This window comes from Pseudomonas sp. BIGb0278, from assembly GCF_024809895.1.
GTDB lineage: Bacteria > Pseudomonadota > Gammaproteobacteria > Pseudomonadales > Pseudomonadaceae > Aquipseudomonas > Aquipseudomonas shirazensis.
Genome location: NZ_JANUEL010000005.1, coordinates 55,974 through 113,644 on the forward strand (window position 1 = coordinate 55,974; position 57,671 = coordinate 113,644).

43 protein-coding genes and 1 tRNA gene (2 of these 44 cut by a window edge) are annotated in these 57,671 nt (G+C 63.3%); 24 read left to right on the plus strand and 20 right to left on the minus strand.

Going from position 1 to position 57,671, the window contains the following annotated elements; translation table 11 throughout:
- The 4 genes in view from M2396_RS17410 to M2396_RS17425 are tightly spaced (at most 15 nt apart) and all read right to left on the minus strand, a layout consistent with a single transcriptional unit that may run on beyond the window.
- On the minus strand, positions 1 to 665 hold the 5' portion of the coding sequence (locus M2396_RS17410) for a hypothetical protein (RefSeq protein WP_150573752.1). Its footprint begins 376 nt before the window's first position; 665 of the gene's 1,041 nt are visible here — the first part of the coding sequence; the start codon lies at positions 663 to 665; its stop codon lies off the left edge, out of view.
- A gap of 5 nt (positions 666 to 670) precedes the next feature.
- Positions 671 to 3,382 carry a putative virulence factor gene (locus tag M2396_RS17415; RefSeq protein ID WP_259076625.1) on the minus strand — a complete coding sequence of 904 codons (2,712 nt, stop codon included), beginning with the start codon at positions 3,380 to 3,382 and terminating at the stop codon, positions 671 to 673.
- Entirely contained in the window at positions 3,379 to 6,459 is a 3,081-nt protein-coding gene (locus tag M2396_RS17420) for a virulence factor SrfB (RefSeq protein ID WP_259076627.1), read from the minus strand. The genes M2396_RS17415 and M2396_RS17420 overlap by 4 nt, the downstream gene beginning before the upstream one ends.
- A gap of 15 nt (positions 6,460 to 6,474) precedes the next feature.
- The gene (locus tag M2396_RS17425) at positions 6,475 to 7,944 is read right to left on the minus strand and encodes an SrfA family protein (RefSeq protein ID WP_259076629.1); all 1,470 of its coding nucleotides are present in this window, start codon (positions 7,942 to 7,944) and stop codon (positions 6,475 to 6,477) included.
- Positions 7,945 to 8,154: 210 nt separating this feature from the next.
- Here M2396_RS17425 and M2396_RS17430 point away from each other — a divergent pair, with 210 nt between their 5' ends.
- Both M2396_RS17430 and M2396_RS17435 read left to right on the plus strand, forming a co-directional pair.
- The gene (locus M2396_RS17430; protein WP_259076631.1) at positions 8,155 to 9,060 is read left to right on the plus strand and encodes a hypothetical protein; all 906 of its coding nucleotides are present in this window, start codon (positions 8,155 to 8,157) and stop codon (positions 9,058 to 9,060) included.
- Positions 9,061 to 9,095: 35 nt separating this feature from the next.
- Positions 9,096 to 9,674, plus strand: a complete 579-nt coding sequence (locus M2396_RS17435) for an LppP/LprE family lipoprotein (protein WP_101322602.1) — start codon at positions 9,096 to 9,098, stop codon at positions 9,672 to 9,674.
- Between the two features lie 17 nt (positions 9,675 to 9,691).
- On the opposite strand, the gene M2396_RS17440 is transcribed toward M2396_RS17435, so the two are convergent.
- The 4 genes from M2396_RS17440 to M2396_RS17455 form a co-directional block, all read right to left on the minus strand.
- Positions 9,692 to 9,916, minus strand: coding sequence for a hypothetical protein (locus tag M2396_RS17440; RefSeq protein ID WP_101322601.1), 225 nt, complete (start codon positions 9,914 to 9,916; stop codon positions 9,692 to 9,694).
- 100 nt (positions 9,917 to 10,016) lie between these two features.
- Positions 10,017 to 10,093: transfer RNA gene (locus M2396_RS17445), tRNA-Arg, on the minus strand.
- 119 nt (positions 10,094 to 10,212) lie between these two features.
- Positions 10,213 to 11,076 carry an ABC transporter ATP-binding protein gene (locus M2396_RS17450; RefSeq protein ID WP_101322600.1) on the minus strand — a complete coding sequence of 288 codons (864 nt, stop codon included), beginning with the start codon at positions 11,074 to 11,076 and terminating at the stop codon, positions 10,213 to 10,215.
- The gene (locus tag M2396_RS17455; RefSeq protein ID WP_259076638.1) at positions 11,073 to 12,611 is read right to left on the minus strand and encodes an ABC transporter permease; all 1,539 of its coding nucleotides are present in this window, start codon (positions 12,609 to 12,611) and stop codon (positions 11,073 to 11,075) included. The genes M2396_RS17450 and M2396_RS17455 overlap by 4 nt, the downstream gene beginning before the upstream one ends.
- 364 nt (positions 12,612 to 12,975) lie before the next feature.
- On the opposite strand from M2396_RS17455, the gene M2396_RS17460 reads away from it, so the two are divergent.
- Together M2396_RS17460 and M2396_RS17465 are read left to right on the plus strand one after the other, a co-directional pair.
- Positions 12,976 to 14,028 (plus strand): ABC transporter substrate-binding protein, encoded by a 1,053-nt coding sequence (locus M2396_RS17460; RefSeq protein ID WP_181088995.1) that lies wholly within the window; start codon positions 12,976 to 12,978, stop codon positions 14,026 to 14,028.
- Between the two features lie 41 nt (positions 14,029 to 14,069).
- Positions 14,070 to 14,975, plus strand: a complete 906-nt coding sequence (locus tag M2396_RS17465; RefSeq protein ID WP_150573567.1) for a TauD/TfdA family dioxygenase — start codon at positions 14,070 to 14,072, stop codon at positions 14,973 to 14,975.
- A gap of 150 nt (positions 14,976 to 15,125) precedes the next feature.
- On the opposite strand, the gene M2396_RS17470 is transcribed toward M2396_RS17465, so the two are convergent.
- Positions 15,126 to 16,040: a LysR family transcriptional regulator gene (locus M2396_RS17470; protein WP_101322596.1), complete on the minus strand. Its 915-nt coding sequence runs from the start codon at positions 16,038 to 16,040 to the stop codon at positions 15,126 to 15,128.
- A 192-nt stretch (positions 16,041 to 16,232) separates the two neighbouring features.
- Between M2396_RS17470 and M2396_RS17475 the strand changes: the two genes are divergently transcribed.
- The 17 genes from M2396_RS17475 (at position 16,233) to M2396_RS17555 (ending at position 42,479) form a co-directional block, all read left to right on the plus strand.
- Positions 16,233 to 18,569 (plus strand): TonB-dependent receptor, encoded by a 2,337-nt coding sequence (locus M2396_RS17475; RefSeq protein ID WP_188036857.1) that lies wholly within the window; start codon positions 16,233 to 16,235, stop codon positions 18,567 to 18,569.
- A 17-nt stretch (positions 18,570 to 18,586) separates the two neighbouring features.
- Positions 18,587 to 20,263: an aryl-sulfate sulfotransferase gene (locus tag M2396_RS17480; protein WP_259076647.1), complete on the plus strand. Its 1,677-nt coding sequence runs from the start codon at positions 18,587 to 18,589 to the stop codon at positions 20,261 to 20,263.
- Positions 20,264 to 20,691: 428 nt separating this feature from the next.
- A complete protein-coding gene (gabD, locus tag M2396_RS17485) occupies positions 20,692 to 22,134 on the plus strand; it encodes an NADP-dependent succinate-semialdehyde dehydrogenase (protein WP_101322593.1) in 1,443 nt (480 codons plus the stop codon).
- Positions 22,135 to 22,311: 177 nt separating this feature from the next.
- Positions 22,312 to 23,592: a 4-aminobutyrate--2-oxoglutarate transaminase gene (gabT, locus tag M2396_RS17490; RefSeq protein ID WP_101322592.1), complete on the plus strand. Its 1,281-nt coding sequence runs from the start codon at positions 22,312 to 22,314 to the stop codon at positions 23,590 to 23,592.
- Between the two features lie 138 nt (positions 23,593 to 23,730).
- Positions 23,731 to 25,014, plus strand: a complete 1,284-nt coding sequence (locus M2396_RS17495; RefSeq protein WP_259076651.1) for a response regulator — start codon at positions 23,731 to 23,733, stop codon at positions 25,012 to 25,014.
- 191 nt (positions 25,015 to 25,205) lie between these two features.
- Positions 25,206 to 26,954: a ShlB/FhaC/HecB family hemolysin secretion/activation protein gene (locus tag M2396_RS17500; protein WP_259076653.1), complete on the plus strand. Its 1,749-nt coding sequence runs from the start codon at positions 25,206 to 25,208 to the stop codon at positions 26,952 to 26,954.
- A 10-nt stretch (positions 26,955 to 26,964) separates the two neighbouring features.
- The gene (locus M2396_RS17505; protein WP_101322589.1) at positions 26,965 to 27,483 is read left to right on the plus strand and encodes a toxin-activating lysine-acyltransferase; all 519 of its coding nucleotides are present in this window, start codon (positions 26,965 to 26,967) and stop codon (positions 27,481 to 27,483) included.
- Between the two features lie 16 nt (positions 27,484 to 27,499).
- On the plus strand, positions 27,500 to 36,658 hold the full coding sequence (locus M2396_RS17510; protein WP_259076656.1) for a hemagglutinin repeat-containing protein: 9,159 nt from the start codon (positions 27,500 to 27,502) through the stop codon (positions 36,656 to 36,658).
- A complete protein-coding gene (locus M2396_RS17515; protein ID WP_101322587.1) occupies positions 36,655 to 37,272 on the plus strand; it encodes a GAD-like domain-containing protein in 618 nt (205 codons plus the stop codon). Before M2396_RS17510 ends, M2396_RS17515 begins: the two co-directional genes overlap by 4 nt.
- Positions 37,273 to 37,629: 357 nt before the next feature.
- Positions 37,630 to 38,295, plus strand: a complete 666-nt coding sequence (locus M2396_RS17520) for a hypothetical protein (protein ID WP_310504239.1) — start codon at positions 37,630 to 37,632, stop codon at positions 38,293 to 38,295.
- Between the two features lie 154 nt (positions 38,296 to 38,449).
- Positions 38,450 to 38,746, plus strand: a complete 297-nt coding sequence (locus M2396_RS17525) for a hypothetical protein (RefSeq protein WP_259076665.1) — start codon at positions 38,450 to 38,452, stop codon at positions 38,744 to 38,746.
- 17 nt (positions 38,747 to 38,763) lie between these two features.
- The gene (locus M2396_RS17530; RefSeq protein ID WP_259076668.1) at positions 38,764 to 39,141 is read left to right on the plus strand and encodes a hypothetical protein; all 378 of its coding nucleotides are present in this window, start codon (positions 38,764 to 38,766) and stop codon (positions 39,139 to 39,141) included.
- Between the two features lie 139 nt (positions 39,142 to 39,280).
- Positions 39,281 to 40,159 carry a PoNi-like cognate immunity protein gene (locus M2396_RS17535; RefSeq protein WP_259076671.1) on the plus strand — a complete coding sequence of 293 codons (879 nt, stop codon included), beginning with the start codon at positions 39,281 to 39,283 and terminating at the stop codon, positions 40,157 to 40,159.
- Between the two features lie 166 nt (positions 40,160 to 40,325).
- Positions 40,326 to 40,658, plus strand: coding sequence for a hypothetical protein (locus tag M2396_RS17540; protein WP_259076672.1), 333 nt, complete (start codon positions 40,326 to 40,328; stop codon positions 40,656 to 40,658).
- Between the two features lie 73 nt (positions 40,659 to 40,731).
- Positions 40,732 to 41,322, plus strand: a complete 591-nt coding sequence (locus M2396_RS17545) for a GAD-like domain-containing protein (protein ID WP_259076675.1) — start codon at positions 40,732 to 40,734, stop codon at positions 41,320 to 41,322.
- A 513-nt stretch (positions 41,323 to 41,835) separates the two neighbouring features.
- Positions 41,836 to 42,075 carry a hypothetical protein gene (locus M2396_RS17550; protein ID WP_259076678.1) on the plus strand — a complete coding sequence of 80 codons (240 nt, stop codon included), beginning with the start codon at positions 41,836 to 41,838 and terminating at the stop codon, positions 42,073 to 42,075.
- A gap of 188 nt (positions 42,076 to 42,263) precedes the next feature.
- Positions 42,264 to 42,479 (plus strand): DUF3077 domain-containing protein, encoded by a 216-nt coding sequence (locus M2396_RS17555; RefSeq protein WP_150570550.1) that lies wholly within the window; start codon positions 42,264 to 42,266, stop codon positions 42,477 to 42,479.
- On the opposite strand, the gene M2396_RS17560 is transcribed toward M2396_RS17555, so the two are convergent.
- Complete coding sequence (locus M2396_RS17560) at positions 42,466 to 43,443, minus strand: sensor domain-containing diguanylate cyclase (RefSeq protein ID WP_101322581.1); 978 nt, start codon at positions 43,441 to 43,443, stop codon at positions 42,466 to 42,468. The two genes, M2396_RS17555 and M2396_RS17560, sit on opposite strands and share 14 nt — an antisense overlap.
- Before the next feature lie 139 nt (positions 43,444 to 43,582).
- Complete coding sequence (gene desA, locus M2396_RS17565) at positions 43,583 to 44,764, minus strand: delta-9 fatty acid desaturase DesA (RefSeq protein WP_101322580.1); 1,182 nt, start codon at positions 44,762 to 44,764, stop codon at positions 43,583 to 43,585.
- A gap of 145 nt (positions 44,765 to 44,909) precedes the next feature.
- Here desA and dibA point away from each other — a divergent pair, with 145 nt between their 5' ends.
- Positions 44,910 to 46,805: a phosphodiesterase DibA gene (gene dibA / locus M2396_RS17570; RefSeq protein ID WP_150570528.1), complete on the plus strand. Its 1,896-nt coding sequence runs from the start codon at positions 44,910 to 44,912 to the stop codon at positions 46,803 to 46,805.
- A gap of 133 nt (positions 46,806 to 46,938) precedes the next feature.
- Here the strand turns inward: dibA and M2396_RS17575 are convergent, their stop codons facing one another.
- The 9 genes from M2396_RS17575 to tcyJ all read right to left on the minus strand — a co-directional run bounded on the left by M2396_RS17575 (position 46,939) and on the right by tcyJ (position 55,956).
- A complete protein-coding gene (locus tag M2396_RS17575; RefSeq protein WP_101322578.1) occupies positions 46,939 to 47,583 on the minus strand; it encodes a methionine ABC transporter permease in 645 nt (214 codons plus the stop codon).
- Entirely contained in the window at positions 47,573 to 48,682 is a 1,110-nt protein-coding gene (locus tag M2396_RS17580; protein ID WP_259076684.1) for a methionine ABC transporter ATP-binding protein, read from the minus strand. The genes M2396_RS17575 and M2396_RS17580 overlap by 11 nt, the downstream gene beginning before the upstream one ends.
- Before the next feature lies 1 nt (position 48,683).
- Positions 48,684 to 49,484 (minus strand): MetQ/NlpA family ABC transporter substrate-binding protein, encoded by an 801-nt coding sequence (locus tag M2396_RS17585; protein WP_181089013.1) that lies wholly within the window; start codon positions 49,482 to 49,484, stop codon positions 48,684 to 48,686.
- On the minus strand, positions 49,477 to 50,871 hold the full coding sequence (locus tag M2396_RS17590) for an LLM class flavin-dependent oxidoreductase (RefSeq protein WP_259076687.1): 1,395 nt from the start codon (positions 50,869 to 50,871) through the stop codon (positions 49,477 to 49,479). The genes M2396_RS17585 and M2396_RS17590 overlap by 8 nt, the downstream gene beginning before the upstream one ends.
- A complete protein-coding gene (locus M2396_RS17595; protein ID WP_101322574.1) occupies positions 50,871 to 52,061 on the minus strand; it encodes an SfnB family sulfur acquisition oxidoreductase in 1,191 nt (396 codons plus the stop codon). Before M2396_RS17595 ends, M2396_RS17590 begins: the two co-directional genes overlap by 1 nt.
- A 128-nt stretch (positions 52,062 to 52,189) precedes the next feature.
- On the minus strand, positions 52,190 to 53,431 hold the full coding sequence (locus M2396_RS17600; protein ID WP_259076691.1) for an SfnB family sulfur acquisition oxidoreductase: 1,242 nt from the start codon (positions 53,429 to 53,431) through the stop codon (positions 52,190 to 52,192).
- A 307-nt stretch (positions 53,432 to 53,738) separates the two neighbouring features.
- A complete protein-coding gene (gene tcyN / locus M2396_RS17605) occupies positions 53,739 to 54,494 on the minus strand; it encodes an L-cystine ABC transporter ATP-binding protein TcyN (protein ID WP_259076693.1) in 756 nt (251 codons plus the stop codon).
- A gap of 2 nt (positions 54,495 to 54,496) precedes the next feature.
- On the minus strand, positions 54,497 to 55,165 hold the full coding sequence (gene tcyL, locus M2396_RS17610) for a cystine ABC transporter permease (protein ID WP_101322571.1): 669 nt from the start codon (positions 55,163 to 55,165) through the stop codon (positions 54,497 to 54,499).
- Positions 55,162 to 55,956 (minus strand): cystine ABC transporter substrate-binding protein, encoded by a 795-nt coding sequence (gene tcyJ / locus M2396_RS17615; protein WP_101322570.1) that lies wholly within the window; start codon positions 55,954 to 55,956, stop codon positions 55,162 to 55,164. The genes tcyL and tcyJ overlap by 4 nt, the downstream gene beginning before the upstream one ends.
- A gap of 247 nt (positions 55,957 to 56,203) precedes the next feature.
- Here tcyJ and epsC point away from each other — a divergent pair, with 247 nt between their 5' ends.
- A complete protein-coding gene (gene epsC / locus M2396_RS17620; RefSeq protein ID WP_150570522.1) occupies positions 56,204 to 57,136 on the plus strand; it encodes a serine O-acetyltransferase EpsC in 933 nt (310 codons plus the stop codon).
- 207 nt (positions 57,137 to 57,343) lie between these two features.
- Positions 57,344 to 57,671, plus strand: the 5' end (the start) of a protein-coding gene (betT, locus tag M2396_RS17625; protein ID WP_150570521.1) for a choline transporter BetT. 1,676 nt of this gene lie beyond the right edge of the window; only the first 328 of its 2,004 coding nucleotides appear in the window; it begins with the start codon at positions 57,344 to 57,346; the stop codon falls past the right edge of the window.

Consider the following 57,671-nt stretch of genomic DNA (forward strand, 5'->3'; position numbering starts at 1 on the left):
TCGGTTTTGGGCTCGGGCTTCGGTGCTTCGACCGGTGCGGTTGGTTGTTTGTTGAACCACCACCAGGCGCCGCCTGCGGCGAGCAGCAACAAAACCACCAGCAGCAGCGGCAGCAGCCAGCGGTTGCCGGTCTTGGCCGGAGCAGGGGAGATCGGCTTGCTGATATTGATTACCGGCTCTGGGGTCGGCTCCGGTTCAACGGCTGTGGTTACAGGTTCTTCAGGCACGCTGACTGGCGCTGGCGCGATCGGCTCAGGTGCGGGTGGAACCGGCAGCGGGGGCGGCGTCTGCTGTGGTGCACCTGAAGTCGATGGCAGCACCTCATTGTTGATGCGCAGCATGCCCATATCGCTCTGGCCTTGCTGCGGATCGCTCAGCTCCACGCGGAAGTTGGCGGTGCCGCTGGCTTCCAGCAAGGGGTCGATCAGCTCAGGACCAATGCGCGTTTCCAGGCCCGGCGCGCCGTCCACCGGCTGCAAGGCATCGAGCTTGAAACCATGGGCGACGTTGCCCCAGCGTGCGCCGGGGTGGAGGAACTCGTGGGTCTGGCTGCTCTGCAGGGACAGCTCCAGGCCGTCACTCGCGCCCTCCCAGCCGGTGATCCGCAGCACGGCATGGCCCGGCGTGTTCACGGTCAGTGGCAGCACATCAACTCTGATACCCATTACAGTCAGCTCGCTTCAAAGGTGTTCAGCAACACCGCCAACTGGCGGCGTTGCTCGGTGGTAATTTCCGGGTCGGCGCCGTTCTTGGCGTTTTCCTGGGTCAGCCAGGCCAGGCCCGACAGCCAGTCGACGAGGAAGCGCTGCTCCTGGTGTGACGGCTGTTCAGGCAGCTCCGGCAGCTCGCCTAGGGCCACGTTCTGGTAGAAGCCGAACACTGGCTGGCGCTCGCCGATCAGACAATTCGGGCGCTGGCTGAGTGGCTGCGCAAGCAGGCCGAACCAGGACAGGAAGTCGCGCATCAACAGCTGCACGTTCATCACCTGGCGCTGCACCAATTGGTCGCGCCGGGCGCCACCGAGGATGCGCCGGGTCACGGCCTGGTCGAGCTGTGCGAGGAAGGCCGGTCGGCGCACGGCGCTGATCAGCTCTTCGGTCAAGGCGTCGGCCAGTTCGCGGCTGATGCGCATGCTGTTCAGGCGCAAGGTCTGCGTGCCCAGCTCGCGCATGTGGCGGATCCACGCTTTAAGTGCGGCGCGGGCAAAGCGTTGTTCCGAGTTCAAGCGCTGGGCCAGCGGTTTGGCCGCGGTAACTGCAGCGGGCGCGGCTGCGGGGCTGGCGAACAGGTTACCGAAGTTGATCGCGGGGGCTTTGTTGGCCGGCGCCTTGGCGGCACTTTCCGGCTCGGGCTCTGCCTCGCCATCGATACCGTCGATGTCATACACGCCGCCCAGGTACAGCTCGCGCAGTTCTTCATCGGGCAATTGCAGGGCGTTGATCAGCTCGCTGATCGCGTCCGGATCGGCACCGAGGTTGTCGACCAGATATTGGGTCTTCTCGCGCTTCTTGTTCAGCAGCTGCTCGAAGTCCTCTTCGCGCCATGCATGCAGGCCGTGTTCGAGCAGATCGGCGCGGCACTGGCGCAGCTGTTCGTCGATGCGCGTCAGCTTGAAGTCGATGTCGCTGATGCCTTGGAAGCTGGCGCTGAAGCGGCTGATGCCACCGTCGTTGAGGGCGAGCATGGCTTGCCAGGCATCGGCCGGGTCTTTGATATGGCGCTGCACCGAGGGGCTTTGCGCAAAGCACTGCTGCAGCTGCTGCAGGCGCAACTCGTGGCGCTCGTTGAAGTGGGTTTCTTCGCCGCTGCCGCTGTCGCGCTCGATGAACGCGGTGTCCAGACGCGGCTTGCGCACCAGGTAGGTGTTGTTGAACGGCCTGTCGGCCCACTCTTTCATCCATTCCTGAGCGCCGAAACGCTCGATCATGGTCAGCTTCATCATGTTCTCGCAGCCTTCAGGCAGCTGCCCTTCGCTGAGGCCGAGGGTGTTGCCGATGAAACCGTCGAGCATGGTCAGCGCCCAGATCAGGCCCGGAGTGCGCTGGCCGCGTTCTTTTGGCGTGGCGCCCTGGGTCTTGTGGATCCAGCGGGTCAGCACCGGGCCGACGCTGACCACTTCACTCTGCTTGAACGAACTGGTGCACAGCACCAGGCCATTCATCTGCTGGGCGTCGGTGTAGCGCTCGAACAGGTAGGCGACCTTGCCGCGCAGGATCAGGCTGGAGGCCGGGTTGACCTCTTCGACCGCGTCCGGGCTGGCAGCGTCTTCCAGGCGCAGCAGCTTTTGCCGGGTCCGGTAGCCAGGGAAGTCGAGCAGATCGACCGCTTCGACCACCGGGTCCTTGGGGCTGTTGATCAGGCGGAAGGTCATCTCGGCAGTCAGCGCGGCGAGCTGGGCGACGGTCAGGCCGACACTGCTCTGGACCTTGTCGCCGTGCAGTGGCAGCACGCTTACCGGCAAATCGCGGCTGGTGCCGAGACGGCCAAGAATATCCACGTTCATGATGCTGTTGGTCGGCGTGTAGCTGCCGTTGTCGTCCTTCACCAACACGCTCAAAGGCGCATAGACGGTGTCGGGGAAGCCCAGCTTGTGCAGGCCGCCGACCAGCAGTTCATACACTTCGGTGAGCGCTGGCTGCTCGCCCCACAGCACCGAGAACAGCTTGGCGCGCTGGCGATAGCTCAGGTGCGGCGCGAGCTTGATTGCTCGTGGCCAGTAGTGGTCATCGAGCTTGCGTACCGATTTTTCGTAGTTGCCCTTGAGGTAGTCCCACAAGGCGACCACGTCGTCACCGTTGACGCCGGGATGCAGTTGCTCCTGCTCGCGGCCTTCGAAGCCTTTGAGCAGCGCTTGCAGGCTATCGTCGGTGAGGCTGTAGTCGAGCTTCTCCTGATCGAAATCCTCGAACCAGGCGTTGGCGAGAATCTTCGCCACTTCAACTTCGCTGAACAGCTTCAGCTCGACCGGGTAGTTGGCATCCGGGCTGGGCTTGGCCAGGCGGCTGAAGCGGGTAACCAGGCCGGTGGCTTCCTTGCCCAACCCGGTCGGGTTGATGTGCTCGATGAAGTCCAGGGTCTTGCCACCAAAGTCGGTTTCAAGCCGGCCGCGCTGATCTGCCGCCAGGGCCGAGATCAGGTACGACTTGCCCGCCTGGGACAGGCCGAAGAAGCCGATCACCATTGGCGTCGACGCGGCCTTGCGCAGGTCCTTGGCGCGGTTGCGCGCCTGGCGCAGACGCAGGCTCAGGCCATCGGCCTCGGCTTCCACGCTGGCGGCGTTGCCACGCACCTGGTCGATCCACGACAGGGCCTGGCCGGCGCCTTCATGGACAGCGCCCCAGGCGTTCATCAACTGTTGTTGCTTCGGCGTAAGGTCGCTCATTTTCCTTTGACGTTCCCGCTGTCGAGCCAATAGTCGCTGTCACTCAAGCTCATGGTTGGCATGGTATTGAGGGCAAGCTCCAGATCCCGGTCGTAATCGAAATCGGCATCCTGAATATTCGATTGCAGGTCGCAGATGATCAGCTTGTCGCTGATCAAACCCTGCTCCAGCAGTTGGTCCGACGGCTCCTCGACCTCCAGGCGCACGCGTAGTACCGGCGCTTCGCCGCCCTTGCCGAGTGCCTTGGAGAACGCGCTGCTGCCGCGCGGGGTGAAGCGCAAGGTGTACAGCGGCGAGGCCGACCAGCGCTCGGCCGACAACTGCCGATAGCCCAGGTGCATGTCGCCGCGCATTTCCAGCCACGGTGTGCCGCGCTGCTCGCCTTCGCCAACAATCGGCAGTTCGATCCGGCCTTTGGCCGACTGCAGGTTGTGGTAGAGCACGTCGGCATGCTTGATGGTGCCGGCGGTGTCGATCTGGCCGAAGTGCTTGATGATCGAGTACGGCTTGAGCTCGACGGTGCGGAAATAGAAGTTCGGCACGCTGTGCTTGGAGCACAGCAGGCAGATCATCGCGCCGACCGAAGCGGTGCTCTTCGGGTCGTCGATCAGGCCGTTGCGGTGGAACGGGTACCAGCCACCGGTGCGGTAGTTCTGCAGCGGCAGGATGCGCCCTGGCGGCAGCGGCAGGCGCTGGCGGATGAACGCCTGAATGCCCGGCAGGCGCGACGGTCGGCCGGTCAGCAGGAGCATGTCGCAAGGGTAGTGCGAGATCACTTCGCACAGCTCGGCGAGGATCCGGGTGATGTTGATCTGGCCGCCGATGAAGGCCGCATGGACCTGCTCAAGGTCAAACGTGATCGGCGTCTGCAGCAGCTCCAGCGTGCCTTCGCGGCCGACTTCGCGGCGCACTGCGGCATTGACGAAGTCGAGCACGCTGTCGTTGATCACGGCAGTGCCCAGCACCTCTTGCCAGGTCTGCTCGACGACGTCCTGCGGCTGCGCCGGGTCGTAGTTCTCGTACGCCTTGAGCAGGGCCAGACCCAGCGGCACGAAGATCTGCAGGTTGAGCTGCTGACGCAGGATGCGCTCTTGCGCCGAGGCATCACCGTTGCCGCACAGGCGCGACATCATCGCGTCCGGCGCACTCACGCCAGCGCCCTGCAGGGCCTTGCGGAACGACGGCAGGATGAACTCCTGGATCACGTCGAGGAGGATGTCGTCGCCAGCCACCTTGAAACCATCGCGGAAACGCTGGTTCGGCACGATGTGCGCGTTGGCCCCGGCGCCGCCGTTGTTGCCACGGTCGAGGCGGTAGTCGGTGATCACCAGGTCAGTGGTGCCGCCGCCGATATCGATGGTGGCCAGGGTGATCTGCTCGGCTTCCTGCTTGTCCGGGCGGGCGAGGGCGGCGAAGAATTCTTCCGGATGACCGGCGAAGTTCTCGTTGACCTCGTTGTACAGGTACACCAGCTGGCCGCAGCTGGCTTCATCCCAATCGACGCGGATGCTTGGCAGCGGCGTGCGCGGGACGATGCTCTTGTCTTTGAACGGGTTGCTCTCGCCGGCATGCCAGCCAAAGCTCTTCCAGACCAGGCCGACGGCTTCGTACATGCGGTTGCTGAGGATGCTGCGCTCGGCTTGAGGCATGCCTGGCGGCACGGTCAGGGTGATGCTGTTGAGGCGGCGCGGCACGCGCGCGTGGCCCTGGCGCGAACGCTGCGCCGGGCTGTTGATCTGGGCCAGCGCCTGGGTGACCACTTCGGCCAGCATGAAGGTCATCAGGTTGCTGCGCGAATAGCGCGGGGTGAACACCGGCATGTCGTTCTTCGGCGGCAGGTACAGGGCCTGGCCGAGGTCGTTGATCAGGTGCGCGAACGGTGCGGCGGTGGCCAGCGGCTCCTTGTCGCTCTTGACGTAGGAGGTATTGAAGCGCCAGCCATGGCCGTAGGCCTTTTCATCCCACAGGTAACGCTTGGGGCTTGACAGCCCGGTCGAGCCTTCGGTACCGCGGCGACGGCTGGCCAGGCGTCCGGCTTCGCCACCGACGCGGGCGATGGTCGGCCACTGGAAGGCATTGTGGCGGCCGCTCTTGACCGAGAAATTATCCTTGCCGAAGTAGGCCTGGGTGAACTCGACGCGGCTTTCGAAGGCTTCGTTGTAGACCTTCTCCGGCTCGCTCAGGTCGCGCAGTTCGAGCACGTAGTTGTGGCGCATACCGGAGCCTGCCTGGCCGTGGTCCTCGATGAGGATGCCGCAGGTGCGCGAGTTGCCCACATCGAGTACCAGGTCGACCGGGATTGGCTGCACCACACCCTGAATCTCGTTGGCGACAACCTTGATTTCCGGGATTTCGACCTTGGGCTTCTCGACGCTCTGCTCAGCCGGCACTGGCCGACGCAACAGGCTCAGCAGGTTGAGGTAGTGGGCCAGGTGACGGTTGCCCTGCAGATCACGTTCGAGGCGCTCGCGGGTCCACTCGGCGCGGGCTTCGCCATACAGCTCGGCAAGCCACTCGCGGATCCAGCCGTGGGTCAGGAACCAGCCGTATTCACGGGCGCTGCAGGCCAGCTTGAAATCGACCCCGGAGCGCACGTCTTCTTCGTTCGGCGCCAGGTAATGAGCACCGGCCACTGCGGCCATGATGCGCGTATCGAAGGCCAGCGTCAGGCGATGGGTATTGCCGTCCAGGTCCGGCTCGGCCAGCTTGACCAGGCGCATCCGCGACCAGTTGTTGGGGCCTTCGTCAAACCGATGCGGCGCCATGAAGCGCAGGAACGGCAATGGCAGCCAGACGCCATCGAACAGCTTCAGGCTTTCTTCCATGGCGACGCGGAAGTGGTTGTCGTCGCTGCTGTCGAATTCGACCTGGACGACCTTGTCCGGCTCCGGCTCGTAGAAGTCCTTGTACTCGCGCGACCACAGCAGGCGCGTAGGCACCATGCCGTTGTTGAGCTGGACGAACTTGCCCGCTTGCTCGCCGTCCGGGCCGAGACGCAGGGCGAAATCCATGAATTGAATGCCGGTATCGCTGACCAGCGTGACCGTTTCTTCGAACTGGGTGATTTCGGGCAACATCTTCTGCGTCTCGTATTATTGGCCGGCTTGTTTCATCAGCATCGGGAAGGCGTCGGCGCCATAGTTGCCGGCGCAGTCAGCCGGGCCGGATGCGCCTGGCTTGCAATTGACCTGGGGCAGGTCGTAGCTGCTGCCGTCAGCACAGGCGGCTTGGCCGGCACTGGTGATCGACAGCTGACCTTGATTCATGGCCGCCGAAACCGGTGCCTGGCAGCGCACGCCATCGGAGCGGCTGACGGTGGCATTGCCTTTGCCGTCCTTGAAGTCGTACTTCAGGCGCAGCGGCTTGCTGGTGCCGACTTCCTGGATGCCGGCACCGGCCCAGTCGCCATTGAGGAAGCTGGCGGTGCCTTCGGCGGCGTCAGGCGGAATGCTCAGCAGGTTCGCCTGGGGAGCGGGCGCAGGGGGTTCTGTTGGCAGTTCGGGTGGCGTCGTGCTCGGGCCTGGCTCGGGTGCAGGCGCAGGTTCCGGCGCTGGCGCTGGCGCCGGAGCGGGTTCTGGCTCAGGCGCAGGCTCCGGGGCGGGCTCAGGCGCGGTGGTATCGCCCGGCACTGGCGGTTCAGGTGTTGGCTCGGGTGCAGGTGGCGTTGCATCTGGGTTGCCGGCCCCTGGGCCAGTGCCGCCAGCGTCTGGCAGGCCAGCACCGGTGCCCGGCACTTGACCGGTGCCAGTACCCAGGTTGCCAGTGCCGCTGCCGCTGTGAGTTCCAGTGTCGATCACTGGCGCTTTCGGATTCAGGTCAGGCAGCTGCAGGCCCGGCACATTCAGGCCCGGCCAGCAGCTGCGCAGGCCGAACAGCAGCAGCAACAGCAGCAAAAATGGCAGCAGCCACCACCAACCCAGCCGGCGCCACCACGGCGCGGCGGCAACCGGCACTGGCGGCGCAACCGGCGGTACTGGCGCAGGAGCAATCGGTGGCACGGGTGGCGGTGCGATCACTGGCTCGGCGGCTTTGGCAGCACGCGGATACAGGCAATGCAAGGGCTGGCGGCTGCGCTCGGCGCCGGCATGGATAAAGCCCCAGAAGGTCAGGACCGGGCGGCCATCCACCAGATACACGAAGTTTTCGTCGGGAAACGGCACCACACAGGTCAGCAGCTTGCCGAACACCGTATTGTCGCCCTGCACGGCATTGCGGGCACCGGGCAACGGCGCACCGTTGGCATCCAGGCCGAGCATACTGTTGCTCAGATCGTTGATGCGCAGCTGCAGTACTTCGAGCTGGGCTCGGGCAGGCGCTCGCTCTTCTTCGGTAGCGCTGCTCCACGGGATCACATCGCCCGGGCGCTCGCTGTACCAGTCAAGGGTACTGCCCAGCGCATCCGGCTGCGGGATGGCCAGGTGCTCGACCAGGTGCGGATGCTCCGGGTACTTGCGGCGGATCGCCTCGCGCAGCTGCAAAGCGGCACGATAGACCGGCTGGCCAGTCTCTCCCAACGCGGTAAAGTCTTCACTCTTACCACTGCGTAGCAATACTCCGCGCATCCTTGTAGACCCTACCTAGTCTTGTATCGATCCGTTTCAGTAATCACACCTTGATACTGAATAACCGCGCAACACTACTTGCAAAGTCATTTAGCCGTCAATTTAAGTTAGATGGCTTTTTGACGTCATTGCCCCGGCTTGCGGTTAAACTGCCCGCACCCGGTCAGCGGTACCGGCTGATCTGCCCTTGCACAATGGAGCGTGACCACGATGAGTCTCTGGGATGACCTGAAGAAAAAGGCCTACGACGCCAACCCCGAGCTGGCTGCCAAAGCCGCCCAGGCGCTGGATAAAGCCCGTGACCTGGCTGTCGAGGCCGGGCAAAAAGCTGCGCCGATCCTCAAGCAGGCCAGCGACAAGGCCACCGTCTACGCCCAGGAGAAAACCCCGATCCTCAAGGCCCAGGCGCTCAAGGCCATCGACGACGCCAAGCTGCGCCGCGCCCAGTTGCAAGAGCAGGCCAAGCGCGACAAGGCCGCTCGCGCCGAAATGATCCGCACCATGTACGACATCACCCTGGCGCCCGACGACGTCAACTTCATCGAAGAGCCGTTCAACCACTTCGAGCGCCAGTTGGGGTTCTTTGTCTTCAATGGCGAAGTGCTCGACAGCCAGAAGCGCAACCAGACCCACCTCGACGCCTACCACTCGCACCGCACCACTGGCGGCACGATGTGGCAGGGCTCCGGCTCGACTGGCAGCAGTTCGTCGAGCATGCAGGTGAGCACCCACAACGTGCAGGAGCATGAGTTCTGGGTGCGCCTGGAAAACGGCAAAGAGTCGTGCTTCCAGCTCAACAATACCCAGGTGCGCATCCGCCCCGGCCAGCACGTCAGCCTGCTGTTCGTGCATAACGCCGGCAACCAGAACGGCACCCTGGTCGCGCTGTACAACCACAATGCCGGGGAAAACTTCACCGTCCTCACCCCGGCGCAGATCAACCAGGCGTTCGACCTCTACACCCAGGCGCCGGGGTTCTTCAATCAGCGTGAAGTCAACGACACCCGCCACCGGCTGTTGCAGGCACTCGACCTGCGGATTGGTCAACTGGTGCGCTACATGGCAGTGCACGGCGACCGCCGTAATGGGCAAGTGATCGAGGCAGAGCAGAATTGATTGGCCGAGGTGGCTCGTCACACAAGGAAAACGGCATGAAGCTGAAATTGGCTGTAGCAACGATTGGCATCCTGGCCTTGGTAGGTTGCGATGCGGGGAACGAGTCCAAGCAGGCTGCGCTCAAGCCCGATGCGCAGGCATCAGGGCAGAGCACTGCAGCCGCTGCGCCAGCGCAGCCGAGCGTACAAACGGCAGAAGCCGATGAAGCGGCGCTAAAGGCCGCCATCGACCAGATGGTCGCGGACGAAATCGCAACCGACGGCGGCAGTGAATACGACGAAGGCCGTCAGGTGCTGGAAGTGGATCTCGATGGAGATGGCGTCGAAGATGCCGTGGTGCTTTACACCATCGAAGGCCAGGGCGGTGGCAATGGCTCGTTCCAGACCCTTGCGGCGCTGTACCGTGATGGCAACAGCTGGAGCGCCAAAGGCAAGACCATCCTCGGCGGCGCCACCGACCTGCAGCTGCTCGGCCCGAACCTGATCGGCGTGACCGTGTTGACTCACAGCGACGAAGATCCACGCTGCTGCCCGAGCCAGGAGAGTGTGGTCAAGTATCAGTGGAATGGTGCAGCCTTCGCCGAGCTGCCGGATACGGTTAAGTCAGCGGGTTGACGCTTGGTGCGCTTCGCTCAAGCTAAGTGATATTCAGCGCCAAGCAGCGCCGCAAAGCTGTCTTTGGCAGGGTGGCTGCCAGTGTGCTTGTTGCAGATGAAGTAGTTCTGCACTGGCGCCAGGTCGGCGAAGCTGAAGCCGCTGATGCCGTAGCTGGCAATGCTGGTGATGTTCACCTCTAGCCCGTGCGGCGTCAGCCAGCGTTGCAGCGACTGCCGGTACGGGCAGCCCTCAGGCCACATCAACCAGGTTCGCCCCTGCAATGGGCTTGTCGCTGCTTGGCAGGTGAGGTCCGCACAAACGAAAAAGCCCCGGGACAAGTCCCAGGGCTTTTTCTTGATATGGCGCACTCGGCGGGATTCGAACCCACGACCCCTGCCTTCGGAGGGCAGTACTCTATCCAGCTGAGCTACGAGTGCAACGCGGCGCAATGATACCCATCTTGGCCTAGCGCGTCCATCGCCTTGATCTGTAGCCGTTTTCGTTGTGAAACATGCCCAGCGGCACTACGGGCACGATTGTCGGAGCGGTGCTTACCTCACAAGGCAATCAACTCCGGGCGCAAGCCCTCCACCCGCTGCGACGCGGGCTTGAAGTAACCGCCGTCGCCGGTGATCTGATGCAGCACCCGCTCGCGCAAACCATGCAGCGCCACCCCGGTGCGCTGGCGCGGGTGCGGCAGGTCTATCTCGACCACCGCCTTGATCCGCCCCGGGCGCGGCTCCAGCACCACCACCCGATCCGCCAGATAGGTGGCCTCTTCGGCATCGTGGGTGACCAGCAAGGTGGTGATGCCGGAGCGCTCGCGGATCGCCAGCAGTTCATCCTGCAACTGTTGTCGGGTCAGGGCGTCGAGCGCGCCAAACGGCTCGTCCAACAGCAGGATGCGCGGGCTGGCGACCAGCCCTCGGGCGATTGCCACACGCTGTGCCATGCCGCCAGACAGCTGGTGCGGATACGCCGTCTCGAAGCCAACCAGACCCACCAACTGCACGAACTCATGCACGCGGCGGGCGCGTTCGCCCTGGCTCAGTTTCTCGTTGACCAGCCCCAGGCCGATGTTCTGCTCGACTGTCAGCCACGGGAACAGCCGGTGCTCCTGAAAGACAATGCCGCGTTCGCCGCCGATGCCCTGCACCGGCTTGCCATCGACGTGAATACTGCCGCTGTAGTCGGTATCCAGGCCCACCAAAAGCCGCAGCAAGGTCGACTTGCCGCACCCGGAGGCGCCGACGATGGCAATGAACTCGCCTTCGTTGATGGCCAGGTTGAAGTTGTTGATGGCCTCGAAGGCCTGGCCATCGACGGTAAAGGTTTTGCCGACTTGCTCGAAGCTCACCAGCGCTGGCGTGGTGTCGGCTTGATTGGCGGCGTGCAGGGTCGAGGTGTTGAAGGCGTTCATGCGGTTCTCCAGCGCGTGGCGCGCGATTCGAGGCGTTGTCCAAGGTTGCCGAGCAGGGCGCCGATCAGGCCGATCAGGACCATCGCCGCCATCACCTGGTCCATGCGGAACAGCTGCTGTGCGCCGAGCATCAGGCTGGCGATACCGCCATCGGACGGCATGAAGTATTCCGCGCCGATGGTGCCCAGCCAGGCATAGATCAGCGACAGGCGCAGGCCGGCAAATATTGCGGGGGCAGCGCCGGGCAAAATCAGCAAGCGCAAGCGCTTGGGCAGGTTCAGGCCCATCACTTGGGCAGCCTCTCCCAACTGCGGCGACAGGCTGGCGATGCCGCGCTGGGTTGCAATGAACAGCGGGAAGAACGCCGCCAGGCCGACAAACACCAGCTTGGCCGCTTCGCCCAGGCCGAACCACGCGGTGAGCAATGGCACCCAGGCAAAGATCGCCACCTGGCGCAGGGCTGACAGGGTCGGGCCGAGGGTTCGTTCGGCGGGTTTCGACAAGCCCAGCAGTACCCCCAGCGCAAAGCCTGCACCGCCGCCCAGCAGCAGTCCGCTCAGTGCCCGCTGCAGACTCAAGCGCAGCGCGTCCAGCAGCGAGCCATCGGCGATGCCGGCCTGCAGGCTGGCCAGCACGCCCAGTGGCGAAGTAAGAATATTGTCGTCGACCCAGCCAAAGCTGCTGGCCGCCTGCCACAGCGCCAGCAGGCCCAGCGGCAACAACAAGCCTTGCCAGGCCCGTGGTAACTGCGCCCGGCCTTGCTCGCCGGTAGCCGCTTGCGGCCAGAACAGCAGGCGCCGCTCCAGGCTGCTGAAACTGCGGTCCATCAAGAACCCGACCGCGCCGATCAGTACGATGCAGAGGAATACCAGATCGAGCATGAACAGCTGCCGACCCCAAACCATCAGGTAGCCGATGCCCTCACTGGAGGCCAGCAGCTCGACTGCCAGCAGCGAGGTCCAGCCTGTCGCCAGCGCCAGCCGCACTCCCGCCAGAAACGACGGCAGGGCAGCCGGCAACAGCAGCCGACGGAACAGCAAATGTGCCGGCAGGCGCAAGGTCGCTGCGGCTTCCCGCAGTTTGGGTTGTGCATCGCGCACGCCCACCAGCGTGTGCAAGGTCACCGGCACCACTACCGCCTTGATCAGCACCACCAGCTTGAGCAGCTCGCCGATGCCGAAAAACAGCATGAACAGCGGGATCCAGGCCAGCGTCGGGATCTGTGCCAGTGCGATGAACGTCGGCATCACCAACGTCTGCGCCCTGCGCGAAGCGCCCAGCCAAGTCCCCAGCAGCAATCCGCCGGCAATCCCCGCGAGCAACCCGTAAAGCAGCCGCTGCAAACTTATCCACAGGTGCCCCCAAAGCTCGGCACTGCCAAACTCCAGCGCACTCTGCCAAACCAGCGCCGGCCCCGGCAGAATCTGCTCGCTCATCCAATGCCAACGGCTGGCCACCACCCACAACAACGCCAAACCCACTGGCACTATCCAGGCCAGCCACCCTTGGCCGGAGCGGTCATGTCGGGGCGCCATGCCGGACGCAACAGGGCTGCGCAGCTGCCCCAGCAATCCCCGTCCCTGTCGCAAAATGTCGCCCATCGCGCCCTCCAACAAACCGCAATTAACATATTCAATAAAAGAATAAAAAATTACGCATAGATAATTTCAAGACATAAGAGCATGCAGGCCACGCATCGAGAACCCCCCAGCCAATGCGTTCTACTCATATTTCAAATGCACGTTCCGCAACCCCGGCGACACACCCCGCCAACCCTGATTTATGCCTTTTAGTTACTAAAGCATGCACATTCAGTCTTTGTTACTTCTAACCATCCTTGCCTAGCTTCTGCTCAAAGCGCCGGCCCTTGCCGGTGGCAGCCTGCCAAGGAGCCGTGCCATGAAAACCCCGCTACGTCACCTACTCACCCGCTTCGCCCCGACCGTGCTGGCCGGCCTGCTGAGCGGCTTCGCCCTGACTACTCAGGCTGCCGAAGTCGACAGCATCCGTATCGCCGTGCCCGACCTCAGCGCCGGCAGCAAGCCCAGCGCCGGTGGCGTGGTCGACGTGCTGCGCAGCCAGCAACTGCTGGAAAAGGAATTCGCCAAAGACGGCATCAAAATCGACTGGCACTTCTTCAAGGGCGCCGGCCCGGTGATCAACGAAGCGCTGGCCAACGGCCAGGCTGACTTCGCCTACCTCGGCGACCTGGCAGCGATCATCGGCAAGGCCAATGGCCTCGATACGCGGGTGCTGTCGGCTGGTGTGCGGGGGGTCAAGAGTTACCTCGGCGTGGTGCCGGGCTCAGGCATCAAGACCCTGGCCGACCTCAAGGGCAAGCGCGTGGCGGTGTTCCGCGGCACGGCAAACCAGCTGTCGTTCGCCAGCGCGTTGGCCAGCCAGGGCTTGTCCGAACGCGACCTGAAAGTCATCAACCTGGATTTCAACGCCGCCAATGCCGCCATCGCCGCCAAGCAGATCGACGCCACCTGGGGCCTGTCCAACCTGCTCTCGCTGCGTGAGCGCGGGCTGGTCGAGCTGCCGGTCAGCTCACGCGACCTCAAGGGCGCCGGCAGCACCCAGGCGGTGCTGCTGGGCACCGGCGAATTCATCCGTCAGCACCCCGAGCTGACTGCACGTTTGGTCAAGGCCCAGGAGCAGGCCAGCCAATGGCTGCGCGACGAGCACAACCGCCAGGCCTACATCGAGCTGGTGGCCACCACTGCCAATTATCCGCGGGTGATTCTGGAAGGCGACCTGGCTGACGAAAACCTCGCCGAGTACTTCGATCCACGGCTGGATGCCGAGTTTGTCGGCTTGCTCCAGCAAGGCGTCGATCTGGCTGCCAAAGAGCGCCTGATCCGCCGCGGCTTCCAGGTCTCCGAATGGATCGAGCCACGCTTCCTCGACGCTGCCCTGCAACAGACCCAGGCCACCCAGGCCGCCCGCTGAATCATCACAACGCCCGTCATATGACCGTGAGGACCACCGCTATGAGCAACGCCGCACTGGCTACCGCGCCACACACCGCTGCACTGGAAATCCTGCCGATTGGCGGCCGCATCGGCGCCGAGATTCGCGGCATCGCGCTGTCGGCCGAGCTGGACGCCGCCAGCATCGATGCCATCCAGGCTGCCCTGGTGGAACACAAGGTGATCTTCTTCCGCGCCCAGCATCACCTCGACGATGCTGCCCAGGAAGCCTTTGCCAAGCGCCTCGGCGAACCAGTCGCACACCCGACCGTGCCAGTACTCGACGGCAGCCATTACCTGTTCCAGCTCGACGGCGCGGAAGGCCAGCGGGCCAATGCCTGGCACACCGACGTGACCTTCGTCGATGCCTACCCGAAAGCCTCGATCCTGCGCAGCGTGGTCGCTCCGGCCTCGGGCGGCGACACCGTCTGGGCCAATACCGCAGCCGCCTACCGCGAGCTGCCTGAGCCGCTAAGGGAGCTGGCCGACAAGCTCTGGGCCGTGCACAGCAACGAATACGACTACGCCACGGCCAAACCGGATGTCAGCCCGGAGAAGCTCGAGCGCCACCGCAAGGTGTTCACCTCGACCGTTTACGAGACCGAACACCCGGTGGTGCGTGTGCACCCCATCAGTGGCGAGCGTGTGCTGCAACTGGGCCAGTTCGTCAAACGCATCAAAGGTTATTCACAGGCCGATTCGGCGCACCTGTTCGCTGTGTTGCAAGGGCATGTCACTCGCCTGGAAAACACTGTGCGCTGGCGTTGGCAGGTCGGCGATGTGGCGATCTGGGACAACCGCGCCACCCAGCATTACGCGCTGGACGACTACGGCACCCAGCCGCGCATCGTGCGCCGGGTGACCTTGGCCGGCGAAGTGCCGGTGGGGGTTGATGGCCAGTTGAGCCGCACTACTCGCAAGGGCTGATATGGCCGGGGGCCGCTTTGCGGCCCTTCGCGGGTGAACCCGCTCCCACAGGATGACGGCGGCGCTGCAAATTCCTGTGGGAGCGGGCTTGCCGGGACGCCGGACCGCCGCGAAGGGCCGCAAAGCGGCCCCAAGATCGACCTGAAACACTCAAGTCTCGCTATCACAGGCAAGCAACTGCCTGACCAACCCCTGCGCCAACGGCGACAAACCATACCCCACTCGGCTAACCACGCCATACCGTGTATAGCACTCATCTTCCTGCTCCTGGCTGAGGTCAACCAGCTCCAGCGCCACCAGCCCACCTTCCCCCTGATACGGCCGCAGATTGGCGCTGCAGGCGATGCCGATGGTGTCCGAGTGCGCGACCACATTGAGCAGCGCATAACCATGCTCACACTCGACGCTGGGCAAAAAATCTTGCCGGCCACTGAGGTCGCTGAGGATCTTGCGGATGTTCGGCGGGCGGAAGGTGGTCGCCAGCGGATAGTCGAACAGGTCCCGCGCGCGCACCTCGGCTTGAGCCGTGAGCGGATGCCCGGCGCGGCAGCAGAAGTGCCAGCGCTGCGGCGTCAGCTTGTGCACGCGGTAGTCCGGGTCGGCTTCGAACTGACGCGTGTCGGCGACAAAGAACTCGATCTCTTCGGCCATCAACCGGCGGTTCAGCGCCTGCCAGTTATCCACCTGAAAACAGGTGCGCGCCGCCGGGTATTCGGCAACGAACCGCGCCACCGCCCGCGGTACCAACCCGCCGGCCGGCGCCGGCCCCGAGCCGAAGCGCACCAGGCCGGTCGTCGCGCCGTTGAACTGGTTGATCTCGTTGGCCAGGTTATGCGCGCCATGCACCAGCCGACGCGCGTGCTCCAGCACCAGCAAACCCTGCCGGGTCGGTGCCAGCTCCTTGCTGGCGCGGTCGATCAGGCGACAGCCGACGTTGTGCTCGAGGGTCTGAATGCTCCGGCTGAAGGCCGATTGCGACAGGCTCACGGCAACGGCCGCAGCGACGAAGCTGCGGTGCTCGACCAGGGCGATGAAGTGGCGCAGTTGGCGCAGATCTATATGCATTTTCTACATGGAAACTTTCGGTGAAATGCAATTGGCAGGAAGGGTTGTGAACCTTATAAAGGGTGTTACTTATTCCACAAAATATGAATTAAACATATTTATAGATCCAATAAGAATATAAGCCTGCCAGACCGCGATTCGGTTCCGCCAACGGAAATGCTCGCCAAGGCCCACGCCTCTAGGAGCACCCGTATGTCTCGACTTTCCCGCTGGCCCGCCCGGGCCACACTGTTTGCCCTGCAGCCGCTTGCCGCCGGGGTGTTGCTTGCGGCGGCCAACAGCAGTTTTGCTGACCAACCCGTCAGCGCCACGCCCGCGGTGGAGGCGGGTGCCCAACTCGGTACGGTCACGGTCAACGCCCGCCGCCGCGAAGAAACCGCGCAAAGCGTGCCGACCCCGATCAGTGTGCTCAGCAGCGAAACCCTCGAAACCCAGCGCATCTACCGCGTGCAGGATCTGCAACAGCTGGTACCGAGTACCAACGTCTCCTACGTGCATGCACGCCAGTCGAGCATTTCCATCCGAGGCCTGGGCAACAACCCGGCCAGCGATGGCCTCGAAGGCAGCGTCGGCATCTATCTGGACAACGTCTACCTCGGCCGCCCGGGCATGGCCGTATTCGACCTGCTCGACGTCGAGCAACTGGAAGTGCTGCGCGGCCCGCAAGGTACCTTGTTCGGCAAGAACACCACCGCTGGCGTGCTCAACATCACCACGCGCAAACCTACCTTCCATACAGAGGGCAGCGTGCAGACCTCGCTGGCCGAAGATGGCTACTGGCAGACCCAGGCCAGCTACTCCGGCCCGCTCAGCGACACCCTGGCCGGGCGCATCAGCGCTTACCGCACCGAAGACGACGGCTATGTGAAGAACGTCTACAACGGCGACGACCTCAATGGCGGCAAGCGTCAGGGCTTTCGTACCCAGTTGCTGTTCAAGCCCAACGAGGCGTTCAACCTGCGCTGGATCGGCGAGTACAACGAAGAGGACTCCAACAACGGCATCCTCAGCCTGTACAGCACCGGCCCGACCATCAATGGGGTCAACCGCTATGAAAGCCTGGCCAACCAGGCCGGTGCGACGCTGGTGTCGGGCAAGGACCGCAAGGTCAACTTCGACTCGGATCAGCAGGTAACGGTGTTCCAGGGCGGCACCTCGGTCGAGGCCAACTGGACCCTGCCCAACGATTTCACCCTGACCTCGATCAGCGCTTACCGCTGGTGGGACTTCACCCCGCGCAACGACGACGGCCTCAACGTGGCGGCCAGCTACAACGCCGGCGTGTCGGTGCGCGACAAGCAGTACTCGCAGGAAATTCGCCTGGCCTCGCCGACCGGCGGCTTCTTCGATTACGTGCTCGGTGCCTACTACTTCAAGCAGGACCTGGACAACAAATCGTTCAACTATTACGGCCCGCAGGCGGACATCTGGAACGCCACCCCAGCGGGCGCGCTGGCCAACGTCACCACGATCGGCAACGGCCACATCGATACCGACAGTTACGCGCTGTTCGCCCAGGGCACCTGGCACCTGACCGACCGCCTCGACTTCACCGCCGGCGTACGCGGCACCTATGAAGAGAAAAGCGCCTGGGTCGACCGCGCTGCGCCCAGCGGTGGCGCGGCGGTTACCGGTGCGGCCGCTGCGGCGCGCAATGGCCGGGTCGGCGCCTACGACTCGGGCGACCTCAACCAGTACAGCTTCAGCCCGACCGGCCTGCTCAGCCTGAGCTACCGCTTCAGCGATGCCGTGCTCGGCTACGCCAGCCTCACCCACGGCGAGAAATCCGGCGGGGTCAACCTTACCGTCGGCGCCGCGCCAAGGCTGGGCACCGACTCGTTGCTGGTCGGTACCGAGCGGGTCAACAACGCCGAAGTCGGGCTCAAGACCACCCTGTTCGACAACCGCCTGCAGCTCAACAGCAACCTGTTCTGGGCCCAGGTGCACGGCTACCAGGCCAACGTCTACGACCAGGTCAACCGCGTGCAGTACCTGGCCAACGCCGGCAGCGTGCGTTCGCGCGGGGTCGAGTTCGAAGCCACGGCGCTGCCGATCCAGGGGCTGACCCTGAATTTCAACGGCTCGTGGAACGACGTGCGCTACACCGACTACAAGGACGCGCCATGCCCGCCGGAAGTGAGCCTGGCCAATGCCACCGCCACCTGCGACTTGTCTGGCCATCAAGTGGTCGGCGCCTCCAAGTACATCGCCAACTTCAACGGCCAGTACAAATGGCAGCTGACGGATCGCATCGAGCCCTACGTCACCGCCAGCTACGCCTTCCGCTCGCGGGCGGTGGGCACCATCGATGACTCCGACTTCGGCCAGATCCCCAGCTACGCGCTGGTCAACCTCTCTACCGGCGTGCGCCTGGACCAAGGTGACGGCGTCGTCGACCTGTCGCTGTGGGTGAAAAACGCCGGCGACAAAACCTACTTCACCAGCCTGTGGAACTCCGCCAACGGCGGTTATGCCGGCGTGCTCGGCACCCCACGCACCTTCGGTGCCACCGCCCGTTACGACTTCTAAGTACAAGGAGCTTTGCCATGAATGCCAAGACCGAAACCCTCGACCTGCCCGAAGGCGCTTGCCTGACTGCCAAGGTCCCCGACCGTGACGAAGCGCTGCTCGGCGACGTGGTGGTCAACCCGTACCGGCTGGCGCCGCTGACCGCGATCATCCGCGATGGCGGCCGCGCGATCAGCGCCGCCCATGTGCGCGTGCGCGGCCGTGGCGAGCGCGGGGTGGATATCAGCTACGACGTCAGCGACCGCTCGCTGTGGACCTACGGCGGCATCCCAGTGTTTGGCCTGTACCCGGACCACGTCAACCAGGTCGAGGTCAGTTACAAGCTCGACGGCGAGCGCATCCGCGAGCAGTACCAGATCTACGCCCCGGCCGTGCGCTTGCCGGTGGTGGCCAAGCAGACCGCCGCCCTGCCTGAAGTAGTACCGGTCAAGGTCGCGCCGGGCTTCGAGCAGCGCCTCTACCTGTTCAACCACCTGCTCGGCGATATCCCCGGTGGCCGTGCTCTGAAGTGGAATGCCCTGGGCGGCGCTGCCGAGTGGGACCAGGTCGGCAACAACTGGATTTCCGACAGCAATGGCGACGTGCGCTGGTATCTGGACATCGAACAGATCCACGACTCCAACCGCCGTGACGGCCTCGGCGGGACCATGGGCTTCCAGCAGACCCGCGACGGCAAACTGATCTGGGGCCAGGGCCAGACCTACTCCAAGTACGACCTGCTCGGCCGTCAGGTGTGGCAGCGCAACCTGCCGGACAAGTTCGCCGACTTCTCCCACGAGATTCGCGAAACACCCCATGGCACCTACCTGCTGCGGGTCGGCACCAGCGACTATCGCCGCCCTGACGGCAAGCGCGTGCGCTCGGTGCGCGACCACATCATCGAGGTCAACGAAGCCGGCGATGTGCTGGAGTTCTGGGACCTCAACCAGATCCTCGACCCGTATCGCGGCGACCTGCTGGAAACCCTCGGCAAGGCCGCCGTGCAATTACCCTCCGGCGTGGCTCGGCAGGACAGCAACCTGGCCAATGAACTGGCCGAGGGCGACCTGCCGTTCGGCGACATCCCCGGAATCGGCACCGGGCGCAACTGGGCCCACGTCAATGCCATCGACTACGACGCAGATGACGACAGCATTATCATTTCAGCACGCCACCAAGGCGTGGTTAAGATCGGTCGCGACAAGCAGGTGAAGTGGATTCTGGCCTCACCGCAGGGCTGGCCGCAGCGCCTGCGCGACAAGGTGCTGACGCCGATCGCCAGCGAAGGCTTCGACTGGTCGTGGACCCAGCACACCGCCTGGCTCACCGGCAAAGGCACGCTGACCGTCTTCGATAACGGCTGGGGCCGCGACTTTGCCGCGACCAAGCTCAGCGGCAACTACAGCCGCGCCGTCGAATACCGTATCGATGAAGCCAAAGGCACTGTCGAGCAGGTCTGGGAATACGGCAAGGAGCGCGGAGACGAGTGGTACAGCCCGGTCACCTCGGTGGTCGCCTACCGCCCGGAAACCGACACCCAGTTCATCTATTCGGCCTCGGTCGGCTTCCTCACCAAAGACAAACTCACCACCACCACCCTCAACGAAGTGCGCCGCGGCACCCAAGAAGTGCTGGTCGAGCTCAAAGTGCTCAGCCGCCAGCCAGGCAGCGTCGGCTACCGCGCGCTGGTCATCGAACTCGACAAGGCATTCTAAAAGCGTACAAGTACCTGTGGGAGCGGGTTCACCCGCGAAGGGCTGCGCAGCGGCCCCACATTATCAGCTTTGCCGCTGACATCGCCGGGCCCGCTTTGCGGGCCTTTCGCGACACAAGGCCGCTCCTACATCAAGACTGCGCCATTCCCCAAATATCCGCCGCGCCAGCGTCGCTGGCCTTTCACGACGCACGGGGCTACTGTTGTCGGGCCCTGCGCGGGCCACGCAACGCTGGCGAAAATCGGACGAGGTGTTCAACCACTCGTTCTTTTTTTCGAACAGCCTATTGTCCAAGACCCAACAGACCCTTACGATTCGTTTGAGATTTCAAACGCTCAAGCCCCGTAACGGCCGTTTTCCGTGTTGGGGTGCGTGTTCAACAATCAATAATTCGCTCCGTGCGCTCACGGTGCTCAAGGGAAGCCGACATGCAGCTCAAAGACGCTCAGTTGTTCCGCCAGCAAGCCTTCGTCAACGGTGAATGGCTGGATGCGGACAACGGCCAGACCATCCAGGTGACCAACCCGGCTACCGGTGAAGTCATCGGCACCGTGCCAAAGATGGGCGCCGCTGAAACCCGCCGCGCCATCGAAGCTGCCGACAAGGCCCTGCCGGCCTGGCGTGCCCTGACTGCCAAAGAGCGTTCGAACAAGCTGCGTCGCTGGTTCGAGCTGATGATCGAGAACCAGGACGACCTGGCTCGCCTGATGACCACCGAGCAAGGCAAGCCGCTGGCTGAAGCCAAGGGCGAAATCGCCTACGCCGCCTCGTTCATCGAGTGGTTCGCCGAAGAAGCCAAGCGCGTCTATGGCGACACCATCCCGGGCCATCAGCCAGACAAGCGCCTGATCGTCATCAAGCAGCCAATCGGCGTTACCGCGGCCATCACCCCGTGGAACTTCCCGGCCGCGATGATCACCCGTAAAGCCGGCCCGGCCCTGGCCGCTGGCTGCACCATGGTGCTCAAGCCTGCTTCGCAGACCCCGTATTCCGCTCTGGCCCTGGCCGAGCTGGCCACCCGCGCCGGCATCCCGGCTGGCGTGTTCAGCGTCGTCACCGGCAGCGCCGGCGACATCGGCACCGAGCTGACCGGCAACTCGATCGTGCGCAAGCTGTCCTTCACCGGCTCGACCGAAATCGGCCGTCAGCTGATGCAGGAATGCGCCAAGGACATCAAAAAGGTCTCGCTGGAGCTGGGCGGCAACGCTCCGTTCATCGTGTTCGACGACGCTGACCTGGACAAGGCAGTCGAAGGCGCGATCATCTCCAAGTACCGCAACAACGGCCAGACCTGCGTCTGCGCCAACCGTATCTACGTGCAGGACGGCGTCTACGACGCGTTCGCCGAGAAGCTCAAGGCCGCTGTGGCCAAGCTCAAGATCGGTAACGGCCTGGAAGACGGCACCACCACCGGCCCGCTGATCGACGGCAAGGCTGTAGCCAAGGTTCAGGAGCACATCCAGGACGCAGTCAGCAAAGGCGCCAAGATCCTTTCCGGCGGCAAGCTGATCGAAGGCAACTTCTTCGAACCGACCATCCTCGTCGACGTGCCGAAAACTGCGGCCGTAGCCAAGGAAGAGACCTTCGGCCCACTGGCGCCGCTGTTCCGCTTCAAAGACGAAGCAGAAGTCATCGCCATGTCCAACGACACCGAATTCGGCCTGGCCTCGTACTTCTACGCCCGCGACATGAGCCGTGTGTTCCGTGTTGCCGAAGCGCTGGAATACGGCATGGTCGGCATCAACACCGGCTTGATCTCCAACGAAGTTGCGCCATTCGGCGGCATCAAGGCCTCGGGCCTGGGCCGCGAAGGTTCCAAGTACGGTATCGAGGACTACCTCGAAATCAAGTACCTGTGCATCAGCGTCTGATCCAGTAGCAAGGTTTTTACCTCTGCCAGCGGGGCGCGAGAGCGACGTCTCGCTGGTCTTTTTATATTGCAGGACCTGGTGGCCCGGGCGCTCGCGCCAGTCGATCAACGAATACTGATCGCGAACAGACCCAGCCACCCCCAAGCGCCGCTATCAGTCGGCGCAATTGAGGGCACTATGAGCAAGACCAACGAATCCTTGATGCAACGTCGTGTCGCCGCCGTCCCACGTGGCGTTGGCCAGATCCACCCGATCTTCGTCGACACCGCGAAGAACGCTACCGTGATCGACGTTGAAGGCCGCGAACTGATCGACTTCGCCGGCGGCATCGCCGTACTCAACACCGGCCACCTGCACCCGAAAGTGGTTGCCGCTGTTCAGCACCAGCTGACCAAGGTCAGCCACACCTGCTTCCAGGTGCTGGCCTACGAGCCTTACGTCGAGCTGTGCGAAAAAATCAACGAGCTGGTCCCAGGCGACTTCGACAAGAAGACCCTGCTGGTCACCACCGGCTCCGAAGCGGTTGAAAACGCCGTCAAGATCGCCCGCGCTGCCACTGGCCGTGCTGGCGTGATCGCCTTCACCGGCGGCTACCACGGCCGTACCATGATGACCCTGGGTCTGACCGGTAAAGTCGTACCGTACTCGGCCGGCATGGGCCTGATGCCAGGCGGCATCTTCCGCGCGATCTTCCCGAACGAGCTGCACGGGGTGAGCATCGACGACTCGATCGCTTCCATCGAACGCATCTTCAAGAACGACGCCGAGCCAAAAGACATCGCTGCAATCATCATCGAGCCAGTTCAGGGCGAAGGTGGTTTCATCCCGGTGACCAAGCCGTTCATGCAGCGCCTGCGCGCCCTGTGCGACCAGCACGGCATCCTGCTGATCGCCGACGAAGTGCAGACCGGCGCTGGCCGTACTGGCACCTTCTTCGCCATGGAACAGATGGGCGTTGCGCCTGACCTGACCACCTTCGCCAAATCCATCGCTGGCGGCTTCCCGCTGGCCGGTGTGTGCGGCAAGGCCGAGTACATGGACGCCATCGCTCCAGGCGGCCTGGGCGGCACCTACGCCGGTTCGCCGATCGCCTGCGCCGCGGCCCTGGCCGTGATCCAGGTGTTCGAAGAAGAAAAACTGCTCGACCGCAGCAAGGCTGTTGGCGAGCACCTGGTCGCTGGCCTGCGCCAGATCCAGGCCAAGCACCCGATCATCGGTGATGTGCGTGCACTGGGTTCGATGATTGCAGTTGAAGTGTTCGACGCCGCTGGCTCGCACACGCCAAACGCTGCAGCAGTCAACCAGGTCGTGGCCAAGGCGCGCGACAAGGGCCTGATCCTGCTGTCGTGCGGTACTTACGGCAACGTCCTGCGCATCCTGGTGCCGCTGACCGCCGAAGACGCGCTGCTCGACAAGGGCCTGGCGATCATCGAAGAGTGCTTCGCTGAACTCGCGTAATGTGACCCGCGTCAGAAAAAAACCCGCCTAGGCGGGTTTTTTTTATGCCTGTCGAGCGGGCTAGACGCTATGGTTAGCCCACGGACCTGTTTTGGAAGCTGCAACGGATTGCGTGACACGATTACTCAGGAGTAGCCCATGAGCGTTGCAAACCCCACCGCGCCTTGCGTTTTGATTGCCGAAGGCGACCCATGGGTGCGCGACATGCTGCGCGAAACCCTGCTAAGCGTGCGCTGCGACGCCCGCCTGCAGATCTGCGCCGACGGTGCCCAGGCGCTGGCGGCACTGGCCAGCAAGCCTGACCTGATCATCGCCGACCGTGAGTTGGTGGGTGACATTGACGGCCTCGACCTGCTGCGCAGAGTGCGTGGCAAGAGCCAGACGCCGAGCCTGCCGTTCATTTTGCTGAGCAACCGCAGCGACAGCGCCAGCGTGCGTGAAGTGCTGCCGTTGCAACCCACCGAATACCTGAGCAAACCGCTCAACATCGACAAACTGCGCAAGCGCCTCGAAGTGCTGCTGACCAGCGCCGGCGAGGAGATCGCCTGCCCGGTGCCGCCGCTCAGCCCCGGAGCCAAGCTGCCGGCGTATCTTGAGCAGCGCCGCGCCAGTGCCGACGGTGGGCCGCTGCTGGCCGACGTCGAGCAAGCCATCAAGCGCGCGCTCAATCCGCAAGGGCTGGACCTGCGCGTGCTTGAAGAAGAGGTGCGCAGCGACCCGCAGATCACCGCGGTATTGATCGCCGCCGCCAACAGCGCGGCGATGCACAGCGATGCCCCGGCGCAGACTTTGCTGCAGGCGCTGAACAAACTCGGCAGCACCCAGAGCATGAACCTGGTGCTCGGCCTGACCCTCAAGCGCAGCGCGCGGCTGAGCGACCCGCTGCTGGCCCGGCATGCCGCGCACTACTGGGACTTGTCGCTGCACACCGCAGAGTACGGCCGCACCCTGGCGCGCATGCTTGAAGTTGATGAAGGCCGCTGCTACTGCGCCGGCCTGCTGCATTGTCTGGGCGACCTAGCGGTGCTGCGTTGCCTGCAGGAGTGGCGCCTGGCCGGCGGTGAGCTGGATGAGGATCAGGTGCAACTGTCGCTCAACGAATTCGGCGCCCCATTCGGCTCGGCGCTGCGCACCCGCTGGCGCTTGCCACTGCCGCTGCGCGAGCTGATTGCGGCGGTGTATGCCCTGGGTGGCGGGGTCTACTCGCGGGAGATTCTGGCCATGAGTCTGGCCGGGCAGCTGGCGCGGGTGCCGGCAGATCAAGGCCTGGAAAAGGTCGCCAGCAACAAGACTGCACGGTTGTTGAAACTCGGCCTGCCAGAGCTGAATCGGCTGCGCAGAGTCGACGCCGCGCCAGGCCAGGAGGCTGCCGCCAGCGAGCCGCCTTCGACCGATGAAGCAGCCACGGTCAGCAAAGAGTAACTACAGGGCCGCGCGACAAAACCCGACGCTCAGAGTGCGATTTGTTTCACAAATCGCTCAGCTGTGCTGATTTTTCCTACTTCACCACGCAACTTTTCTGCGAATGACACGTCAGACCGTTCGATTTCAGGCCTGCAGGACATCCCCCCTGTCCCAGGCCTTTACCCGTTTCCGGTTCACAAGGACGTGTCATGCCTCCACTCGCGCAACGCGGCGCGGTGACTGTTGCTGTCGCCCGCTCATTCGCCTCGCTTGTTCCTCCACTATGCCTGCTGCTGGCAGGTCTGGTGGTCAGCCAGTCAGCTTCGGCAGCCGTTGCCGATGAAGAATTGCGCCAACGCGAGCGCGAGCGAATCCTGCGCGAGCAACTCGACACCCGCCCCGACGTGCGCCTGGAAGCTGCACCTGTGGCCGAGGCCCAGGCACGCCTGCCGCGTGATGAAAAACCCTGCTTCAAGATCAACGATATCCGCCTGATTGGCGAGGCTGCCGAGCAGTTCCAGTGGGCGCTGCAGGCCGCCAACCCCAGCGGCGACCCAGCGCTGGGCCAGTGCCTGGGCGGTGCCGGCATCAACCTGACGATGAAGCGCATGCAGAACGCGATCATCGCCAAGGGCTACGTCACCACCCGTGTCCTCGCCGAAGCGCAAGACCTCAACAGCGGCATCCTGGTGCTGACCCTGCTGCCCGGCCGCATCGGCCAGGTGCGCTTTGCCGAGGGCACCAGCGGGCGCGCCAACGCCTGGAACGCGATGCCGGCCAAGCCTGGCGATCTGCTAAACCTGCGCGACATCGAACAAGCGCTGGAAAACTTCAAGCGGGTGCCCACTGCCGAAGCCGATATCCGCATCGCGCCTGCTGCCAGCAGCACCGCCAAGCCGGGCGAGAGCGACGTGATCATTGCCTGGCGCCAGCGCTTCCCGGCGCGCCTGAGCCTGTCGGTGGACAACAGCGGCAGCAAGACCACCGGCAAATACCAGGGCGCCGTGGCGCTGTCGCTGGACAACCCGCTGTCGCTCAATGACCTGTTCTACGCCAGCTTCAACCACGACCTGGGCGGCGGCACCTCCGGCGACAAAGGCTCGAAAGGGCACACCCTGCATTACTCGCTGCCGTTCGGGTACTGGCAACTGGCGTTCACCAGCAGCGAGTACGACTACCACCAGACGGTTGCCGGGGTTAACCAGGACTTCCTCTACCGCGGCGAAAGCCGCAACAACGAGCTGCGCCTGTCGCGCCTGGTGTACCGCGATGCGGTGCGCAAGACCACGATGTGGGGCAGCCTGTGGACGCGCTCTTCGGAAAACTTCATCGACGACACCGAACTGCTCCAGCAACATCGGCGCATGGCCGGTTGGCAGGCGGGCATTGGTCATCGTGAGTTCATCGGCGCTTCAACCCTTGACCTTGGCCTGAGTTACCGCCGTGGCACCGGCGCCCACAGCGCCTTGGAGGCGCCGGAAGAAGCCTTCGGCGACGGCACCGCCCGCTCGAAAATCATCCAGGCCGACGCCCAGCTGCAAGTGCCGTTCGACGCCTATGGCCAGCGCCTGCGCTACATCGGCGGCTGGCGCGCGCAGTGGAACCGCACCGAACTGGTCCCGCAAGACCGCTTCAGCATCGGCACGCGCTATTCGGTGCGTGGTTTCGATGGCGAGAACATCCTCTCGGCCGACCGCGGCTGGACCTTGAGCAACGAACTCGGCCTGGCCCTGGGCAGCAGCGGCCAGGAGCTGTACGCCGGGGTCGACTACGGCGAAGTCGGCGGCAACTCCGCCGACTACCTGATCGGCCGGCGCCTGGCCGGTGCCGTGGTCGGTGTGCGCGGCGGTTATCGCAACCTCTCCTACGACTGGTCGTGGGGTACGCCGTTGAAAAAGCCCGATGGCTTCGAAACCGCCAACTTCACCAGCGCGTTTACCGTCGCGCTGTCGTTCTGAGGAGGCTGCCATGCGCATCGACACTTTCGACATCACCGCCCCAGGCCTGATCGACGAACCGTGGAACGAAGCCACCGCGCTGGGCGCTGCGACCTGGCTGTGGATGCACTCCACGGCCCACCGCGACGCCCCGTTGCACAGCCTCGCCAGCTTGCTGTTGCCGGCGCTCAAACACCGCCAGTTCGTGCTGGGCAGCGAGGGCGGTCGCCCGGTGTTTTTCGTCTCCTGGCTGAACCTCAGCGAGGCCGCCGAACAGCGCTACCTGACCCGCTCACCGATCGAGCTGGACGAAGCCGACTGGTGCAGCGGCGAGCGCATGTGGATCAACGACTGGGTCACCCCGTTCGGCCACAGCGTCGCCCTCAGCCGCCTGCTGGCCCGGCGCCTGTTCACTGACCGTTGCGCGCGTGCGTTGCACCACCGCGGCGAAGAGCAAGGGCTCAGGGTCAACACTTTTCATGGCATCGGGGTGATCCCGGAGCAGGCGCGCGCCTGGTTTGCCGCTCACCCATTGGCCACCGACGCCTGACGCAAAGGGATTTGCAATGAACAAGCATCTGTATCGCATCATCTTCAACAAGGCGCGCGGCCTGCTCATGGTCGTCGCCGAAACCGTCAGCAGCGCGGGCAAGGCGCCCGGCGTCAGCAGTGGCAGCGGCGTGGTGGCCAAGCCCTGCGTCGCCAGCCTCAACGGCCTGCGCTACGCCCTGATGGGCGCGCTTGGGCTGATCAGCCTCAGCGTGGCCCCGGCCTGGGCCGCTGGCATCGTCGCCGACCGTGGCGCGCCCAGCGGGCAGCAGCCGATGGTGATCAACAGCGCCAACGGCACGCCGCAGGTCAACATCCGCGCGCCGAGCGCCGGCGGGGTGTCGCGCAACAACTACAGCCAGTTCGACGTCGACGGCCGTGGCGCGATCCTCAACAACGCGGTCGGCAACAGCAAAACCCAGCTGGGCGGCTGGATCGAGGGCAACCCGTACCTTGGCCGGGGCAGTGCCAAGGTCATCCTCAACGAAGTCAATTCGAGCAACCCGAGCCAGTTGCGTGGCTACGTCGAAGTCGCCGGCCAGCGCGCCGAAGTGGTCATCGCCAACCCGGCCGGGATCACCTGTGACGGCTGCGGCTTCATCAATGCCGACCGCTCGACCCTGACCACCGGCCGCGCGCAGATGGAGAACGGGCGCATCACCGGCTACCGCGTCGAAGGCGGCACCCTGAGCATTACCGGCAAGGGCCTGGATGCCCGCGACAGCGACTACACCGACCTGATCGCGCGCAGCGTCGAGGTCAACGCCGGGATCTGGGCCAACGACCTCAAGGTCACCACCGGGCGTAATCAGGTCAACGCCGACAATACCCAGGCCACCGCCCTGGCCAAGGACGACAGCGCCCAGCCCGAGGTGGCCATCGACGTCGCCGAGCTGGGCGGCATGTACGCCGGCAAGATCAAGCTGGTCGGCACCGAGGCCGGGGTTGGCGTACGCAACGCCGGGCAGATCGGCGCCATGGCCGGTGACGTGGTGATCAGCGCCGACGGCAAGCTGCTCAACCAGGGCGCCATCAGCAGTGCTGGGGCGACCCGCGTGGCCAGTGCCACGGCAGTGGACAACAGCGGCAGCCTGTACGCCAAAGGCGACCTGCACGCCAGCAGCCAGGGCACTGTCACCAACACCGGCGAGCTGGCCGCTCAGGGCAATCTGAACATCGACGCGGCCAAACTCGACAGCAGCCGCGACTCGCTGCTGGCAGCCGGCGTTGACGCCCAAGGTACTTCCAGCGGCAACGCCACGCTCACGGTCAAGGCTAAGCAGATTGCCGCCCACGGCCAGAACCACGCCAGCGGCACCCTTGATCTGCAAGGCGACACGGTCGACCTCAGCCACAGCCGCAGCTACGCCGGCAACCTCAACCTGACCGCCAATAACGGCGACCTTGACCTCAGCTCGAGCACCATCGACAGCGCTGGCCGCCTCGACGCCAAAGCCAGCGCAACCGTGCGCAGCGACAGCGCCAAGGTCAATGTCGGCAACCTGCAGGTCAACGCCGACAAGCTCTCGAACAACGGCGGCGAACTGGTCCAGACCGGCACCGCAGCAAGCCTCATCAAAGTCGCCGGCCAGCTCGACAACAGCGACGGCCGCATCGCCAGCAACGCCCGCGAGCTCAGCCTCGACGCAGGCACCCTGGCCAACCGCAAAGGCAAGGTCGAGCACGCTGGTAGCGGCAAACTCGACGTCCGCGCCAGCGAAATCGACGGTAACGGCGGCACCCTGGCCAGTAATGGCGCCCTGCAGATCAGCGCGCAAAAGGCCCAGCTTGCCAACGGCCAGACCCAAGGCCGGCAAGTGTTGCTCGACAGCCGTGACCTTGATACCAGCGGCGGCACCGTGCTCGCCACCCACGGCGGCACTTTGCAAGTGCGCGACGCGCAGCGCCTGGACAACCGTGGCGGCACCCTGGCTGCTGGCGGCGCCATGACCGTCACTGCCGGCGAAGTGCTCAACGACGGCGGCACGCTCAGCGCCGGCAATACCCTCAACCTGAACGCCGACAGCCTCAGCAACATCGCCGGCACCCTCGCCGCGACCCAGGCCATGCAAGTGATTGCCGGCCAGCTCGACAACAGCGGCGGCACCCTCGGCTCGGTCGAGGCCGGGCTGTTCGTCGAAGTCAGCAACGGTCAGCTGCAGAACCAGGGCGGGCGCCTCGAAGCGGCTGGCGATATTCAACTCGGCGCGCTTGGCCTGAACAACAGCCAGGGCGTGATCAGTGGCCGCGAGCTGCTGCTCGACAGCCGTGGGCAAAGCGTCAACAACAACGGCGGCACCCTCGATGCACAGGCCAGGCTCGACCTGCGCAGCGGCGAGCTGCACAACAGCGGCGGGCTGATCCAGGCCGGTGGCCGGCTGTTCGTCGACACCGGCAGCGCCGCCCTGCACAACAGCGCCTCAGGCGCTGACAGAGGCATCGTCGGCCAGGCCGAAGTCGAGCTGCGCAGCGCGCAACTGGATAACCAGCAGGGCTTTATCGGCGCCAAGGGCAACCTGCTGCTGGCAGCCACCACCCTCAACAATCAGGGCCAGATCGCCGGCGAAAGCCAGGTGCAGTTGCTCGGTAACCGCCTCGACAACCAGGGCGGCAAGGTGCAGGCCAAAGGTGCGTTGATCGTTGAACAGAACGAGCGCATCGACAACCGCGGCGGCCTGCTGCGCAGCGCTGGGCAAACCCGGCTGACCACCGCGCAGCTCGACAACCGCACCAGCCAGGGCAACGAGCAAGGCATCGAAGGCCAGTCGCTGTTGCTGCGCGCTGACACTCTGGAAAACCAGCAAGGCGCCCTGCGCGCTGACGCCGGCATCGACCTCGGCCTGGCCCAGGCGCTGTACAACGACGCCGGCCTGATCTCGGCTGGCAGCGAATTGCGCCTGGCCGATCGCGACCCGGCGCAGAACCGCCTGGCCGTCGACAACGGCAGTGGCACCTTGCTCGGCGGCAGCCTGCTGTCGCTCAATGCGGCGTACTTCAGCGGCAGTGGCCGCCTGCTCAGCCTCGGTGACCTGATCCTGCGCCAGCAGGGCAACCTCAGCCTCGGCGGCCAGGTGCAAGCCAACGGCAAGGTCGATATCGATATCGGCGGGGCCCTGTACAACAGCGGCAAACTGCTCGCCGGGCAAGCGCTGATCGTGCGCGGCCAGGCGCTGGACAACGCCGCCAGCGGCGAAATGGCCGCCACCCAGGTCGACCTGCGGGTCAACGGCCAACTGCACAACCGCGGCCTGATCGACGGTCAGCAGGTGCGCCTGCAAGCCGATGAGCTGTTCAACCTTGGCACCGGGCGCATTTACGGCGACCGTCTGGCCATCGCCAGCCGCACCCTGGCCAACCTCGACGAAGCAGGCCCGGCGGCGGTCATCGCCGCCCGTGAGCGGCTGGACATCGGCAGCCAGCGTATCGACAACCGCGAGCAGGCGCTGATCTTCAGTGCCGGCGACCTCGCCATCGGCGGCACGCTGGATGGCAACGATCAGGCCAGCGGCCGCGCCGACCTGCTGGCCAACGCCAGCGCCACGGTCGAATCGCTGGGCGCCATGAGCCTGAACATCCGCGAGCTGCGCAACACCAACGAACACTTCAGCACCGTCGACGTAGAAGTCAGCCGCGAGCAGTTGCAGGAATTCCAGATCACCGGCTCGCCCAACCGCTACCGCCCTGATCAGGTCTCGGTCTACCGCGACGAAGTCGATCATCTGGTCGCCCCGGATGGCGTGCGCGACAACTTCAATCGCTACGACTACACCCGCAGCGTGGTCGAAACCCGTATCGCCAGCTCAGCGCCTGGGCAGATTCTGGCCGGCGGCAACCTGACCTTCAGCGGCGACAGCGTACTCAACGACAAGAGCCGGATTCTGGCCGGTGGCTTGCTCCAGGCCGGCGCCGCGCAAGTGATCAACACCGAGGTGGACGGCCAGCGGGTGACCACCGATGCCGGCACCGCGACCAACTTCTACCGCATCCAGCGCAAGGGCCGTGACAGCCAGGGCCGCAGAATCACCGATTACCGCCCGGCGCCGCTGATCCAGGACATCGACCTGACCCCCACCGAGTACGGCCAGTACGCCGTGGTCAACGGCAGCGGCACTCAGCTGAGCGGTCGCGAGCTGCTCCAGGTCGGCCAGCAGGTGGCTACGGTGGGTGCAGTCAACGCCGAGGTCGGCGAGCAGTACCGAGTCGGCGCCGTAGTCGAGGTCAAGCTCAATGACGGCCAGGGCATTGCCGACCAGGTGCGCACCGGCGGCCTGAACCTGGCGCTGCCCAACAACAGCCTGTTCCAGACCAACCCCGCAGGCACCAGTAACTACCTGATCGAGACCGACGCGCGCTTTACCAGCTACCGCAAATGGCTGTCGTCGGACTACATGCTCGAGCGCCTGCAGTTCGACCCGGCGCAGACGCAGCAGCGCCTTGGCGACGGCTTCTACGAGCAGAAGCTGATCCGCGAGCAGATCGCCCAGCTCACCGGCCGGCGCTTCCTCGACGGCTTCGCCAACGACGAAGCGCAGTACCGCGCCCTGATCGACAACGCCGTGACCCTGGCCAGCGACTGGAACCTGGTGCCGGGTGTTGCTTTGAGCGCCGAGCAGATGGCCCAGCTGACCAGCGACATCGTCTGGCTGGTCGAGCGCAACGTCACCCTGGCCAACGGCGAATCGCGCAAGGTACTGGTGCCGCAGGTCTACGTGCGCGTGCAAGAGGGCGACATCAACGGCAATGGCGCGCTGATCGCCGGCCAGCAGCTCAAGCTCGACCTGTCTGGCGACCTGATCAACAGCGGCAGCCTCGGCGGGCGCAGCGTGGTCGCGCTGACCGCGCAGAACATCGACAACCTCGGTGGCCGCATCCAGGGCAACAACGTCGCCCTGCAGACCCGCGACAACCTGAACAACCTCGGCGGCCTGATCGGCGCCACCGACAGCCTCGCCATCGACGCCGGGCAGGACATCAACAGCCGCTCGCTGAGCCGCGACAGCAGCAGCGACCAAGGCACCCGCAGCAACCTGTCGCGGGTCGCCGGGCTGTTTGTCAGCGGTGATGGCGGCAGCATGAAAGTCGCCGCCGGCAATGACCTCAACCTGCAAGGCAGCCAGGTGGTCAACGCCGGCCAGGGCGGCGCTACCCAGTTGCAGGCCGGGCGCGACGTCAACCTCGGCACCGTCAGCGAAAGTTCGCAGCAGGCGATCCGCTGGGATGCCAGCAACTGGCGCAACGAAGCCAGCCGCGGCGAAGTTGGCAGCACCGTGCAAACCAACGGGGACCTGCGCATCACCGCCGGCCAGGACCTCAACGCCCGCGGCGCCACGGTCACCAGCGACCAAGGCATGGTCCTTGCCGAAGCGCGCCGCGACATCAACCTGACGGCCGCCGAGCAGTACCAGTTCGCCGACGAAGCGCACAAGTTCAAGGGCAGCAACGGCATGCTGTCGAGCAAGACCACCACCTTGCGCGACACCGTCAGCCAGACCCAGGCCAGCGGCACCACCTTGAGCGGCGAGCAGACCTACCTGCAGGCCGGCCGCGATATCAGCGTGCGCGGCAGCGACGTGGTCTCGACCCAGCAAACGGTGCTGGTCGCCGAGCGCGATGTGAACATCGAAGCGGCCACTGAAAGCAGCAGCGAACGCCACGACAAGTCGGAGAAAAAGAGCGGCCTGTTCAGCGGCGGCGGCATCGCCCTGACCATGGGTACCCAGCAGCAGAGCGTCAAAGACCTCACCACCCGTGAAACCGCCCGCGCCAGCACCATCGGCAGCACCGAAGGCGATGTCATGATCGAAGCCGGGCGCCAGTACCGCCAGGTCGGCAGTGATGTGGTCGCGCCGAAAGGCGACGTCGACATCCTCGCTCAACAGATCGCCATCACCGAAGCCCGCGAGACCAGCGAGCGCACCCGCGAGACGCTGTTCAAACAGACCGGCTTCACCGTGACCATCACCAACCCGGTGATCAGCGCGATCCAGACCACCCAGCAGATGCAGCAGGCGTCGAGCAAGACCGAAGACGGCCGCATGCAGGCGCTGGCCGCAGCCACCACCGCGCTGGCGGTCAACAACGCCGCCACCGCCGTCGCCCAGGACCCAGGTGCTGCCGGCGGGATCAACATCAGCCTGTCGCTGGGCACCAAGCAGCAACAGAGCACCACCGTGCAGCAAAGCGACGCCGCTGCCGGCTCGACCATCATTGCCGGCAACGACGTGCGCCTGCGCGCCACCGGCGCGGGCAGCGACAGCAACATTCTCGTCCAGGGCAGCGAGGTGCGCGCCGGCAACAACGCCACCCTCGCCGCCGACGGCAACATCGACCTGCTCGCCGCGCAGAACACCAGCAAGCAGGACAGCGACAGCAAAGGCATGAGCGCAAGTGTCGGCATCGGCCTGTCGCTGGGCGGCTCGCGCAACGGCTTCACCCTCGACCTGGGCGTCAGCGGCAACCGCGGCGAAGCCGATGGCGACACCCTGACCCACACCAACACCCAGATCGCCGCAGGCAACACCACCACGCTGGTCTCCGGCGGTGACACCAACCTGCGCGGCGCCGTGGTCAGTGGCCGTCAGGTGCTGGCAGACGTTGGCGGCGACCTCAACATCGAGAGCCTGCAAGACACCGACACCTTCAAGGTCGACGAGAAGAGCATGGGTGTCGGCATCAGCCTGTGCATCCCGCCGTTCTGCTACGGCATGAGCACAGTCAGCGGCGGCAGTGCCAACCTCGGCGGCACCGACATGGACTCGGACTTTGCCAGCGTTACCGAGCAGTCCGGGATCAAGGCCGGCGACGGCGGCTTCGACATCCGCGTCGGCGGCAACACCGACCTCAAAGGCGCGGTCATCGCCAGCAGCGACAAGGCCGTGGCCGACGGCAAGAACCGCCTCGAAACCGCCAGCCTGACCACCAGCGACATCCGCAACAAAGCCGAGTACGACGCCAGCACCTTCAGCATCGGCGGCGGCTACAGCGAGATCGGCAAGTCCCAGGACGGCAAGGTGCAGACCGGCGGCGCGATTACCCCCGGCACCGAGATCCCCACCAACGACAAACAGATCGGCGCCAGCCTGCCGATTGCCATCAGTGCCAGCGACAGCGCCAGCAGCGTGACCCGCAGCGGCATCAGTGGCGGCAGCATCCTCATCACCGACGCCGCTGCCCAGCGCGAGCGCACCGGCCAGAGCGTCGACGAGACCCTCGCCGGGCTCAATCGCGATGTCTCCAGTGACCGCGACAACACCAACGCGCTCAAGCCGATCTTCGACGAAGAGCAGATCCGCGCCGGCTTCGAGATCGTCAACGCCTTTGCCAACGAGGCCGGCACCCTGCTTGCCAACAAGGCCAAGGAAGTCGACGCCAAGCGCAACGCGGCCGATGCAGCCGACGCCAAGGCCCTCGAAACCAGCGACGCCGAGCTCAGCCAGGCCCTGCGCGACCAGGCCATCAGGCTGCGCAACGAAGCGGATGGCGTGGCTGGCAACTGGGGCGCCGGCGGCACCTACCGGCAGATCACCACCGCGCTGGTTGCCGCAGCAAGCGGCAACATCAGTGCCGGCAACGGCGCGTTCATGCAAGGCATGGTCGTCAACTACGTGCAGCAGCAAGGCGCCGGTTACCTCGGTGACCTGGTCGCCGACGGCACCCTGGTCGAAGGCACGCCGATGCACGCCGCCCTGCACGGCATCCTCGCCTGCGCCGGTGCGGCCGCCAGCAGCCAGAGCTGCGGCAGTGGCGCGGCCGGCGCGGCGGCGTCGAGCCTGCTCACCGGGCTGTTCTCCGAAGCCAGCCCGACCGAAACCGAAAGCCAGCGCGAAGCCAAGCGCAACCTCATCGTCAGCCTGGTCACCGGCATCGCCGCCACCACCAGCCTCGATGCCGCCACCGCTACCGCGGCGGCCTCGGGGGCTGTGGATAACAACTGGCTGGCGACCCAGCAGTACGTGCAGGCACGCAAAGAGCTCAAAGAAGCTGAAGGGCGCATTGATGAACTCAAGGTGCTGGCCAAGTGGGCCTATATCAGCAAGAAGCAGGACCTGCTGACCCAGAGTGGCGTTGGCCAAGGCTTGATCAAGGCCGGATTTGACGATATCTCGGGGCTGGCGCAGATGCTTCTGCACCCGATCGAGACGGTGAAGGCCATCGGCGGCCTGATCGACGACCCGAGCGCCTTGGCCGGCTACCCGGAAGAGGTCAAACAAAACCTCAAGGCCAAGGTCGCTCGCATCGAAGAAGCGCTAACAGTCGGTGGTGATGAGCACGCCGAACAGTTGGGCCGCGACATGGGCGAACTGGTGTGGGATGTTGGTGGGCTTCTCACCGGAGTAGGCGGGGTTGCCAAAGGCGGCGTCAAACTGGCCAGTGTGGGCATCAAGCTGGGCCGCGACAGCCTGGAGAAAATGGCCGTCGACACTGCCAAGTTGGCCAAGACCGAAGGGGCTGCGGCAGGCAAAGCCGTGCCTGAGTGGACCAGCAAACCATCAACGCCAGCAGGTAATCAGAACTACGCCGATGGAGGAACCTCCTTCAATGGCAAGCCGGTGGAAAACGTAAACGATTATGCCGGGCAGCTCGGCAAAGACGCGGGCAAGGCAGCGGCCAGGATTGATGTTGTCGATGTAGCGCCGTTCAACCCATTCACCAGCGATAGTTTCAAAGCCATGTCGCCTACTCAGCAGCAGTCGTTCCTCAAGGAGTACTACAAGCAGCTTCAGGCTCAGCAGGAAGCGATCAACAACATGACGGTGGACCAATTCAAGCTGGCTCGCGATGCGTACAAGGAAAATAGCCGCAACCCAGTTGCCAAGGATGCTCAACGACGTGTCGCTACTGCGTTCGAGAAAGATATAGCGGCGAAGATTACCGAAAGTCTGCTTGCCAAGAACAAAAACATGAGCGTCAAAGAGGCGACGACGCTTGCCAAAGCGCAGGCCAAAGAGATCCGCTCTACTATGTCGGCATTGCATGAACCGGACATGGTTGTGGGCGGTTATCACCAACCCATTCCTACGAACATGGGTAACGGCCTGGTCAACTCGACCATTGGCGGTAACTGGCCGAGTCGAGTCGACGCACTCGACCGCGCTGTCAGCGATGCTTTAGCCAAGGGCGCCGGGGACGCTAGAATGAACGTCCGGCTGGAAATGCTAAGGGGACCAACGCCATGAAAGACGAGTACTTTGAGCTGTTCATCGAAAACATGGGCGAGGCCACCTCGCGGCGTGAGGTGCCGCCCTCGAGCATCGACAAGTATCGCGGAGTTCTGCCTGATCGTTTGCTGACCTACTGGCAGCAAGAAGGTTGGGCCGGATATGCCGGCGGTCGCTTCTGGACGGTTGATCCGGATGAATACACGCCGATGTTGCGCGAGTGGATCAAGCGAAGCGAGCTGGCAGATATCGACGATTATCATGTGATCGGCCGCACGGGTTTCGGCACATTCTATCTGTGGGGCCAGCGCTACAACCGGAAGGTCACCATCTCTTGCGTGGATAATTGGGTACTGGCAATGAAGGATGAGGCTCAGACGCCGAATCCTGACCCCGACCGAAGTTTAGGTGTTTTCTTTGCCATGGCCGAGCCTGATGATTTTGATTTCGAAGATATTGAAGAAAACTATCTTTTCGAGCGTGCAGTGCAAACGCTGGGGCCGCTCAGTGAATCCGAAATGTACGGATTCGTGCCAGTGCTGATCGCGGGGGGGCAGGCGCGGATCGAGAACCTTCAGAAATTGGACATGAACGTTCACTTGATGATCTTGCATCAGTTCAGCCACGGCTGAGTTGCTGGGGCAGCGCGCTGAGCTTGGCGCGGCCACGGGGGGAGTATGAATGCAATTGAACGCATGGGTGTGAATCCAAAATGGCCTTCTTACAAGAGCGTATGTGCCCGCGTCACTAGAGGGCCACATGCGGATGACACGTTTTATGTCAACGCGATACGTGAATACGTCACCCGCGAGGATGCAAGGCCTAGTGGCTCAAGGATGGTTCCGAATAAAAGTAATGCGACAACTACTACCCCGGAAAGAATGGCGCGGGGTAGTCTTCATACAGTACTTGCAACTGCTCCAAGCAACCCGCAGTGGCTGCAAGAATTGGCTCGCTGGATACGCTACTACCAAGTAGGTATTTGGCAATTGTATTTTTGGGCGCACGAGTACGATCAACACCCCGGCAACCATATCCGCCAACAAAACTACAGCATCCAAACCGCTGCCAACATGATGGGAGCGATGGCTATTTTGGGCTGGAAGGATGCCGTCATTTATCAGGGCTATCTAACGCACGCGGCGCTTAATCGCGGACATCAGTTGGTTATCGAGTACGAAGAGCAGCACCGCCGCGCTCAACCCTTCATGCTGCGTGTGTTTGCCGATTGGGCAGGCGATGTTTCACACCAGTGGCCGGCCTATGCGTATGACGAACCCATTTACGAAGCTCTTCTGGCCAACTGGCGCACTCCCAACCCCGAGGATTTGTTGCCCGGCCTGCTCGCTGCTTGTGACCGCCACACCTGGCAGACCGGCAGAGACAGCCAGAAGAACTCCTACGATTTCAATCAGGATTGGCACATGGAGCGCGTTCCGGTAGAAATCCTCTACTTACTGCGTCTACGCCAATGGGAAGGCTTGGCCAATCCCCAGCAGATTGATCATCCACTGATGGCTGCGCCCTTTGACCAGCTGCCGCCCGAGCAGCCAGTGCCTGAATTTGACGAGTTGATGCAAGGTGTGCTCAACCGCGCAAGAGAAGATTGGCCACAGTACGATGAGGTGCTGTCTTTGCCAGAGTTGCGACGTTGAATCGGGGAAGAAGTTATTGTCGACTCCGTCAACAAAGCAGGTGTGGATGGTTGCGACCGCCACCTCGTTGCGATCATCAATGGTCAGCTAAGGACGGCTAAGAGGGGATCCTCCAAAGCGCTACAACATTTTACGTGCGATGAAGGTGAGGTATATGAAGCTCGAAGCCGAAAATGGTCACGTAATCATTGGCGTTGATCAGGCACAGCTTGTAAGCACGTTAAAGAGCTTAAAAAGCTATGGTCCTAGCTCATACGCCTGCCCACCATTTGATTTGCTGCCTTTGGAGGTTTTTGCAATTTTTAAGGTTCGCCAACAGTGCGGGTTGAAGTCGCCTGCAGTTGCTCATCCCTTGTTATCTGTTGATGTGGCTGCATTGGAGAATCTTACTTTCAAGCCTGATGAAGTCTCTGTAAAGGTTGAGGCGGCCTACAGAAATTTCTTCGGCTAAAGGCCATGGGGTGGGGTGTGAATGCTATTAAAGTTGATGGTTTCAATGATGTTCTGCTGGCTTTTGTTATTGCATGTTTGTTCTGCACTGCTATCAGCAAAGATGAGCTCAACATATGGTGCGCTCAAGCATTGTCGCTAAATAATGCGCCAAGTTGCCTTTATGATCTGATGGGTTTTCAAGATGAGATTTTTAAGGTCTATAAGGTGATTGGCTACGTGCCTCATTGGGAACATTCAGATAGCGACGAATACGCTCTATACGGTATCGCTGTTCGTCGAGGTTTCAAACCTTATGACATGCCTATTACCACCCGCGAAGCGCTTACCCACCTCGGCGCTTCTCCGCGCATTGAAAATTTATTCAGAGAGGTCTTTACCTTTATCAAATTTTAAGCTGGGTCGAAACAAGCTCTAGGCGATTTAAGTAGAACATGGATGCGCACCTGATGATTCTGGAGCAGTTGCGTCGGTGAGGTGATGGCTGGGAGCGAAAGGACCCGACGGCCACTTCCAGATTATTAGGGAGCAAATGATGAGCAAGCGCGCGCCGTTGGGTGATCCGGCCTATTGGTCAGAATGGGTCGCTTTTGGTGACGAATCCATCACCCTCGGCTGGGACACTGCAAGTCGTCCATTCGGCGACCCGAGTTATGCGCCCCAGTATCTGTTCGAGTTGGCCCAGGATCATTGGCATCAGATGCTGCGTCGCTATTCTGCGGGCCTGCCGGTGGCAGAGCTGGCAGGGTACTTTCCGGGTTTGCTTGACGCCTGGGAGCGATCACAGCACTTGGGCGCGGAGCAGTGGACTGCGCAGCAGGTGACAAGCCGCACCCTGTGGGCGGTCAACTACGATCATTACATTGTGTGTTTCTGGCTCGTCGGCTTGGCGTTGACGCTCGATATCCCCGACGAGCAGTGGCTGCGTCTGTTGGCGCTGATCGACAATGAGGGCGAGGACATTTTGCTCGACCGCGTTATCGCTACCCGGTCCCCGCAACGTCGGATCGGTACTGTGCTGCTTTACCCCAAACCGTATGCTCGGTTGCTTGCAGCTGTCGATGCGCCTCCTGGCCAGCAAGGCGCGCTCCTTCAGGGATTTGTCGCGCATTGGTATGCCGAAGTTGGCAGCGCTGCTCGTTCGGGGACTAAGAAGCAAGCAGCGCCCTTCAAGCATCCTTACTGGTACCGTTATGGCGACGAGAATTTCGCAGGTGGTGCTTACTTTGGCCGCTGGTGTATTGAGGCGGCTGCTGCCGTCAAGGCGTTCGGTCTGGACGATTCGCTGTGCCGTGGCCACGAGCATTACCCGCGCGACCTGCTGGAGCCCGCTGCAGAGGTGATGGTGGTGGCCAAGGATAGCAGCCAAAAGCGCGGCCTTTGGACCAGGTTTTTCGGCGCTGAGGATAGGTAAGGACCGGTCCACGCCTGGTTGCAAGGTGCGCTCAAACGCGCAAGGGAAGACCGGACTACGGTGAGGTGCCGTCTTTGTCAGAGTCGAATTGGTGACTAGGGAGAAGAGTCATCCGGACTTTGCCAGCAGGCAGTGGGTCGAAACGTAGCGAACACTCTGGGGGCTTATGAGTACAGATCAGGGAATTTACCAGGGCTTGGGTGAAATACTCTCGGCGATCGCGCCCCAGCAGGCACAGTGGGTTTCTGTTGAGGTAGAGCTGTCGCCGACCGGCGACAACGCCAAGCTGTTTTATGACTATCAGGCCGAGGGGAGTGAGCCGCAGTGGTTCGTGCCTGAAGTTGCTCGTGTGGATCATGACATCCGGCTCCTGTTGATACAGCTGCGCGAGTATTTCGCGGGTAACAATTTGTTCGAGCAAGGCAAACCGTGGGTACGCTGCATGATCAAGCTGGATCTGCAGACCGGCAAGTTTGCGGCAGACTTCAAATACGAATGACGGGTGGCGGCCGGTACGTCATCTGCAAACGGATCAAGGGGCTTAATCGGTGCGGGATGAATTTTTCCAGTCAATGATCGACAACCTTGGTGAAGCCACTTCACGTCGTGAGGTGCCTGCAGCGAGCATCGACAAATACCAGTCAAAACTGCCGCCTGCATTGCTGGGCTACTGGCGCGAAGAAGGCTGGTGTTCTTTCGCTGATGGCTTGTTCTGGATCGTGGACCCAGATGCATACAAGGCCACGCTGGATATGTGGCTGCAAGGCAGCGGCCTGGCTGAGATCGACAATTACCACGTGATTGCCAGGGATGCGTTCGGTTCGCTGTATGCCTGGGGCGAGCGTTATCAGCGCAAGATCACTGTATCGAGTTTGGCTGGCGGCATTGTCGCGCTGAAAAACCAGCTGCAAAAACCCAACCCACAACCAGACCGCAGCCTCGGTATCTTTCTTGGTTCTACCAGCCGTGACAGCCTGGACTTTGAAGACATTCAGGGCAAGCCGCTGTTCCAGCGTGCACTCGCCAAGCTGGGGCCGGTTGCCGAGGACGAGATGTATGCTTTCGAACCGGCGCTGTGCATCGGCGGCAAGGCTGACCTTGAGCATATGGTGAAGGTGAAGATGGTTGAGCAGCTGAAGATTCTGGATCAGTTGCGTCGGTGAGGTGATGGCTGCGAGCGTTGTGATGTCGGGTGCGGATATCAGTGGCGGCAAGGCCTTTGTAGGAGCGGCCTTGTGTCGCGAAAGGCCAGCGTAGCTGGCCCGGCGATGGCAGCGGCGGAGCTGGAATTTTTGGGGGCGCTGCGCACCCCTTTCGCGACACAAGGCCGCTCCTACACGATAGATTTGCGGGTGTTTGCGTAAGACGTTTCCGAACTTGAAACCAAATGCTTCTAATCGGGGTAGCTTGGGAATTATCCTACGCGACTTGCGGAAGCAGCTCTGTTGTCGGGGAAATGCCTCAGGGATAACGTCACGGGGTCGCCAGGTTTGGTGACCGGGTGTGAGAAACCCGACCAGTACTGTTAGGCAATGCTTCACGGCAGCCGTGCGCGGGCAGACTTCGGTCTGGCCGGGTTTCCAGTACCTCGGTTTTCTCACCCCGTGTACGGCTGCCACCCAAATCCGTGAGAAAGGTTCGAGTGGTCGCTTCCGTTTACGTACTGGAAATCGACTATGAAAAAGATCGTCCCCGACCCCCCAATTTCCTACTTCTCAGTCATCAGCGACCTGAGCCGCGAAGAGGCTCTCACCCAGGTTTCCAAGTTGATGGACTGCATGAACCGCACCCTCGAAGCTTACCTCGGCACCGAGCCCATCGGCGTTGACAGTTACCTGCTGGAAAACGTCAATATCCTGAACCAGCTGATGCGCGCCTTGATCGCCCACGCCGTGGCCGGGGAGGCAACGTCATGACGGACGAAGCCACTCAATCCACCAACGCTGGTAGCGGGTGCTGCGGTCTGTGTAGGAGCGGCCTTGCGTCGCGAAAGGGTCGCGTAGCGGCCCCAGATTTCAGCTCCGCCGCTGATATCGCCGGGCCCGCTTCGCGGGCCTTTCGCGACGCAAGGCCGCTCCTACAGGAGGGCGCGCAAGATCAATGTCTGGCGTTGTTTGCCGTGCAGGGCGATGTGCCGTTCGAGCAGGCGTTCTCGGAGTTGTCGGTCATGCTCGGCTGCATCCGCCATCTGACCACCGAGGCAGAGATGGAAAATGACCGGCAGGCGGGGAGTGCGGCGCGCATTCTCAGCGGTTTGGCCAAAGCACTGATCGACGACATGGAGTTGGGACTGCGCAAGGCTCTGGTCAGCCGCAAATAATCTGATTCTTGCCCAGACGCTTGGCCTGATACATCGCCGCGTCCGCGCGGGCGAACAGGCTGTCCAGGCTGAGGTCGTCGTCGTGCAGGCTGGTCAGGCCCTGGCTGATGGTCACGCCGAAACGTTCCTGACCATGGCTGAAGCTCAGGCGCTGGATCTCGCGCTGCAAGCGTTCGGCGATCTGCTCGGCGACCTCGGCCTCGCAGCCGGGGAACACCGCAGCAAACTCTTCACCACCAATCCGCCCGAACACATCGCCGCGGCGCAGTACGGCCTTGCCGCTGTCGGCGATGTGCTGCAGCACCTCGTCACCTTGCTGGTGGCCGTAGGTGTCATTGATCAGCTTGAAGTCATCGATGTCGAGCAGCAGAAACGACAACGGCGTGCCGTCTTCGCGGGCGGCGGTAAAGGCTTGGTTGGCGCACTCGAAGAAGTGCCGGCGGTTGCTGCTTTGGGTCAGCACGTCGGTGGTGGCCAGACGCTGCAGTTCGCCTTCGAGCTGCTTCTTTTCGGTGATGTCTTCGGCGATGCCGACCACGATCACGCGGTCGCCGTTCTGCTGCTGGTTGATATAGCACTTGTCGCTCAACCAGCGGATTTCGCCGGCGGCGTTGATGATGCGGTACTCGCGGTCTTCCACAGCGCCCTGCAGCAGCACCTGGGCCAGGCTGCGCTCGGCGTACTCGAGGTCGTCGGGGTAGATGCTGTCGCGCCATTCGTTGAAGTCAGCCAGCACCCGGCTGACCTGGCGGCCGAAGATGCGCTCGAAGGCGGGGCTGACATAGAGCACCTGGCGGGTTTTCCAGTCGAACGCCCAGAGCACTGCGTTGACGGTTTCGAGCAGGGAACTGAACAGCTGCTCGCGCTCGCTCAGGCGCGCCACTTCACCTTGCGCATGAAACAGCGCGAGCAAGGTTTGCGCAGCGGCAGGTGGCGGGTCGCGGGGCTGTATGTGTTTGGCCATGTGCACGGAGCGATTCTCGGCTGAGGGCGTGCGGCCACGATCCGGCCCGCCACGCGGGCGATGTGCCGGATTTGAGTAAGGAGGTGGGGTGAAGTTCCGCTCGGCACGCCCCAGAACAGGGCATGCCGATCAACGGGGATCAGGCGGTTGGGCGCAGCGAGTAGGTTTTCAGCTGGCTGGCGAAATCGCGCAGCGATTGGATGCCGCTGGCCTCGGCTTCGTGGACCCAGTCTTTCATGGCGGCGAGCATGTCGTGGCCATTGGCGCTGGTTCGCGCCCAGATCTGCTGCAGCGCCAGGCGCTTCTCGTAGATGGTCTTGAGCGCCTGGCTGTGGGCAAGCATCGACTCGATCCGCACGTGGTGGCGGTCCTGCAGCAGGCTGGTTTCCCGCGAGAGCAGGCGCTTGGCGCGGCGGAAGCGGTGGCGCAGCGAGGCGTCGACCACATCCAGCTCCTGCTTGACCAGCGGGGCGATGACCAGCTTGCGGTACTGGGCCATGATCTGGAAGCGGTTGTTGAGGATCGCCATGGCCGTGTCCATGTCCAGGCTGGCCTTGCCCTCGACGCGGTGGGCGATTGGCGCGACCCGCTGCACCTTGGCCAGACGCAGCAGGCTCAGCACCCGTATCCACGCCCAGCCCATATCGAACTCCCAGCGCTTGACCGACAGCTTGGCCGAGTTGGGGTAGGTGTGGTGATTGTTGTGCAGCTCTTCGCCGCCAATGATGATGCCCCACGGCACCAGGTTGGTGGCGGCGTCGCGGCACTCGAAGTTGCGGTAGCCGACGGCATGGCCAAGGCCGTTGACCACGCCTGCGGCCCAGAACGGGATCCACATCATCTGGATCGCCCAGATGGTGATGCCGATGGTGCCGAACAGCAGCAGGTCGAGCACTGCCATCAAGGCAATGCCGCCCAGCTTGTAGCGCGAGTAGAGGTTGCGCTCGATCCAGTCATCCGGGCAGTTCTTGCCGTAGATGCGCAGGGTTTCGGGGTTTTGCGCCTCTTCGCGGTAAAGCTCGGCGCCTTTGCGCAGCACGGTGCTCAGGCCTTTGATGACCGGGCTGTGCGGGTCATCGACGGTTTCGCACTTGGCGTGGTGTTTGCGGTGGATGGCGGTCCACTCGCGGGTGTTCTGCGCCGTGGTCAACCACAGCCAGAAGCGGAAGAAGTGTTTGAGGCCGGCGTTCAGCTCAAGCGAGCGGTGCGCCGAATAGCGATGCAGGTAGATCGTGACGCTGATGATGGTCACGTGGGTCATCAGCAGGGTGACCGCGACCAGTTGCCAGGCCGACAGGTCGAGTAAGCCGTAGTACCACATAAATGTAAAAGCCCTCGGAAACGCGGGGGGGAACTGCGCTTTGCATTATCCATTGACCGGGAAATAAAACCAGAGCGGGAATGCATCAAGACATGTTTCGGGCCCTATAATGCCCCAATTTTTTTTAAGGGCATTAGTACCCGACATGACTGGTTCTGTTCGCGACGCCTTGCGCATGGCCGCGCTGTATGTGGTGTTATCGATCCTGTGGCTGGTGCTCAGTGAGCAGCTGTTGCAACAGTTGTCCGATGATCCGCTGGCGTTGTACCTGGGGCGCTGCATCAATGTGCTGGTATGGGTGTTGCTCAGTGCGCTGGTGATCTTTATCTCACGGGCGCGCCTGCTCAACTTCATCGGTATCGGCGCGCGCCTGCGCAGTGAGGACCGCGAGCGGCTGCGCATGGCGGCGGCGGTGTTCGACAGCACCCTGGAGGGCGTGCTGGTGACGGACCGGCAGGGCCTGATCGTGCACGTTAACCGCGCGTTCATGCGTATTACCGGCTATCAGCAGGACGAAGTGCTCGGCCAGCGCCCGAGCAAGTTCAAGTCGGGGCGTCATGGGGCGGACTTCTATCAGCAGATCTACGCCACCTTGCGCGAGCAGGGGCAGTGGAGCGGCGAGATCTGGAACCGGCGCAAAAGCGGCGAAATCTACCCGCAATGGCAGACGATTTGCGCCGTACGCGACGACAGCGGCGAGCTCAGCCATTACGTTGCGGTATTCAGCGACATCAGTGCGATCAAGCATTCCGAGCAGGAGCTGGCTTACCTCGCCCACCACGACCCGCTGACCGGCTTGCCCAACCGGCTGCTGTTCAATGATCGCGCCGAGCAGGCCCTGGCCGCGGCGCAGAGCCACAAGCGCGGCTGTGCGCTGTTGCTGCTCGACCTGGATCATTTTCAAAGCATCAACGATGGCCTTGGCCACCCGGTTGGCGACCAATTGCTCAAATTGGTTGGCGAACGCCTGCGTGCGGCCTTGGACAAGGGCTTGACCTTGGCCCGGCTCGGCGGCGACGAATTCGCCGTGCTGCTGGAGAACTGCCAGCAGGTCGGCCAGGCGGCAACCCTGGCGCAGACGTTGATCGAGCAGATGCGCGAGCCGTTCAGTTGCGAGGGGCACAGCCTGTTCATCGGGGTCAGCGTCGGCATCAGCCTGTTCCCCAGCGATGCCCTCAGCGCCGCGCAGCTGCTGCGCAATGCCGATGCCGCGCTGTTCAAGGCCAAGAGCAACGGTCGCGGTGGTTATGCGTTGTACACCGAAGAGCTGACTGCGCATGCCCAGCAGCGGGTGGAAATTGCCACAGAGCTGCGCCGGGCACTGGAGCAGGAGGAACTGCGGCTGTTCTTCCAGCCGGTGCATGACCTGGCCAGCGGCAACATGGTTGGGGTTGAAGCGCTGGTGCGCTGGCAGCACCCCGAGCGCGGGCTGGTGCCGCCGGGTGAGTTCATCCCGATTGCCGAGGCCAGCGGGCTGATTGCCGAGATCGATGGCTGGGTGCTGCGCCAGGCGTGTCGGCAGATGGTCGAATGGCAGGCCGCGGGGCAGTTGCTGGACTTCATTGCGGTGAATATCTCCAGCCGGCTGTTTGCTCAGCGGGATTTGTATCTGCAGGTGGCCAAGGTGCTGCACGACACCGGCCTGAACCCGGCGCTGCTGGAGTTGGAAGTGACCGAAAGCGCGGTGATGGAAGACCCCGAGGTGGCGCTGGAGCAGCTGCATCGCTTGCGCGAGCTGGGCTTGCGCCTGGCCATCGATGATTTCGGTACGGGCTATTCGTCGCTGCTGCGGCTCAAGCGCTTGCCGGTGCAGAAGCTGAAGATCGACAAGGGGTTCGTTTCGGGGTTGCCGCAGGATGAGGATGATGTGGCGATTGTACGGGTGATCATTGCCCTGGCTCGGAGCATGGGCATGCAGGTGCATGCCGAAGGTGTCGAACAGGCGGAGCAGGCGCTGTTCTTGTTGGCGCAGGAGTGTCAGTTAGGGCAGGGCTACTGGTTTGGGCGGCCGGTGCCCGCTGCGGATCTGGGGTGGGGGTGAGATTTTTGGGGGCTGCTTTGCAGCCCTATCGCGACACAAGGCCGCTCTTACAGGGACCGCGTAGCCTGGCCGGACGCAGTCACCTGTAGGAGCGGCCTTGCGTCGCGAAAGGCCCGCAAAGCGGGCCCAGAGGTCACCGCTTATTCAACCCCCGCGCCAACCGATCCCCGCCCAACTGAATCACCGCCACCAACACCACCAGCATGGCAATCACAGTCAACATCACCTGGCTGTCAAACCGCTGATAGCCATAGCGATAGGCAATATCGCCCAAGCCGCCAGCACCAATCGCGCCTGCCATGGCCGATGAGTTGATCAACGCCACCACGGTAATGGTGAACCCGCCAACAATCCCCGGCAGCGCTTCGGGCAGCAACACATGCCAAACGATATGCCAACGCCGGCACCCCATCGCCTGCGCCGCTTCGATCAAGCCATGGTCAACCTCGCGCAAACTGACCTCGGCAATCCGCGCAAAGAACGGCGTGGCGGCGATGGTCAGCGGCACCACGGCAGCCCACACGCCATAGGTGGTGCCGACCACCAGCCGGGTGAAGGGGATCAGCGCCACCATCAGAATCAGAAACGGGATCGAGCGAAACAGGTTAACGAAAGCGCCCACCACCCGGTTGAGCAACGGCGCCTGGTAAATCCCGCCCTTGTCGCTGGTGACCAGCAGCACCGCCATCGGAATGCCCAGCAGCAACGCCACCAGCGACGATACGCCGACCATCAGCAAGGTGTCCCACAAGCCTTGCAGCAATCGCTCAGTCCACATAGCCCAACACCTCCACATCATCTGCCCAACGCCGTGCGCGCTCGAGCACGCCATGGGTGTCATGCGCTGAACCCCGCACTGACACGATCAACCGCCCCAGCGCATGTTCACCGATGGTTTCGACGCCGCCCTGGAGCAGGCTGACCTGACCGCCAAGGTCGTCAAACAAGCCGGATAACTGTGGCTCGCCAAACACCACCAATTTGAGCACCAGGGCCGCATCGCGGTTGCTTGCAGTCGGCAGCAAACTGCTCTGCAATGCTGCCGGCAACTTGCCCTGCAACGGCGCGAGCAAGGTGCGGGTCACTGCATGCTGCGGGCTGCCGAACACCTGCCAGACCTCGCCTTGCTCGACTACCTGACCGCGCTCCAGCACCACCACGCGCTGGCAGATATCGCGGATCACCGCCATTTCATGGGTGATCAGCACCACGGTCAGGCCGAGACGCTGGTTGATGTCGCGCAGCAGTTCGAGGATCGACGCGGTGGTTTCCGGGTCGAGGGCTGAGGTGGCTTCATCACACAGTAGAATTTCCGGGTCATGCACCAGCGCCCGGGCGATGCCGACGCGCTGCTTCTGCCCGCCGGAGAGTTGCGCCGGGTACACCTGATGCTTGTCGGCCAGGCCGACCAGATCAAGCAGTGCGCGAACCTTTTGCTGGCGCTCGGCCTTGGCTACGCCGGCAACCCTGAGCGGCAGCTCGACGTTGTCCCACACGGTTTTCGCCGACATCAGGTTGAAGTGCTGAAAGATCATGCCGATGCGCCGACGCAGGGCCACCAAGCGGTCTTCGTCGAACGGGGCGATGTCGACCTGATCGATCAGCACCCGGCCCTGGCTCGGCTGTTCCAGGCGGTTGATGGTACGCAGCAGCGACGACTTGCCGGCGCCGCTGCGGCCAATGATGCCGAAGATCTCGCCCCGGCGGATGTTCAGGTCGATACCTTGCAGAGCAGGCTGGGCCTGGCCGGGGTAGGTCTTGCCCAGGCCGATGAAGCGCACATGGGCCTGATTGACCTCGGGCCGCAACGCCTGCTCGCGGGTGGGCGCCGGGACGGCTGGGGCAGTGGGCACCCTGAGGGCGCTGGCGCTGCTCATGTCAGCCTTCCCAACCGGCCTGGTAGAGGCTGCCGTGTGCCTTGTCCAGCGCAGCCTTTACCGCAGGCGAGTGCTGGTAGATGTCGACGAACTTGGCCAGGCGAGGATCGTCCTTTTCCTGTGGGCGGATAACGAACTGGATCACGTATTCCTTGTTTTCCAGGCCGTCGAACAGCAGTGCCGAGGTGGCATCGAAGGTGTTCGCCAGGCGGATATAGGCCGGGTAGCCCTGGACCAGATCGGCATCGTCGTAGGCGCGCACCAGCTGCACTGCTTCAACCTGCAGAATCTTCAGTTTTTTCGGGTTGGCGACGATGTCGTCTTCGGTGGCCTTGTAGCCAACGCCGGGTTTGAGCGTGATCAGCCCGGCCTTGGCCAGCAGCTGCAAACCACGGCCGCTGTTGATCGGGTCGTTGGCGATGGCCACGCTGGCGCCGGTCGGCAGCTCGGCAAAGCTCTTGTACTTTTTCGAGTACAGGCCAACGTTGTTGATGATCCCCGGCTTGTACGGCACCAGGTCAAAGCCGGCAGCGGCCTTGGCGTTTTCCAGGAACGGGATGTGCTGGAAGTAATTGACGTCGATATCGCCGCTGTTGAGGCTGACGTTGGGCGCGATCCAGTCGCTGAACTCGATCAGCTTCACTTCCAGGCCCTGCTTGTGCGCCTCTTCGACAGCGGCTTCAAGGGGAATGGCAAAGGCTGCGGTGGTGCCGACTTTAAGCGGCTCGGCAGCGAACACGTTGGCGCTGATGGCCAGTGACAGTACGGCGGCCGCGACGGGCCGGAACAGTTTATCAAGCATGGTGCAGGGCTCCAGTCGGGGCAGGGGTTGGGGTCGTATTGCGGTAGCGGGCGCCGGGATGGTCGGCAGGCAGGTGCGGCAGGTCGCTGGCGAACAGCTTTTCGCGCAGGCTGCCGTCCTGGTAAGCGGTCTTGTAGCGACCGCGGCGTTGCAGTTCGGGGACGACTAGGTCGATGAAGTCTTCGAAGCTTTCCGGGGTTACGGTGCGGGTCAGGTTGAAGCCGTCGAGCCCGGTTTCGTCGATCCAGCCGATCAGCTCATCGGCGACCTGCGCGGCGGTGCCGATCAAGGTCACGTAGCGGCCGCCGAGGCTGTGCTGGTCGAGCAGGCGGCGGCGGGTCCAGGCGCTGTCCTGCAACTGGCGGGTCGCGGACTGGATGGCGTTGCCTTTGGCGAAGCCGATCGGCTCGTCCAGCTCGAAGGCGGCGAAGTCGATCCCGGTCGAGCTGGCGAAGTGGGCGACGCCGGCCTCAGGGCTGGCGTAGCGCACATATTCGGCATGCTTGGCCTGGGCTTCGGCTTCGCTGGCGGCGACGATCACGGTAATGCCCATGAATACCTTGATTGCCTGCGGATCACGCCCGGCCGCCTTGGCTGCGGCACGCACCTTGTCGACTTGAATACGGGTGGAGGCTTTGTCCTGGCCGCTGATGAACACGCATTCGGCGTGGTTGCCGGCAAAGCTCAGGCCGCGTGGCGAGCTGCCAGCCTGGAATAGCACCGGCGTGCGCTGCGGCGAGGGTTCGCAGAGGTGGTAGCCCTCGACCTTGTAGAACTCGCCGTGGTGCTCGACCTTGCGCACTTTGTCGGGGCGGGCGTAGACCCGCTGCTCGCGGTCGGCGACCACTGCGTCGTCATCCCAGCTGCCTTCGAGCAGCTTGTACAGCACTTGCAGGTATTCCTCGGCCTGGTCGTAACGGCGGTCGTGCTCGGGCTGTTGCTCCAGGCCCATGGCGCGCGCGGCGCTGTCGAGGTAGCCGGTGACGATGTTCCAACCGACCCGGCCGTTGCTCAGGTGGTCAAGGGTCGACAGCCGGCGGGCGAACAGATACGGCGCCTCGTAGGTGAGGTTGGCGGTGAGGCCAAAACCCAGGTGGCGGGTGACGGCAGCCATGGCCGAGACCAGCAGCAGCGGGTCGTTGACCGGCAGCTGGATCGACTCCTTCAGCGTTACATCGACCGACTGGCCATAGACGTCGTAGGTGCCGACGATATCGGCGATGAACAGGCCATCGAACAACCCGCGCTCAAGCAGCTTGGCCAGGTCGGTCCAGTAGTCCAGCGACTTGTACTGGGTCGAGGTGTCGCGTGGATGGGTCCACAGGCCATGGTTGATGTGGCCGACGCAGTTCATGTTGAAGGCGTTGAGGAGGATTTGCTTGCTCATCAGATCGTCCCCCGCCGCGGTGGGTTGATGTCGTTGAGGTAGTAGTTGCCGATGGCGTGATACTTCCAGCGCACCGGGTCGTGCAGGGTGTGCACGCGGGCGTTGCGCCAGTGGCGGTCGAGGTTGTGCTCGGCCAGGGTGGCCTGGCTGCCGGCCAGCTCGAACAGCGTGGTGCCTGCGGCGAGGGCGATTTCGGTGCTGATGGCACGGGCCTCGGCGACGGCGATCGAGGCTGCGGCCACTCGCTCGGCGGCTGTCTCCGGCGTGGCTGCCGCGGCCTGGTCGAGGAATTCGCCGGCGCGTTCCAGCAGTGCTTCGCTGGCATGCAGGCGGATCGACAGCTGGCCGAAGCTCTTCAGGGTCAGCGGGTCGTCGACGGCCTTGTCGTGGCCCGAGTCGACCCATGGCCGGCTGCGGGTACGCACGAAGTGCAGCGCGTCTTCGAAAGCAGCGCGGGCGATGCCGGTATCGATTGCAGCGTGGAGGATCTGCGCCAGTGGGCCGACCGGTGTCGGCCGCTCGAATGCGCTCTGGAACGCCACCACGTCGGCAGCGGCTACCCAGACGTTATCGAACACCACCGAGCCGCTACCGGTGGTGCGCTGGCCAAAGCCGCTCCAGTCGTCGATCACTTGCAGGCCCGGCGCATCGGCCGGCACGAAGGCCAGCCGCTGAACGCCGTCGTCATCGATCACCGAAGTGGGGATGCGCTGCGCATACAGCGCGCCGGTGGAGTAGAACTTGCGGCCATTGATGCGATAACCGTCGCCCTCGCGGCTGAGCCGGGTGGTGCGGTCGTGGGCCGTCTTGGTACCGAGTTCGGCCAGGGCGTTGCCGAAGCGCCGCCCGGCCAGCACTTCGGCGTACAGCCGCTGCTGTTGCTCGGGCGTGCCGTTTACCCGCAGCACTTCCAGGGCGTAGAAGTGGTTCTGCGGGATCTGCCCCAGCGAGCCGTCGGCCTGGGCAATCCGGGCGATGATCTTGGCCAGGGTGACATACGACACGCCGGCGCCACCAAAGGCCTTGGGCACGCTGATGGCCCACAGCCCGGAGCGGCTGAACAGCTCCAGCTCGGCGTGCGGCAGGCGCCGCTCGCGGTCGCGCAGGGCGCTGTCGCGGCGCAGTTGCCTGGCGAGTTCGTCAGCGACGGCCAGGGCCTCGCCGTCAGTGCGGATGACAGTTGCGTTCATTGTGTTCTCCGGGGCCTTGGGGCCGCTTCGCGCCCCTTCGCGGGTAAACCCGCTCCCACAAGGTTCAGCTCAGTCACCTGTGGGAGCGGGTTTACCCGCGAAGGGGCGCGAAGCGGCCCCAGAGGCCCTCAAATCCAGGAATGTCGGGCAGGCCGGGTGCCGTTCAGGTGCCAGGCGCCCACAGCGTGGTATTTCCAGCGCACCGGGTCGTGCAGGGTGTGCACGCGGGCATTGCGCCAGTGCCGGTCGAGGTTGAACTCGGCGAGGGTGGCGCGGCTGCCGGCCAGTTCGAACAGCTTCTCGCTGGCCTGCAGGGCGATCTCGGTGGTGAGCACCTTGGCTTCGGCCACGGCAATCGAAGCGCGCGCGGCGGCGTCAGCATCGATGGCCCCAGCGTTGACCTCGTCCAGCACCTGCGCGGCCTTGCGCAGCAGCGCCTCGGCGGCGTGCAGCTCGAGCTTGAGCCGGCCGATGTCGGCGATCACATAAGGGTCATCGCTGGCGCGCTCGACGTTGGCGTCGATAAACGGCCGGGACTTCTCGCGCACAAAGCTGATCGCGTCATCGATAGCTGCTTCGGCGATACCGGCGTCGATGGCTGCCTGAATCAACTGCGACGCCGCGCCCTGGATGTTGGGCAGATCGCGCTGGCGCCAGTTGTCGATCACCAGCTCAGCCTCCACCGGTACTTGGTCGAGCAGCACGGTGCCGCTGGCGGTGGTGCGCTGGCCAAAGCCTGACCAGTCGTCAACGATGCGCAGGCCCGGGCTGCCACGGCGGACAAAAGCCAGGCGTTGGCGGCCTTCGTCATCCAGCGCCTTGACCGCAACCCAGTGGGCGAACAGGGCGCCAGTGGAATAGAACTTTTCGCCGCTGATGCGATAGGTGTCGCCGTCACGGCTGATCCGCGCCTTCAGGGTGAGGGTGTCTTTGCTGCCGCGCTCGGGGCCGGCATTGCCGATCCGCCAGCCGTTCAACACCGAGCCGAAAATCAGCGCCTGCTGGGCTTCGCTGGCGGTCAGGCGCAGCAGTTGCAGCATGCCGAACTGGTTCTGCGGGATCTGCCCCAGCGCCGGGTCGGCAGCGCTGATGACGCGAAACACCTCGGCGACCGTGACAAAGGACACGTCGGCACCACCGAAGGCTTTGGGGATGCTGATGCTGCCCAGCCCGCTGCGGGTGAACAGCTCGATCTCGGCCCACGGCAGCTTGCGCTGCTGGTCGCGCTTGGAGGCGTTTGCGCGAGCGACTGCGGCCAGCTCATGGGCGGCTTGCAGGGCTTCGGCGTCGTTGCGCAGGACCTTGGCCGGCAGCAGTGCTGGCGGGCTGTCGAGGTCGCTGGCGTGAAGGGTTTGTGCCTGGCTGGACATTAGTACCGCTCCTTGGCTGTACTCAATGCCCTGGCGTTATGCACTGGGGTGATTGCATTCCTGACCATTCCTGACCTCACAAAAAAGTGGCGGCGGCGCTTGGTGGTTGCGCTGCACGTATGCGGGTCCGGTGGTCCGGTGTATATACCTTAAAGTCTTATTAAATAATTTTGAACGATCATTTGGGAATATAGATAGAAGTGCTGAGGCTTGCGGCGGTTGGCTTTAATAATGCGGTGGTTTTTAGTACGTCGGGGGCCGCGAAGCGCCCCCAGCAATTCTGACCAGTGCCGCGAAAGGCCGGGCGCTAGGAGGCGGCAGTCCCAAGAAACTTGCGCAAAAACTGCCGAGTCCGCTCTTCCTTCGGATCGGCAAACAACGCCTTTGCTTCACCCTGCTCAACAATCACCCCTTTGTCGAAGAAGATCACCCGGTTGGCGACATCCCGGGCAAAGCTCATTTCGTGGGTGACGATGATCATGGTGCGCTGCTCTTCGGCCAGGCCACGAATGGTCTCCAGCACTTCACCCACCAGTTCCGGGTCCAGCGCTGAGGTTGGCTCGTCGAACAGGATCACATCCGGCTCCATGGCCAACGCCCGAGCAATCGCCACGCGCTGTTGCTGGCCACCGGACAAGCGCCGTGGGTAGGCGTCTTCTTTGCCGGCCAGGCCGACCTTGGCCAGCAAACGTCGGCCCAGCTCCAGGGCTGTGGCGCGCGGGGTCTTCTTGACCACCAGCGGCCCTTCGATGACGTTATCCAACGCCGTGCGATGGGGGAACAGGTTGAAGTTCTGGAAGACAAACCCGGCCTGCTGGCGCAAGCGGCGGATGGCGCTCTGCTGGTTACCCAGCGAGCGGTTGGCGTCGATGCTGATGTCGCCGATCTGGATGCGTCCGGCGTCGGGGGTCTCGAGCAGGTTGAGGCAGCGCAGAAAGGTGGTCTTGCCCGAGCCGCTGGGGCCGATGATGGCGATCACTTCACCGGGCTGGACGGTCAGGTTGATGCCGTCGAGTACGGTCTGGCCGTTGAACCGCTTGGTCAGGCCTTCAACTACGATCATGCTCAACGCTCCTGGTCATGCTGGTTGACCCGTGCTTCCAGGCGGTTCTGGAAGTGGGCGAGGATGCTCGCCAGGATCCAGTAGATAACCGCAACGGCCAGGTACATGGTGAACACTTCGAAGGTCCGCGCGGTGACCAGCTGCGCCTGGCGGAACAGCTCCGGCACCTGAATGGTGGCCGCCAGCGCGGTGTCCTTGACCAGCGAGATAAAACTGTTGCCCAGCGGCGGCAGGGCGGTGCGCATGGCTTGCGGCAGGATCGCCCGGCGCATGGCCTGGGCGCGGGTCATGCCGATGCTGGCGCAGGCTTCCCACTGGCCGCGCTCGATCGACGAGATCGCCGCCCGCAGGATTTCGCAAACGTAGGCTGCCATGTTCAGCGACAGGCCAATCAGCGCTGCCGGGATCGGGTCAAGCTCAAGGCCGATCTGCGGCAGGCCGAAGTAGATCACGAACAGTTGCACCAACAGCGGCGTGCCGCGGAAGAACGACACGTAAATACGCGCCAGCCAGTCCAGCGGCAGCACCTTGGACAAGCGCATCAACGCCAGGGCAAAGCCCAGCAGCAAGCCAAAGAACATACCGCCGACACTGAGCAGGATGGTGTAGCCAGCGCCCTTGAGCAGAAAGGGCGCGGAGTCGGCTACCAGTTGCAGGCTTTCTTCAATCATTTAGTCACGTCAGCGCCGAAGTACTTCTCGGACAGCTTGGCCAGGCTGCCGTCGGCGCGCAGCTTGTCCAGGGCCTGGTTGATGGCCGCGAGCAGTTCCGGTTCACCCTTGCGCAGGGCAATGCCCGACTCGAGACGCGAGAAGGCGTCCCCAGCGGCAACGGTATCCTGGGCTTTTTTGGCGTACTCAAGCGCAGCCAGGCGGTCGATCAGGATAGCGTCGGTGCGGCCCACGCGCAGGTCCTGGAACTTGGTCGGGTCGTCTTCATAGGTGCGTACGTCGGCGGTCGGCACGTTGGCCTTGACCCACTGCTCGTAGTTGGTGCCCAGACCGACACCGACCTTCTTGCCGGCCAGGTCAGCTGCAGACTTGATGTTCAGATCTTTTTCTTTCTTCTTCAGCACCAGTGCCTGAATGCCGGAGACGGTGTACGGCTCGGAGAAGTCGTACTTCTTCTTGCGCTCGTCGGAGATGGTCACCTGGTTGACGACCACGTCCAGGCGCTTGGACTCCAGCGCCGCGAGGATACCGTCCCACTTGGTCGGCTGGACCTTGGCCTTGACCCCAAGCTCTTTGGCGATCAGCTCCGACAGCTCTACCTCAAAGCCCGACAGCTTGCCGCTGTCATCGACAAAGCTGAACGGCGGGTAAGTGCCTTCGACGCCGACGTTGAGCACGCCCTTGTCCTTGATAGTCTGCAGCTGCTCGCCGGCAAACGCCTGGCTGAACAGACCGGTGCCAAGCACTATGGCAAGGCTGGCATTGAGTAGCGGTTTGGCAAAGATCGACATGGCAGGGCCCCGCGCTTTTGGTGGAAGTAGTGGGTGGCGACTATAAGGGTGGGCTGTTTAGCTCATGAAATAATAAAAAAGTATTTTGTTATTCCATTTTTGTGCATTGAGCCGTTGGCCGGCTGCGTTGAGGGTAGCCCGTCAGCGTGGCTTATGCCCGAGTTAGCTCAGGATGGAATAAAGCGTTGTTTTTTCCAAGGGCTGGATTTGTCGTAGAGTGGATCTTTACGACAGTCAGGAGCACATCGTGAGCGAACAATCATCCCCCGGCAAATGGCAGTTGCAGTCGATTGTGACCGGCCTGCGCGGCGCCCGTGAGCAATGGCGCACGCAAAATGGCCGCAGCAGCGGCGAGAAGGGCGGCCGCGAGCTGCCGTCGCGCGACGCAATGCAGCGCATTCTCGAGCAACTGTGCGGGGCCTTGTTCCCGATGCGCCTGGGCCCGGTCGACCTACGTGAAGAGAGCGAGGATTTCTACGTCGGCCACACCCTCGACACCGCCCTCACTGCACTGCTCGCGCAAGCACGGCTGGAGCTGCGCTACGCCGCACGGCAGAGCCAGACTGACCAGGCCAACGCCGACAGCGAGGCCTTGCGCCTGATCCAGGGCTTCGCTGCGGCCCTGCCAGAGATGCGCGTGCTGCTCGACACCGACGTGCTCGCCGCCTACCACGGCGACCCGGCCGCGCGCAGCGTGGATGAAGTGCTGCTGTGCTACCCAGGAATCCTGGCGATCATCCACCACCGCCTGGCTCACCACCTGTACCTGGCCGGCCTGCCATTGCTGGCGCGGATCAGCTCGGAGCTGGCGCATTCGGCCACCGGTATCGATATCCACCCCGGCGCACGGATTGGCCCGAGCTTCTTCATCGACCACGGTACCGGCGTGGTGATCGGCGAAACCGCGATCATCGGCGAGCGCGTGCGCATCTATCAGGCCGTGACCCTGGGCGCCAAACGCTTCACCGCCGACGAAACCGGCAGCCTGCACAAGGGCCAGCCGCGCCACCCGATCGTCGAAGACGATGTGGTGATCTATGCCGGCGCAACCATCCTCGGCCGGATCACCATCGGCAAGGGCTCGACCATCGGCGGCAACGTCTGGCTGACCCGCAGCGTGCCGGCCGACAGCAACATCACCCAGGCCAATCTGCAGCTCGACTGCCAGGCAAAAAAATAGCAAAAGCGCCGAGCAAAAGCCGTTGTCAGCTCCTCTATATACCTGCCCCGCTCAGCGGGGCAGGTCGCATCGAAGGCCGATCCATGTTTAACTTGAACGCTTGTTCAACATAAAAACGCTGGTCGCTGCCGGTGTTCAACAGGAGGATATGCCTTTGCTGAACCCGTTAAATCCTATGCCTGATTCCCACAGCGGGGTGCAGGTTGCATGAGTACTCCCACCCCTGAACTTGCTGACAGCAAGATGCGCATGAACGCCCCGGTGTTCTACTTCGCCGCCAGTTTTATCCTGCTCTTCGGGCTGGTGGTGATCGTCAACCCCGAGGCCTCCGGTGCCTGGTTGCTGGCCGCGCAAAACTGGGCTGCCAACACGGTGGGCTGGTACTACATGCTGGCCATGACCCTGTACCTGGTGTTTGTGGTGGTCACCGCCTTGTCGGGCTATGGCAAGATCAAACTCGGTGCCGATCATGACGAACCCGAGTTCAGTTACCTGTCCTGGGCCGGCATGCTGTTCGCCGCCGGTATCAGCATCA

Excerpts from the sequence above, each read along its gene's own strand:
- M2396_RS17415 (WP_259076625.1), bottom strand. The coding sequence starts at position 3,382 with ATGAGCGACCTTACGCCGAAGCAACAACAGTTGATGAACGCCTGGGGC.
- M2396_RS17420 (WP_259076627.1), bottom strand. The coding sequence starts at position 6,459 with ATGTTGCCCGAAATCACCCAGTTCGAAGAAACGGTCACGCTGGTCAGC.
- M2396_RS17425 (WP_259076629.1), bottom strand. The coding sequence starts at position 7,944 with ATGCGCGGAGTATTGCTACGCAGTGGTAAGAGTGAAGACTTTACCGCG.
- M2396_RS17430 (WP_259076631.1), top strand. The coding sequence starts at position 8,155 with ATGAGTCTCTGGGATGACCTGAAGAAAAAGGCCTACGACGCCAACCCC.
- M2396_RS17435 (WP_101322602.1), top strand. The coding sequence starts at position 9,096 with ATGAAGCTGAAATTGGCTGTAGCAACGATTGGCATCCTGGCCTTGGTA.
- M2396_RS17440 (WP_101322601.1), bottom strand. The coding sequence starts at position 9,916 with ATGTGGCCTGAGGGCTGCCCGTACCGGCAGTCGCTGCAACGCTGGCTG.
- M2396_RS17450 (WP_101322600.1), bottom strand. The coding sequence starts at position 11,076 with ATGAACGCCTTCAACACCTCGACCCTGCACGCCGCCAATCAAGCCGAC.
- M2396_RS17455 (WP_259076638.1), bottom strand. The coding sequence starts at position 12,611 with ATGGCGCCCCGACATGACCGCTCCGGCCAAGGGTGGCTGGCCTGGATA.
- M2396_RS17460 (WP_181088995.1), top strand. The coding sequence starts at position 12,976 with ATGAAAACCCCGCTACGTCACCTACTCACCCGCTTCGCCCCGACCGTG.
- M2396_RS17465 (WP_150573567.1), top strand. The coding sequence starts at position 14,070 with ATGAGCAACGCCGCACTGGCTACCGCGCCACACACCGCTGCACTGGAA.
- M2396_RS17470 (WP_101322596.1), bottom strand. The coding sequence starts at position 16,040 with ATGCATATAGATCTGCGCCAACTGCGCCACTTCATCGCCCTGGTCGAG.
- M2396_RS17475 (WP_188036857.1), top strand. The coding sequence starts at position 16,233 with ATGTCTCGACTTTCCCGCTGGCCCGCCCGGGCCACACTGTTTGCCCTG.
- M2396_RS17480 (WP_259076647.1), top strand. The coding sequence starts at position 18,587 with ATGAATGCCAAGACCGAAACCCTCGACCTGCCCGAAGGCGCTTGCCTG.
- gabD (WP_101322593.1), top strand. The coding sequence starts at position 20,692 with ATGCAGCTCAAAGACGCTCAGTTGTTCCGCCAGCAAGCCTTCGTCAAC.
- gabT (WP_101322592.1), top strand. The coding sequence starts at position 22,312 with ATGAGCAAGACCAACGAATCCTTGATGCAACGTCGTGTCGCCGCCGTC.
- M2396_RS17495 (WP_259076651.1), top strand. The coding sequence starts at position 23,731 with ATGAGCGTTGCAAACCCCACCGCGCCTTGCGTTTTGATTGCCGAAGGC.
- M2396_RS17500 (WP_259076653.1), top strand. The coding sequence starts at position 25,206 with ATGCCTCCACTCGCGCAACGCGGCGCGGTGACTGTTGCTGTCGCCCGC.
- M2396_RS17505 (WP_101322589.1), top strand. The coding sequence starts at position 26,965 with ATGCGCATCGACACTTTCGACATCACCGCCCCAGGCCTGATCGACGAA.
- M2396_RS17510 (WP_259076656.1), top strand. The coding sequence starts at position 27,500 with ATGAACAAGCATCTGTATCGCATCATCTTCAACAAGGCGCGCGGCCTG.
- M2396_RS17515 (WP_101322587.1), top strand. The coding sequence starts at position 36,655 with ATGAAAGACGAGTACTTTGAGCTGTTCATCGAAAACATGGGCGAGGCC.
- M2396_RS17525 (WP_259076665.1), top strand. The coding sequence starts at position 38,450 with ATGAAGCTCGAAGCCGAAAATGGTCACGTAATCATTGGCGTTGATCAG.
- M2396_RS17535 (WP_259076671.1), top strand. The coding sequence starts at position 39,281 with ATGAGCAAGCGCGCGCCGTTGGGTGATCCGGCCTATTGGTCAGAATGG.
- M2396_RS17540 (WP_259076672.1), top strand. The coding sequence starts at position 40,326 with ATGAGTACAGATCAGGGAATTTACCAGGGCTTGGGTGAAATACTCTCG.
- M2396_RS17545 (WP_259076675.1), top strand. The coding sequence starts at position 40,732 with ATGATCGACAACCTTGGTGAAGCCACTTCACGTCGTGAGGTGCCTGCA.
- M2396_RS17550 (WP_259076678.1), top strand. The coding sequence starts at position 41,836 with ATGAAAAAGATCGTCCCCGACCCCCCAATTTCCTACTTCTCAGTCATC.
- M2396_RS17560 (WP_101322581.1), bottom strand. The coding sequence starts at position 43,443 with ATGGCCAAACACATACAGCCCCGCGACCCGCCACCTGCCGCTGCGCAA.
- desA (WP_101322580.1), bottom strand. The coding sequence starts at position 44,764 with ATGTGGTACTACGGCTTACTCGACCTGTCGGCCTGGCAACTGGTCGCG.
- dibA (WP_150570528.1), top strand. The coding sequence starts at position 44,910 with ATGACTGGTTCTGTTCGCGACGCCTTGCGCATGGCCGCGCTGTATGTG.
- M2396_RS17575 (WP_101322578.1), bottom strand. The coding sequence starts at position 47,583 with ATGTGGACTGAGCGATTGCTGCAAGGCTTGTGGGACACCTTGCTGATG.
- M2396_RS17580 (WP_259076684.1), bottom strand. The coding sequence starts at position 48,682 with ATGAGCAGCGCCAGCGCCCTCAGGGTGCCCACTGCCCCAGCCGTCCCG.
- M2396_RS17585 (WP_181089013.1), bottom strand. The coding sequence starts at position 49,484 with ATGCTTGATAAACTGTTCCGGCCCGTCGCGGCCGCCGTACTGTCACTG.
- M2396_RS17590 (WP_259076687.1), bottom strand. The coding sequence starts at position 50,871 with ATGAGCAAGCAAATCCTCCTCAACGCCTTCAACATGAACTGCGTCGGC.
- M2396_RS17595 (WP_101322574.1), bottom strand. The coding sequence starts at position 52,061 with ATGAACGCAACTGTCATCCGCACTGACGGCGAGGCCCTGGCCGTCGCT.
- M2396_RS17600 (WP_259076691.1), bottom strand. The coding sequence starts at position 53,431 with ATGTCCAGCCAGGCACAAACCCTTCACGCCAGCGACCTCGACAGCCCG.
- tcyN (WP_259076693.1), bottom strand. The coding sequence starts at position 54,494 with ATGATCGTAGTTGAAGGCCTGACCAAGCGGTTCAACGGCCAGACCGTA.
- tcyL (WP_101322571.1), bottom strand. The coding sequence starts at position 55,165 with ATGATTGAAGAAAGCCTGCAACTGGTAGCCGACTCCGCGCCCTTTCTG.
- tcyJ (WP_101322570.1), bottom strand. The coding sequence starts at position 55,956 with ATGTCGATCTTTGCCAAACCGCTACTCAATGCCAGCCTTGCCATAGTG.